A 49,192-nucleotide genomic window follows, 5' to 3' on the forward strand; every position below is an offset into this window, starting at 1 on the left:
TCGACCGCGACATCGCGGGATCCGCCGTGACGACGCTCGACGGGCCGGACGAACAGCGCCTCAGCATCTGGCAGGACGAGCGGTTCGACTACCTGCAGGTGTTCACGACCGACGCGTACCCCGGTCAGGACTATGCGGTGGCGATTGAGCCGATGTCGATTCCGACCGACGCGTTCAACTCCGGCCGCGCGCTGACGTGGCTCGAGCCTGGGAAGTTGTGCGAGCTGAGCTGGGGAGTTGCGTATTCGGCGTGAGCACAACAACGCGGGGGACAATGGCGTGGTGACGAGCGCGATTCGGGCGGAAACGCGCCGGGCCGAGCGGCGCCGGCGGGTCGAACGCCGCCGCAGGCGCGCCGTTGCGACGATCACCGCGACGCTGTCGGCATGCGTGATGATCGTCTCGGGCGCGCTGCTCGCCTCGTCGGCAACCGGCAGCGGCAGTGAGCCGCAGGCGACGGGAACGGGTGCCGCGCAGACGCACGAGCTGGTCGTCCCGGATCCGACGTCGTCGCCGACGCCCGAACCGACCGCAGACGCGTCGGAAAAGAATGACGCCGAGCCGTTCTGCTCGCACGAGGTGACAGCGGCGATCGACTCGGGGGAATCCGAAGCCGTGGTCACGGCCGCGGGCGGGGGAGCGGCCTTCCGCGACGCCGTCGTATCGGGCGACGCCGACGCATGCATCGCGCTGGATCACCCGGCCTGGAACTGGGTCGTCGTCAACAAGCACCGGCCGATCGCTCCGGAGAACTTCGCCCCCGAGGTCACCTCGCCCGCGACGTTCAGTCCGATCGGGGCGCACCTCGCGCCGGAGGCCGCCGCGGCGCTCGACGAGATGACGCTGGCCGCGCAGAACGCCGGCGTCGGCGACATCGGGCTCGAGAGCGGGTACCGGTCGTACGAGGCTCAGATCGAGGCGTACGACGCTCAGGTTCTGGCGCGCGGCACACGGGACGGGGCCGACGAGACGTCCGCACGCCCCGGCTTCAGCGAGCACCAACTGGGGCTCGCGGCCGACCTCGTCGCGTGCGAGGCGGGCGTGTGCGGATCCATGTACGAGTTCGGCGACTCGCCTCAGGGCCAATGGGTCGCCGAGAACGCCTCGACGTACGGCTGGATCGTGCGCTACACCGGCACGGAGACCGGCACGACGGGGTACGAGGCCGAGCCGTGGCACATGCGGTTCGTGGGCGTCGAGCTCGCAACCGCGTACGTCGACGGCGGGTACGAGACGTTCGAGGATTTCTGGGGCCTGGAGGCCGCACCCGACTACGAATGAGCCGCCCGCACGACGCCGTGCATCGCCATGAAGCCGGTCTCCCGATAGGGAGGCCGGCTTCTGCGTTTCCGAGTCGCATCAACCGAATAAAGCATTAATTACTAATTAATGTTGACACCGGCGATGCGCGCGGGCACACTGGAAACGTTCATAGAAGCACGATGGCGAGGAAGCATGCGCTCAAAGAAGTTGATAGCCGCCGGCCTGGCGATGGTCGCACTGTTGGGCGTCTCCGGCTGCGCCGGCCAGCTCGGCGCGGACGGCCGCGTTGCGGTCGTCTACCTCAACGCGGAGGGCTATTACGCGGGCGTTGAGCGCGGGCTCGAGTCGACGTTCGACGATTCATCCCGCGACGCGCAGATCATCTCGACGAATGGGCGGGGCCGCCGGATCCCGTGCTCGACTCGGGCGCGTATGCATGGCGGCGCGTCGACCACGCGGTGGGCGTGACGATCGCCCTCATGAGCGGAGCGGATCCGCGCACGGGGCTGCGCATCACCCGCGAGCTGACGCTGCGCGACGGCGAAGCGTCGTACGACCTGTCGCTTCGGGCCGAGAACACGGCGGACCGGCCCGTGAGCTGGTCGTTGTGGAACGTGACGCAGCGGCGTGCGGGAGATCCCGGCGACGGGGGAGTCTGGGTCGGCCTCGACCGCGGCGACCTCGAGCTCGTCGAGCTCGTGCCGGGAACCGGCGTTCCCACCGCGGAGCGGTCGGCCGACACCGCGTTCGTCCCGCACCAGGATGTGGTCGGCAAGCTCGGGTTCCCGACCGCGGCCGGTTGGCTCGCGCACGGTGCCCACGGATCGACGACGTCGCAGGCGTTCCGCGTCGAGCGGGATCGAACCTACCCGGACGGCGGTTCGCGCGTCGAGGTCTGGATGGAGCATCCGCTCGACGCGCCGTTGGTGCACTTGGACGGGCTCCAGCCGACCTCGCGGATCGTGGAGATCGAGGTGCTGGGCCCGCGGGTCGAGCTCGCGCCGGGCGAGAGCATGGAGCTACGCATCACCACCGGAATCGGCGAGGGCACCGAACCCGTGACCGCCGTCAGCGACGCCGGTCATTGGGGCTCTCCTGCGCCCGCCGGCAACGGCTCAGCGATCGGCTTCTTCCCGTACGTGACCGGATCCCTTCAGGTCGAGCGCACAGGCGAAGAGCTCACCCTCGTGAACGCCGGTTCACCGGTCGCCGTGAGCGTGCGAGCGGATCTTCGCGGCGAGCCGTTGCGCGTATGTTCGGATGACGGAATGACGGCCTGGGCCGCGGGGATCCTCGCGATGCCCGACCACGACGAGGGAGCAGACCGATGACCCCGACGGTCCTCATCACCGGCGCGACGCGCGGAATCGGCGCGGCGACCGCCGCGCGCATGGCCGCGGACGGCTGGAACGTCGCGCTGTTCGACATCGACGAGGGCGTGCGGGAGACTGCTGTCGCGCTCGCCGGATCCTGCCGCGGCTACGTCGGCGACGTCTCGGATGAGGCGGACTGGGCGCGTGTCGTGGCGGAGGTTCACAAGGACCTCGGCCCAGTCGACGCGCTGGTCTCCAATGCGCTGGTGACGGATCCCACGCCGATCGATCGGATGGAGCTGTCGTCCTGGCAGCGCCAGATCGACGTGAACCTGACCGGATCCTTCCACGCGATGCGCGCCTGCCTGCCCGACCTCGTGCGCGAGCGCGACGGCCGTGTCGTGATCGTCTCGTCGGTGCACGCCGCGTTCGGGCTGCCCAACGTGCCGGGATACGCGGCGACGAAGGCGGGGCTCACCGGCCTCACCCGTCAGCTCGCCGTGCAGTACGGCGGACAGGTGCGCGTGAACTGCGTCGTGCCCGGTCCGATCCGTACGGCGCAGTGGGACCGACTGAGCGATGACGAGATCGCGAAGAGCGCGGGCGAGACCGTGATGGGGCGCCTCGGCAACCCGGGCGAGGTGGCGGGCGCCATAGCCTTTCTCCTGGGGGAGGACGCCTCCTTCATCACCGGAACCACGCTGACCGTCGACGGTGGCTGGAGCATTACGAAGAACTCGTCATGAACTCAGGGCGAGGAAAGGACACACTGTGAGCAGGTACATCGGGCGAGGGGTCCACGGGACCACCGTCGAAGTGTTGGGTGCGCAGATCGTCGACGGCACCCTGGCTCCCGGAGATGTGCTCGACCTCTCGGTGATCGGGCGCGCGCTCGACGTGTCGCTGACCGCGCTGCGCGAAGCGATCAAGGTGCTGATGGCGAAGGGCCTCCTCGATGCGCGACAGAAGAAGGGGACGTTCGTGCGACCGCGCGAGGAGTGGAACGTCCTCGACAGCGACGTGATCCGCTGGCGCCATCAATCGGGCGACGCCGTGGGGGTGCAGCGCGACCTCGCTGAGGTGCGGCGGGCGATCGAGCCCGCGGCCGCGGGCCTTGCGGCCGAGCGCCGCACCGACGAGGATCTCGTCGAGCTCGAGCAGGCGCTCGAGGAGATGCGGGGCGCACGCGGCGGATCCGCCCACGATTCCGCGGGCGCCGACCTGCGGTTCCATCAGGCGCTGCTCGGCGCGACGCACAACGAGCTGTTCGCTCAGATGAGCATCTTCGTCGAGCCGGCGCTGCTCATCCGCGACGAGCTCGTGCACGGGCACGAGGTGACGGATCCGGTGCCGAGCCATGGGCGGGTGGTCGAGGCCATCATCGCGCAGGACGCCGACGCCGCGGCCGACGCGGCTCGAGCGCTGCTCGATGACAGCGTCGCCGATGTCGAGAAGGTACTGACCGAGGAGCATGACGCGTGAAGATCACACGTATTGAGACGTTCGCCGTGCCGCCCCGATGGGTGTTCTGCCGGATCGAGACCGACGAGGGCATCGTCGGGTGGGGCGAGCCCGTCGTCGAGGGTCGCGCGGAGACGGTTCGTGCCGCGGTCGCGGAGCTCAGCGAGCTGCTGATCGGCCGTGATCCGCGCCGGATCGAACAGCACTGGCAGGTGCTGACGAAGGGCGGCTTCTACCGGGGCGGCCCAGTGCTGTCGAGCGCCGTCGCCGGTCTGGATCAGGCGCTCTGGGACGTCCTCGGCAAGTCGCTCGGCGTGCCCGTGCATCAGCTCCTCGGCGGCCACGTGCGCGACCGGGTGCGGGTCTACGGATGGATCGGCGGCGACGAACCGAGCGCCGTCGCCGACGCGGCCGAGCAGCAGGTCGCGGCGGGCCTGACCGCGATCAAGATGAACGCGACGGGGCGGTGGGATCGCCTCGCCGCGCCCGCGGGGATCGCGGAGGTCGTACAGCGCGTATCCGACGTCCGCGAGGCGGTGGGTGATTCGGTCGATATCGGCATCGACTTCCATGGCCGGGTCGGCGTCGCCGACGCGCGCCGGCTGATCGGGGCGGTCGCGCCGATGCGCCCGCTGTTCATCGAGGAGCCGGTGCTGCCGGAACTGGCCATGCACCTGCCCGACATCGTGTCGACCTCGGACGTTCCGATTGCGACGGGGGAGCGACTGTATAGTCGCGCCGAGTTCCTCGCGCCGCTGCAGGCGGGCGTGGCCGTCGTCCAGCCCGACCTCTCGCACGCGGGTGGTATTTCCGAGGTGCGCCGGATCGCGGCGCTCGCGGAGACCTATGGCGCCCTCCTCGCACCGCACTGCCCGCTGGGCCCGATCGCGCTGGCATCGAGCCTGCAGGTGGCGTTCGCGACGCCGAACTTCCTGCTGCAGGAGCAGTCGATCGGTATCCATTACAACAAGGGAAGCGCGGAACTGCTCGACTACGTGCTCGATCGCGCACCGCTGGCGTTCGTTGGCGGCCACATCGAGCGCTGGGACGCGCCGGGCGTCGGAATCGACGTCGACGAGGCTGCAGTGCGGCGCGCGGACAGCAACGACGAACCTTGGCGCGGCCCCGTCTGGCAGCACTCGGATGGTTCGTTCGCCGAGTGGTGACGAGCCGCGACGAAAGGACTGAAGTATGTCACTCATCGAAGATCTTGCAGCCGATCGCTTGCTCGCGATCATCCGCGGAAAGGACGTGGAGGCGTCGATCGCGACCGCGATCGCACTCGTCGACGAAGGCGTGCGCTCGATGGAGATCTCGCTCAGCAGTGCGGATGCTCTGACCGTCCTCTCGGAGGTGTCCTCGGCGCTCGGCGACCGTGTGCGTCTCGGGGCGGGCACCGTTCTCACTCCCGCCGATGTGGATGCCGCCCTCGACAACGGCGCGACCTATATCGTGACCCCCGCCATCGCGCCGTCGATCTCGACGGCCGTGGATCGCGGCGTGCCCGTGCTGTGCGGTGCGCTTACTCCGACCGAGGTGCTTACGGCACTCGATGCCGGGGCGGATGCCGTGAAGCTGTTTCCCGTCTCGTCGATGGGGCCGCGCTACGTGAAGGATCTGCGCGCGCCATTCCCGAGCACACCGTTCGTCCCCGTGGGCGGAGTGGGCGTCGACGAAGCCGAGGGCTTCCTGGCCGACGGAGCGGTCGCGGTCGGCGTCGCGAGCCCGCTGCTCGGCGACGCGGCCAACGGCGGAGATCTCGACGCGCTGCGCGAGCGCGCTCGCCGCTTCCTGAACGCAGTTTGCCGGTGAGCGTCGACGTCGTCACTGCCGGCGAGTCGATGCTTGCGCTGCGCGGGGAGGGGCCGCTCCGACTGGGTGGCGGCCTCGCGGTCTCGATCGCAGGTGCGGAGAGCAACGTCGCGATCGGGATGTCGCGACTCGGTCACCGTGTCGCGTGGGCCGGACGCGTCGGACAGGACGAATCGGGATCCCTCGTGATGCGCACGCTCGCGGCGGAAGGCGTGGAATGCGGCGGGGTCGTCCGCGACGGCGACCGCGCGACGGGCATGCTGATCTTCGAGAAGCGCCTGCCCGATGTCACGCGGGTCGAGTACCACAGGCGCGATTCCGCAGGGTCGCGCTGGTGTGCAGCCGACGCTGAGCGGGCACTGTCGCTGAACCCGCGCCTCGTGCACGTCACGGGGATCACTCCGGCGCTTTCGCAGGAGGCGCGTGAAGCCACCCACGCGCTGGTCGATGGGGCGAAGCGACAGGGTGCGACCGTCAGCGTCGACATCAACTTCCGATCGCGTCTGTGGAGTGCGGAAACGGCTGCTCCGCACCTCAGGCGCTTGGTCAGTGGCGCCGACATCGTCATTGCGTCGCCCGACGAGCTCGATCTCGTCGGCGGCGATCCCGCCGCGCTGATCCGCGCAGGAGCTCGCGAGGTCGTCGTCAAGAACGGGGTTGCCGGAGCGACTGCTCACGAGGCTGACCGCACTGTGACCGTGCCGGCGAGACGTGTAACGGTCGTCGATTCGATCGGCGCCGGGGACGCTTTCTCCGCCGGATATCTTTCTGGTTGGCTCGACGAGCTCTCTCTCGAAGAGCGGATGGAGCGCGCGCACACTCTCGGCGCATTCGCCGTCGCGAGCCACGGCGATTGGGAAGGTCTGCCGCGACGTGATGAGCTCGATTTGATCGACCTCGCAAGCGGCGACGCCGTGCGCTGAGCCCCGTCGTATGCCCGCGTGCGGCGCGGGAAGGCCGATCAGCGCCGACTGAGAGCCGTATCAGAAATTTGGGTGCAGTGAGTAACAATCAGTGATCAATTCGTGCCGAGCGTTTAGCCTAGGTTCCGAGGGGACCGTATACGTGGAGCGTTACGGTCCCCTCATCTTTTCTGAGCTAGTCATCTACAGGCCTGAAACCGATGTCGCGGGTGGCTCCTAGGCTGGACGTATGACGCAGTCGCAGTATGAGCCCGACGACGCGTGGTTCCCTCCCGAGGAGCCGCCCGCCGACATGTACGACGAGTACGAGGGCGGCGCGATCAGCTGGGCGGATCCGTTCGCCGTTGCGGCTTCCACATCTCCCGTGGATCGCTCGGCGCGGGCGCCGCAGCACGCGGGCGGCCTCGAGACGCTCCAGACGGTCTACGGGTTCGACTCGTTCCGCGGCGATCAGGCGGATGTCGTCGAGCACGTGATCTCGGGCGGCGATGCGATCGTGCTGATGCCGACGGGCGGCGGCAAGAGCGTCTGTTATCAGATTCCCGCGCTCGTGCGCGAGGGCACGGGGCTCGTCGTCTCGCCCCTGATTGCGCTCATGCACGATCAGGTGGATGCAATGCGGGCCAACGGCGTCGCGGCCGCGTACCTGAACTCGACGCAGCAGCCGGCCGAGCGTGCCGAGGTCGAGCGCGCGTACCTCGCCGGCGAACTCGACCTCATCTACGTCGCTCCCGAGCGGCTGTCGAACTCGCAGACGCGCGCTCTGCTCGCAAAAGGAACCCTGAGCGTCATCGCGATCGACGAGGCGCACTGCGTGAGCCAGTGGGGTCACGATTTCCGGCCCGATTACCTCGCTCTCGGCGATCTCGGTGAGGCGTTCCCCGGCGTGCCGCGGGTCGCGCTCACAGCGACCGCGACGCGCGAGACGCACGAGGAGATCACCGAGCGGCTGCACCTCGACACCGCGCGGCACTTCGTCGCGAGCTTCGACCGGCCGAACATCCAGTACCGCATCGAGGCGAAGAACGACGCGCGCAAGCAGCTTTTGCAGTTCATCCGGTCGCTGCCCGACCGATCCGCCGGCATCGTCTACGCGCTCAGCCGCAAGTCGGTTGAACAGACGGCGACGTTCCTGGCGGGGCAGGGGATCGACGCGGTTCCCTACCACGCAGGTCTTCCCGCCGAGACGCGGATGGCCCATCAGTCACGGTTCCTGCGCGAGGACGGCGTGGTCGTCGTTGCGACCATCGCGTTCGGCATGGGCATCGATAAGCCCGATGTGCGCTTCGTCGCGCACGTCGACCTGCCGAAATCCGTCGAGGGCTATTACCAGGAGACAGGCCGCGCGGGCCGCGATGGCGAACCCAGCATCGCGTGGATGGCTTACGGCCTCGGCGACGTCGTGCAGCAACGGCGCATGATCCAGCAGGGCGGCGGCGACCGCACGCTGCAGATGCGGCAGAACCAGCACCTCGACGCAATGCTCGCGCTGTGTGAGACGGTGTCGTGCCGGCGACAGAATCTGCTGGGCTACTTCGGTCAGCAGTCCGAGCCGTGCGGTAACTGCGACACGTGCCTCGAGCCGCCGAAGACGTGGGACGGGCTCGTCGCCGCGCAGAAACTGATGTCGACGATCGTGCGCCTCGAGCGTGAGCGCGGTCAATCGTTCGGCGCCGGCCACCTCATCGACATCCTGCGCGGCAAGGAGAACGAGCGTGTCCGTCGCTTCGGTCATGACAAGCTCGCGACGTACGGCATTGGCGAGGATTTGTCGGATCAGGACTGGCGCAGCGTGATCCGTCAGTTGCTCGCCTCCGGTCTGCTCGCACCGCAGGGCGAGTACAACACCCTTGGGGTGACCCCGGCCTCGGCGGGCGTGCTGCGCGGCGAGACGCCCGTGCTGCTGCGGCAGGACGTCATCGGGCGGAAGGTGCGGTCGTCCGTGCGCAAGACGTCGGCGGCCGACACTTTGGACGAGGGCGATCGGGATCTCTTCGAGAGGCTGCGTGCATGGCGTGCGGGACAGGCGCGAGAGCAGGGGGTCCCGGCGTACATCGTGTTCGGTGACGCGACACTGCGCGCGCTCGCCGAACATCGGCCCGCCACGCTCGACGCGCTCGACAGCATCAGCGGCATCGGCCAGAAGAAGCGCGATGCGTACGGCGACCAGGTGCTCGAGGTCGTCGCGGCCGGCTGAACCGGGCCCGAGCGTCGAACCGCGCGACTACCCGGACACTGCCCGCGCTGTGTGCTGGGCGCAGATTACTGCAGAGCCGTCATATTACACAAGCTTTTTCTTCGGCATCTGTCACGATTGTGCAATCTCGTCGTCCTGCCCCGCGATCGCTTGTGTCTGTTCGCTACTCGCGGATGGAGAATTTCACCGGCCAGCCCTGGACAACTACCCGGGAAGAGGCCAGGATATTGTTTAGCTGGTGCTCCCTGTGGGCAGCTCCACGTTTACAGGCGCCCTCAGCTGCAGCGGACGTTCGTCCCTGTAGTCCACCTGTACGTATCTGAGGGGATACACATGCGTGCTGAAAAGCAGGATCAGCCCTCGCGCGATAGAGCGCGGCGGCTGACCAAGAAGACACTCGCAGCGGGAGGTGTCGTCACCACTCTCGCGGTCGTTGGATCGTTCGCGGGCATCGGGGCGGCGACCGCTGACGAGTAACCGACGACCGCCGATTCGGCGGCTCACGCTCACCTGCTGTGGCTCGAGGGCCTTGGCCTTGATGTGGCCGGTGTGGGTACGTCCGCCAGTGAGTTCCCCGGAACGCCTGGACCGATCGACGATGGCATCGACCTCGAACTTCTCGGTTCGCTCGGTCTCGAGATCCCGGAGCTCGATCTGCCGCTGATCAAGCCCGACGCTGACAGCGCCGGCCTTCTGCACCTCGGCGCGCTCGGCGCCGGCGGCAGCCGTTCCTCGTCGACCTCGGAGACGGAATCGCTGGCCGCATCCCGTCTGCTCTCAGAGAGTGGCGGGCTCGATCTCAGCGCGTACGAAGGTGACGTTGCGGACCCCGCCTATGTCGACCTGACCTCGACCATCGAACAGCTTTTGGGTGATGGTGCACTCGACACGCTTCTCAGCGAGGCGCGTATCGAGCTCGGCGCTGTCGGTTCCGAGATCACCAAGAACGGCACGGAGGTGAACTCCCAGTATCGGATCGCGGATCTCGGTGTGGCTCTCACGAGCCCGTTGCTCGGCGATGTGACGAGCCTCGTCGACGACGTCGTCGGCGGTGTCGTCGATCCTCTCAACGACGCGATCGGGCCCGATGGCTCGCTCAGCACGATCGTTAACAACCTCGTCGCGGGTCTGAATCTCAACGTGCCTGTTGTGGGCGGCCTGACCACGACCCTTGAGACCCCGCTGTCGCTCGACGTCAGCTCGCTCACCGATTCGGTGCGCGAGGGCCTGCTGCAGGAGCCCCTCGATAACTCGACGGCTGAGCAGCCCGCAACCGTCTCGATCGACCTCAACAACGGGTCGGTCTCGGCGGACCTCGGTGGCCTGCTACTGGCCTCGAACCCGGACTTCACTGATCTGAACGATCTTCCGGCGAACACGGACGTGCTCTCGGACAGTGTCGTGAACGCACTGACGCAGGGCGTTCTCGAAGCGCTCACCGGTACCGGGCCGAACTCCCTCACGAGCAAGGCCGTCGCCTTGGTCGAGGACGGTCTCTACGGCATCGGGGTCGGCCTCGAGCTCAACCTCAACGTCTCGCTCCTCACAATTCCGGCCGTGGACACGACGCTCTCGTTGCTCGACGAGGAGGGCGAGCCCGCAACGCTCGGCGGCATCCTCGGCGTCGACGGATACACTCCCGCTGGTCTTGAGATCGCCGATGAAGGCGTTCTCGGTGGCCTGCTCACTCCCGTGCTCGGCGTCGTGACGACCGCTCTTGACGGCCTGACGAGCGGCCTCGGCACCATCGTCGAGGGCGCAGCAGGTGAGGGCGGGATCCTCGACACGCTCCAGCCCACGATTAACGGCGTTCTGAACCCGATCGTGACCGCGCTTGTGGGCGATGACGGCGCGATTAAGGGTCTTCTCGACGGCGCCGCCACGATCACGATCAACGAGCAGCCGCAGGAACTGGCCACGCCTGAGCCCGGCGACCTCGGAGACGAGAGTCTTTCGGTTCGCGCGCTCAGTGTTTCGGTGCTTCCGGGCCTTCTCAATAATCCCGTGAAGCTCGAGCTCGCATCGTCGACGGTCAAGGCGCTGGACGAGGCGCCCGTGTACGACACGGCCATCGAGGTCACGCCGGGCACGATCGAGCAGGGCGAAACGACGACGATCACCGGTACCGGCTTCGCGCCGAACGAGACCGTCGACGTCGTACTCGAGGGCGAGAGCATCGGTACGGCTACGACGAACGAGAGCGGCGAGTTCACGCTCGACTACACCGCGCCGGAAGACTCCGGGACCGGTGCCTTCGATGTGGTTGCCACGGGTGAGGTCTCGCAGACCCCGGCCGAGGGAATTCTCACGATCGAGGCGGGTAACGCCGGGGCGGACCCGGACACGGACACGAACGGTGATGTGGACGTGAACGGTACCCCGGACACGGACACGAACGGTGATGCGGACGTGAACGGTACCCCGGACACGAACGCTAACGCAGACGTGAACGCGGACGCTGATGTGAACGGTGACGTGAACACCAACGCCTCGTCTTCGGCTTCGGCCTCGGCGAACGCGGACGACGACAGCAACGCATCGGCTCAGGCCGCTGCGCAGGCTGCGGCGACCGCCGACGCTGACGCGACGGCTTCGGCCGCTGCGGATGCTGACGCGACGGCTGCTGCTCAGTCGGCTGCCACGGCAGACGCATCGAGCGATGCATCGGCGGATGTGTCGTCTGACGTGAACGCTTCGGCTCAGGCCGCGGCTCAGGCTGCCGCGAATGCGGACGCTTCGTCGGCGTCGAACGCTGAGGCTTCGGCCGCATCGGACGCGAGCGCGAACGCCGCGGCTGCGTCGCAGGCCGCGTCCAACGCGGACTCGTCGTCGGATGCCTCTTCGGAGGCAGCCGCTTCGTCGGACAGCGACGCGTCGGCTTTGGCTAGCGCATCGTCGGATGACAACGCCGCGTCGGACAGCGACTCGAACTCTGCTTCGGACAGTGAGTCGGCCTCGAACGCGAACGCGTCGAGTGCCTCTGACGGCCAGCAGATCTCGATGGAGCTCGAGAACGACCGCCTGCAGGTCGGCGAGACGCAGGTGGCCCACGGCCACGGCTTCCAGCCGGGCGAGTCGGTCACGGCAACGCAGTACTCCACCCCGTACGACATCGGCACCTCGGTCGCCGATGACAACGGCGACGTGACGTTCACGTGGTCCGTTCCGAACGGCACGGAGGACGGCAACCACGTGGTCGAGCTCACGGGCGCGACCTCGGGTAGCGTTGACGCCACCTTCGAGGTGTACTCCACCGGTGGCGGCGGGCTGTCGCCGACAGGCGGTGACATGGCGCTTCCGCTCGGGGGCCTCGCTGCGGCGATGCTGCTCGCGGGTGCCGGCGTCTGGTTCGCCGTACGTCGTCTGGCACACGCCTGAGCTGACTAGCTGAAAACCCGGTGCTCCGGACGGAAACCCCGTCCGGAGCACCGGGCGTTAGATGAGGATCCCTGCATGAAAGAGCGGACACGCCCCCGCCGACGTCTATACATCCGGGTCATCATGTGCGCGGCCGCGCTCGTGACCGCGTGGCATGTGTTCGCCTCGTTCCTCTGGATCGCCCCGTGGGCACCGATCCGCGAGCTCGTCGGACAGCAGACGCTCTCGAGCTACATGATCCCGATGTTCGGGCAATCGTGGAGCGTCTTCGCCCCGGAGCCGGTGAACGGCGACTACCGCTTCGAGGTGCGGGCGATCGTCGACGGCGAGGAGACCGAGTGGGTCTCCGCCAGCGACGTCGAGCTCTCGATGATCCAGTACAACCTCTTCACGCCTCGCGCCGGCATCGCCGCAATGGACGTCTCGAGCCAGTTCAAGGGAGCCTGGGGCGACCTCACGACCGAGCAGCAGGAGGTCGCGGAGCTCAACTACTTCAAGGCCGAGTGGGAACAGCGCATGGCCGACGCCATGATCGAGCTCGATGACACGACCGACGTTTCCTCCTACATCGAGCAGGAGCACCGCGCCACGGCATACGCCACGCAGGTCGCATTCGCCGTGTGGGGCGATGACGTCGAGCGACTCCAATACCGCGCGACGCGTCAGAACGTGATCCCCTTCAACGACCGGCACGACCCCGACGCCGAGCGCCCGGGCATTCAGTACTCGCCCACCGGATGGCGCGGACTCGTCGTCAACGACGGACAGTCGCAGGACGCCTTCACCGACGTCTTCCGCGCACAGCACGAACGGATGGGCGAGTGACGCGCGGCGCGACGGGCGCCCCCGTCATCGAACGCGCCGGCGCGGCCGTATCGCAGACGATCCGGGCGGCCGGTCGCCTCGTCGCTCTGCTCCCGCGCACCCTGTGGGGCATCGCGCGGAACACCTGGCTGTGGACCGAGTCGTGGCTGCTCGACAACAAGGTGTCGCTCTACGGTCTGTCGGTCACGCGCATCCTGATCGGCCTCACCGGCGTCGGGCTGCTGCTGACGAACTTCTCCAGCCGCCTGTACGCATTCGGATCCGGATCCGCCTGGAACGGCGAAGGCGCGGAGCCCGTCAGCGACTTCCCGAAGATCTGGATCTTCAGCTGGTTCCACCGCGTCGCCTACGACGACGTGCTGTTCACGACGCTGTACGTCGTGCTGCTCGCCCTCGCGGTCATGTTCGTGCTCGGCTGGCGCTTCAAGATCGTGCTGCCGATCTACTTCGTTCTCTGGGTCAGCTTCATCGAGATGAACGACGCGCTGGGCGACCAGGGCGACAACATGTACCGCATCGTCCTGCTTCTGCTGCTGTTCGCGGATCCCGCTGCGCGCTGGTCGCTCGACGCGCGGCGCCGCGCGAAGAACGGCTTCCGCACGATCCTCCCGCGCGAGATCAGCAACCTGCTGCACAACCTCGCCCTCGTCGCCCTGACGGCGCAGGTGATCTTCGTGTACGTGTCCGGCGGCCTCTATAAGGCCGGGGGCGATCCCTGGTCCGGCGGCTACGCCGTGTACAACCCCCTCATGACCGAGCGGTTCGGCACGTGGCCCGTGCTCAGCGAGCTCTTCACTGCGTGGGGCCCAGCCGTCACCGCCATCACCTGGGGCTCGATCGTCCTGCAGATCGCCTTCCCCTTCATGCTGCTCACGCGGCCCACGCGCATCCTCGCCCTGGCCGGCATCATGTCGTTCCACATCGGCATCGGCGTGCTCATGGGGCTGCCCTGGTTCTCGCTCGCCATGATCGGCATTGACTTCATCTTCATCCGCGACCGCACCTGGAAGCGGATGGCGGAACTCGCCCGCGGCGCGTACCGCAACGGCCCCTCCGAGTGGGCCGACCAAAAGGAGCGCGCCGAGGTCTGACTCTGCTTGTGGTCGGTGCACAAACGAATCGCTCGAGAGCTGACGATCTGCATAGATTTTGTCGTGACAGACTCCCCGATGAGAGGAAGCACCGTGGCCGACATTGCCGTTCGCCCTGCCGCAGCTGAACCGACCGATCAGGCCGCTGACGTCTCGATCGACGTCGACGCACTCACCCCACACCTGCTCGGCAAGTGGAGGGACGTCCGTCTCGAAGCGCGCGAGATGATCAAGGACGAGGCGTTCTGGCAGATTCCTGGCCAGGATTACCACACGCACCGCGAGCGCGTGTTCGAGCAGACGCGGCTGCTGGCCGAGCGCGGCGCGGGCTCGCGCGCATTCCCGACGGAGTACGGCGGACAGAACACCCAGGGCGGTAACCTCGCCGGCTTCGAGGAGCTCGTTCTCGCCGATCCGAGCCTGCAGATCAAGTCGGGTGTGCAGTGGGGGCTGTTCTCATCTGCGATCTACCAGCTCGGCACGAAGAAGCACTGGGACAAGTGGCTCGCCGATGCGGCGAGCCTGAAGCTTCCCGGCGCGTTCGCGATGACCGAGATCGGGCACGGATCCGACGTGCAATCGATCGCGACGACCGCGACATATGACCCGGAAACCGAGCAATTCGTCATCGTCACGCCGTTTCGCGGGGCGTATAAGGACTATCTCGGAAACGCCGCGGTGCACGGCCGCGCTGCGACCGTGTTCGCGCAGCTCATCACCGGCGGGGTCAACTACGGGGTGCACTGCTTCTTCGTGCCGATCCGCGACGACAACGGTGAGAACCTGCCCGGCATCACGAGCGAGGATGACGGGCCGAAGGGCGGCCTGAACGGCATCGACAACGGTCGTCTCGCCTTCGACCACGTGCGCGTGCCGCGCGAGAACCTGCTGAACCGCTACGGCGACGTCGCCGCCGACGGCACGTACTCGAGCCCCATCGCGAGCCCGGGGCGCCGGTTCTTCACGATGCTCGGCGCGCTCGTGCAGGGCCGCGTCTCGCTCGATGGCGCGGCGACGTGGGCCGCGGCCCTCTCACTGAAGATCGCGGTGACGTACGGCAACCAGCGTCGCCAGTTCGACGACGGCACCGGATCCGAGACGGTCCTGCTCGACTACGGCAAGCACCGCCGTCGCCTGATCCCGCGCATCGCCACCGCGTACGCGCAGACGTTCAGCCACGAGGAACTGCTGCAGAAGTTCGACGAAGTCTTCAGCGGCGAGAAGGACACCGATGAGAATCGGCAGGATCTCGAGACGCTCGCCGCGGCGCTCAAGCCCCTGTCGACGTGGAACGCGCTCGACACGATTCAGGAGGCGCGCGAGGCGTGCGGCGGACAGGGATACCTCGCCGAGAACCGCCTCGTCGGCCTGCATCAGGATCTCGACGTGTACGCCACGTTCGAGGGCGACAACAACGTCCTGCTGCAGCTGGTCGGCAAGCGGCTGCTCGGCGATTTCGCCGCTCAGTTCAAGGGAAAGGACAAGCGCGCCCTCGCCGCGTACGGCGCGAAGCAGGGCGCATCGAAGGTCTTCCACGGCGCCGGTCTCCGCCGCCTTGGTCAGACCGTCGTCGACCTCGGATCCACAGCACGCTCGGTCGAGCTCGGCCTGCGTGAGGAGGATCAGCACGAACTGCTCACCGACCGCGTCCAGCACATGGTCGCCGGCGTCGGCGCCCGCCTGAACGCGGCGCGCAAGCTGCCCGCCGCTGAGGCGCAGGAGGTCTTCAACGAGAACCAGGTCGAGCTGCTGGACGCGGCACGCGCACACGGCGAGCTGCTGCAGTGGGAGGCGTTCACCGATGCGCTCTCCCGCATCAAGCACGAGGGCACTCGCACGGTGCTCACGTGGGTGCGCGACTTGTTCGGCCTGCAGCTGATCGAGAACCACCTCGCGTGGCACATCGTGAACGGACGCCTCTCGACTCAGCGCGCCGCCGCGGTGACGCGCTACATCGATCGCCTCTGCACGCGACTGCGCCCGCACGCGCAGGATCTCGTCGACGCGTTCGGGTTCGCCCCCGAGCACGTGCGTGCTCCGATCGCGTCGGGAGCCGAGGACGAGCGCCAGAACGAGGCGCGCGCCCACTATGCCGACCTCCGTGCGAGCGGCGAGGCCCCGACCTCCGAGAAGCGTCCAGCCCGGAAGTAGTTCGTTCGCGGCGTGTCGTCGCGGTTAGAGTAGGAAGGCTGGGTAGGCGCGCCCTCCCGAATTCTTGACTGACCGTATCTGCTTGGGGGAGCACACGATGAGCGCAGCGGGCTGGCTCCGTGGGCGGCGGGGTGCCATCACCGGCACCTCCATCGTCGCCGCCGGTGCGATCGCGCTGACGGCATTCGCCGTCGCCTACGACGGCAATCCCACGGCCGAGGTCGAGCTCGACGCGGGCAGCGTCTGGGTCACGAAGACCTCGAGCGAGGTGCTCGGGCACCTCAACTCGTCGTCCGCGCTGCTCGACGGCCAGCTGCGCGGCGTCACGAGCGACCGCATCGACGTGATGCAGGAGCGCGACGGCGCCGTCATCTTCGACAGCGGCGACAGCACCCTGGCGCGGATCGACGGGGCCGACATGGTCCTCGGCGACCGGGTTCAGATCCCCGCCGGATCCGTCGTGCAGCGCGGCGCCGACACCGTCGCGATCTTCGTGCCGAGCGAGGGCGACCTCTACCTGTCGGCGATCGACGAGATCGGCTCGTTCGACCCGTCCGAGGCCGAACCGATCGCCGAGCTCGGTGCCGACGCCGTGATGACGGTCGGCACCGACGGCACGGTGCACACGTTCGAGCCGGATGGCGCGGCGCTCACGACGTACGCGGTGGGGTCCGACGGATCCGTCGCCGGCGACCCCGAGCAGCAGACGCTCGAGGCCGTCACCGGTTCAGATGTCGAGATCTCCTCCGTCGGCGGCACGCCGGTCGTGCTCGACCGCGCCGGCGGAATCGTCGCCACGCCCGACGGTCTGGAAACATCGATCGGATCCTCAGAGAACGCACGGCTCGCGGCCGACGCGCCGCGCGACGACGTCGTGCGCGTGGCGACCGAGACCTCGCTCGCAGACGTGCCGCTCGACGGATCCGAAGCAGCGCTGACCGCGAACGGCGGCGCCTCGGGCGCGCCCCTCCAGCCCGTCGTGGCGGGGGAGTGCGCGTACGCGGCGTGGCAGGGCACCCAGCAGATCGTGCGCGACTGCGCTGATTCCTCGCGCGATGTCGTCCAGACGATCGACGGCGCATCCAGCGACGGTCTCGTCTTCCGCACGAACGGCAGCCAGGTCGTGCTCAACGACGCGTCCGGCGGCTCGTCCTGGCTCGCGTCGGAGGACATGCAGCACGTCAACAACTGGGACGACCTCACCCCGCCCGAGGGCGACGGGCAGGAGTCGGACGAGGTCGAGGAGAACCAAGAGGCCGAGGTTCAGCCGCCCGAGCGCACGGCCGAGAACCGTGAGCCCGACGCGGAGGATGACACCTACGGTGTGCGCCCTGGTCGGTCGGCGGTGCTCCCCGTGCTCGACAACGACTCGGATCCCGACGGCGACGTGCTCACGATCACGGTCGACGAGCAGCCCGGCGCGGGCCAGGTGCAGACGATCCAGGACGGCCAGGCGCTGCAGGTCACGATGCCGGAGAACGCCAGCGGAACCGGCACCTTCCGCTACACGGTGAGCGACGGGCGCGGCGGATCCGACTCCGCACGCGTCGATCTGAGCGTGCACGACCCCGAAGAGAACCTCCCGCCCGCGCAGAAGGATCTGCGCCCCACGGTCGCGGTCGAGTCCGGCGGCTCGGTGACGTACAACGTGCTGCCCGACTGGATCGACCCCGACGGCGACGACATCTATCTCTCGAACGTCACGCCCGCCGAGGGCGACGAGGTCGACTTCACCGCTGACGGCCAGATCACCTACCGAGCGCTGGCGGCCTACGAGGGCCCGCTCGCGATCGATGTGACGGTCTCTGACGGCACCGACGTGGCGACGGCCGAGCTGAGCCTCGACGTGCGGCCGGTCGGCACGGTCCAGCCCGTCACGAACGCCGACCACGTGCAGCTGTTCGCGGGCGAGTCGGCGACGGTCGAGCCGCTCATCAACGACATCAACGCGGCGAGCGAAGACCTCACGCTGTCGCAGGTCACGCCTCCCGCCGAGGTCGAGGTGACTGCCGACGCGCAGGGCGGCGTGCTGAACGTCGAGAGCGAGACGCCGGGCACTTACTACGTCGACTACGCGGCGTCGGCGGGCGCGCTCGCCGCGCCGGGCGTGATCCGCGTCGACGTGCTCGAGAACAAGGACAAGGACGCAGCCCCCGTCGCAGTGCGCGACACCGCGTACTTGCCGGGCGGCGGCGAGGTCCTCATCGACGCGCTGCAGAACGACTACGACCCGTCCGCCGGGGTGCTCGTCGTGCAGTCGGTCGAGGCGCCCGACGGATCCGGCGTCTCGGCGGCCGTGCTCGGCCACTCGACGATCCAGCTGACCGATCGCGCGATGCTCGAGGATCAGGTCGTCGTCACCTACCGCATCAGCAACGGCGCGCGGTCGGCGACGGGCGAGATCATCGTGATCCCCGTGCCCGCCACGGATCAGATCCGCCCGCCGATCGCCGCGGACGACACCGCGACGGTGCGCGCGGGCGACATCGTGACGGTGCCCGTGACCGAGAACGACTCGCACCCGAACGGCGACTCGTTCGAGGTCCTGCCCGACTTCGTCGAGCAGCCCGATGCGTCGGCGGGCGACATCTTCGTGTCGCAGGACACGGTGCGCTTCCGCGCGGCCGCCGACGCCGAAGGCCAGGTCGAGGCCGTCTACAGCATCATCGACAGCAAGGGCCAGCGCGACTCGGCGACGGTGCGGATCAACATCTCGCCGTGGAACGAGCAGAGCAACTCGGCGCCGATCCCCGAGCACGTGACGGGGCGGGCGATCGCTGGCAGCACCAGCCGCATCGAGATCCCGCTCGACCGCATCGATCCGGATGGCGACTCGGTCGACCTCATCGGCATCTCCTCGGCGCCGTCAAAGGGCAAGATCACCGCGACCGGAACCGACTTCCTCTCCTACGAGGCCGACCGCGGCGCGTCCGGCGTCGACTCGTTCAGCTACCGCGTCGTCGACACGTTCGGCGTCGAGTCGATCGGCACGGTGCGCGTGGGAATCGCGCCGAGCCCCGGCACGAACCAGGCGCCGAACGCAATGAGCGACACGGTGGCGGTACGGCCGGGACGCACCGTCTCGATCCCCGTGCTCGCCAACGACTCCGACCCCGAGGGCGATCAGATCGGGCTCGTTCCCGACTCCGCCGTCTCGCTGTCGGACGACTCGTTCGAGGTCGAAACGACGAACGACCGCGTGCTGCTCACCGCCTCCGAGACCGAGGGCGAGAGCCAACTGCAGTACGCGATCGAGGACGCGGTCGGCAACTCGGCCAAGGGCGTCGTGCACGTCACCGTCGCGAACGACGTGCCGCTCGAGCGGCCGATCGCGCGCGACGACGGCGTGCTGATCGACGACGTCTCCGGCGAGTTCACCGCCGACATCGACCTGCTCGCGAACGACGAGGATCCCGACGGCACGGCCGACGACCTCGACGTCGCGATCGACGGCGTCGAGATGCTCGCGTCCGAGGGCCCCGGGGTCGTCCGCGTCGCGGTCGAGGACCGCCGCCGCGCGATCCCGTACACCGTGACCGATGCCGACGGCGGCGTCGCATCGGCGTTCCTCGTCGTGCCCGCGAAGAACGACCTCCGCCCGGTGCTCGTCGAGAACGCCGGGCTCGTGATCCAGAGCGACACGCTCGTCGAGATCCCGCTCGCCGACGTCGTGCAGGTCGCCGAGGGGCGCTCGCCGCGCATCACGTCGGCCGACGCCGTCTCGGTCAAGCACGGCAACGGCGACGCGCTCGTGAAGGATCCGCAGACGCTGCAGTACCGCTCCGAGTACCGGTACGAGGGCACCGATGACATCACCTTCGAGGTCACCGACGGTGACGGGCCCGACGATCCGAACGGCCGCGTTTCGGTGCTCACGATTCCGATCACGGTCACCGAGCCGCGCAACGAGGCGCCGGAGTTCACGAACACGTCCACGACGATCGGCGCGGGCGACGGGCCGGTGTCGGTCGACCTCTCCCAGCGCACCTACGACATCGACGGCGACGATCTGCAGTACTCGCTCGAGAATCCGGACAGGTTCCCCGAGGGCGTGTCGGTGAAGCTCGATGGCACCACGCTGACGATGGAGGCCTCGGCCGAGGCGCGCGGGCGCGACACGACCGTCGGCATCCTCGTCGACGACGGCGAAGCGGATCCCGTGCGCGGCGAGGTCGGCGTGAACGTCGCGGCCTCCGGGCGCCCGCTGCCGTCGGCCAACGACGATGACCTCGGCGAGGTGCACCAGGGCACGCCGATCGACGTCGACGTGCTCGCGAACGACACCAACCCGTTCGAGGGCGAGGGTCCGCTCACGATCGTTGACGCGGAGGTCGAGGCGGGGGACGCCGAGATCGAGGTCGTCGGCGACCAGGTGGTCCTGACGCCCGGATCCGACTTCCACGGCTACGTCACCGCGCGCTACACGATCGCCGACGTCACCGACGACGCCGACCGCTACGTGCAGGCGAGCATCACAGCGACCGTGCTCGGCGTCGCGGAGAAGCCCGGTACGCCGCAGGCGAGCGAGATCGGCAACCGCACGGCCACCCTCACGTGGACGGCGCCGTCCAACAACGGCGCCGAGATCACGGAGTACGTCGTCGAGGACTACCTCGGCAGCGGGTACGCGAAGACGTGCGACGCGACGGTGTGCCAGCTCGACGGGCTCGTGAACGACCGCGAGTACCAGTTCCAGGTCACGGCCGTGAACGAGGTCGGCAACTCGCAGACCTCCGAGCTGAGCCGCGTCGTGCGCCCGGACGTGAAGCCCGAGGCGCCCGGCGCCCCCAGCTTCACGCTCGAGGCCGGCCACCGCGACTCGAAGCTCGGCATTGCGTGGAACACCCCCGCGAGCGAGGGCTCGCCGGTCACCGGTTATCTCGTGCGCGTCGACGACGGCACCGGCGTGAAGCTGCACCGCTTCGAGGGATCCACGATCACGTCGCGCGTCTTCGAGGGCCTCAAGAACGGCCAGAAGTACCGCTTCCAGGTCGCGGCGATGAACCGCGCCGACATCCAGAGCGTCGACGGGTGGTCGTGGAGCCCGTGGTCGGCGTACGAGAAGCCCGCGACGGTACCGGATGCGCCGAGCGCGCCGAGCGTCGAGCGCACTGACCAGCCGTACGGCGAGAACGAGTTCCGCCTCTCGTGGAAGCCCGGCGAGTCGTCGGGCGGCGACCCCATCTCGTCGTGGCGCGTCGACGTCATGAAGGGCGACGAGGTCTACGACAGCCGCACGATCGCGAACTCGGGCACGGCCACGACGGTCGTCGTGCCGAACAGCGAGAACGGCTACAGCTTCCGCGTCGCGGCGGTCAACCGCGAGGGCACCAGCAAGTGGAGCGCGATGAGCAAGCCGATCCGCTCCGCGTCGCGGCCCGGTCCCGTGAGCCCGGTGAACGTCGCCGAGCGCGACGGCGCGATCGACGTCGCGTGGCAGGCGGCCGATCCGAACGGTGCGCGGAAGGACGAGATCTCGTACCAGTACAAGCTCACGGGCGAGGGCGGCGATTGGAAGACGATGCCGTCGACCGGATCCTCCAACGGGCGCATGCGCGTCGAGGTGCCGGCGACCAACGGCGTCTCGTCGACCGTGATCGTGCGCGCCGTCACGAAGATCGACGGCGTCGGCACCCTCGCCGGCGACGAGGCCAAGTCGGAGAAGCCGGCGCGGCCGTACGGCAAGCTCGCCGAGCCCACGGCGTCGGTCAACCCCGCGACCGTGCACTCGAACAAGGTCGTCATCGACGTCTCGGCGCACGGAAACGGTCGCGAGATCGAGAAGATCGTCGTGCGCACCGCAGGGCGCACGCAGTCGCAGATCGATCGCGTGTTCGACGGGCCCGCAGCGATGTCGGTCGACTTCCGCGCCGAATTCAACGAGGGTATGGCCCCCGGCACGACCCAGAACGTGCAGGTGGTGGTCGTCGATACGGCGGGCCAGCGGTCCGAGAAGACGATCAAGGTGGGCGTGCCCGCGCCGAGCTTCGAGCTCGATTACCACGACAACGATCCGAAGAGCCCCGACGGCAACAAGTTCACGCTGAACTTCGAACACCTGCCGCCGCTGTACTCCGACGAGTACTGGTTCACGTGCGAGAGGCACATGCCGTGGGGCTGGCGCGACATCGGTTCGCAGAAGCTCGAGCAGCGCGATGGCGGCGCGGCGGGATCCGTGCGCGTGACCTGTATCGACACCGATACGAAGCCGGGCGACTACCGCGTGAAGTTCCAGGAGACGTCGCTCGTTCCCGAGAAGTACACCACGACGAACTCCGTCACCGTGAAGGTGACGCCGACACCCGCAGACCTCCGGAAAGCGAGAATCTCATGACGATGACTCCCCAGCAGGCGGGTTGGTTCCAAGGCACGTTCACGCGCCTCGTCGATAACGTCGACCGAGCGGTGATGGGCAAGCGCGATGTCGTGAGCCTCGTGACGGCGGCGATGCTCGCCGAGGGCCACGTGCTGCTCGAAGACGCGCCGGGAACCGGCAAGACGAGCCTCGCGAAGTCGATGGCCGCGACCGTGCAGGGCACCTCGACCCGCATCCAGTTCACGCCCGACCTGTTGCCGAGCGACGTGACGGGCGTGACGATCTACGACCAGCAGAACCACACGTTCTCGTTCCACAAAGGTCCGGTGTTCACCTCGATCCTGCTGGCGGACGAGATCAACCGCGCCTCGCCGAAGACTCAGTCGGCGCTGCTCGAGGTGATGGAGGAGGGGCGCGTCACGATCGACGGCGAGGCTCACGAGGTGGGCCGCCCGTTCCTCGTCCTCGCGACGCAGAACCCGATCGAGACGGCCGGAACCTACCGTCTTCCCGAAGCGCAGCTCGACCGCTTCCTCATCAAGGCGACGATCGGGTACCCCTCGATCGAGGTCACCGAGCGGATCCTCGCGGGCTCGGCCGAGCGCAACCCCTCGGGTCGCCTGCAGGCACTCATCACGACCGACGCGATCGCCGACATGGCCGACCTCGGCCAGACGGTGCACGTCGACGGCGCCGTGCTGCGCTACGTCGCCGAGCTCGCCGACGCGACGCGGCAGGATCAGGACACCCGCCTCGGCGTCTCGGTGCGCGGCGCGCTCGCGATGATCCGGCTCGCGAAGGTGTGGGCGGCGGCGCAGGGGCGTCACTACGTGATCCCCGACGACGTGAAGGTGCTCTCGCAGCCGACGTGGGCGCACCGCCTCGTGATGGACCCGGAGGCCGAGTTCGCGGGCGTGACCCAGGCCAGCGTCATCCAGCGCGTGCTGGGCGACGTGCCCGCGCCGCAGAACCGCGCCGAGCGCACGACGACCGACTGAGGATGACGACGCCCGCGCAGCCGATGAGCGCCGTGCCCGAGGGCATGGCGCCATCCGGCGCGCCCGTCGACCCCGAGGAGACCCCGGAGTTCCGCACGCCCGAGCCCGAGCGTGCGTCGTGGGGGCAGGTCGCCGCGTTCGTCGGGCGCCGCGGGTGGGCAGGCTTCCTGCGCGGGATCCGCGTCGTCCGCATCATCGGGTGGGTCGCGATCGGCGCCGCCGTGACCTGCTGGATCGTCGGGCCGCTGAACGGATGGCGCGAGCTGACGACGGCGGCCATTGCGCTGACGATCGTCATCGTGCTGTGCGCGCTGTTTCTCATCGGGCGCACGGCCTACGGAGTGTCTCTCGATCTCACTCGCAGCCGCGTCATCGTCGGCGAGCACGCCGAGGGTGGGCTGATCCTCGAGAATCCGGCGCGCCGCGCGATCCCCTCCTCGCGGGTCGTCCTGCCGGTCGGCCAGGGGCGGGGTGTGTTCGCCGTCCGCCGCCTCGCGCCCGACGAGCGCGTGACCGAGCTGTTCCAGATTCCGACGCACGCGCGCGGCGTGCTGCCGGTCGGCCCCGTCAGCGTGCTGCGCGGCGATCCGCTCGGCTTGTTCGAGCGCGTCGAGCACCGCGCGGATCCGACAGACCTGTACGTGCACCCGCGCACCGTGGCGTTCTCGACCGACACCCTCGGCTTCGTGCGCGACCTCGAGGGCCTGCCGACGAGCGACCTCGCGCGCGACGACATCGCCTTCCACGCGCTGACGGAGTACCAGCCGGGCGACGACCTGCGCCACGTGCACTGGCGCTCGACGGCCCGCACCGGTGTGACGATGATGCGCACCTACGAGCAGACCCGTCGGTCGCACTTCGTGATCGCGGTCTCGCGCGCCCGCCATGAGTACCGCTCCGACGACGAGTTCGAACTGGCCGTGTCGATCGCGGCCTCGATCGGCCGCCGCGGCATGCGCGACGCGTTCGACGTCGACCTGCGCACCCAGTCGCGCGGCCTGCGCGGCGATTCCGAGCGCCACATGCTCGACGCGCTCTCGGGCCTCGACCTCGATCGCACCCGCGAGGGCATCGACGAGCTCGGGGCGTTCGTGGGATCCGACATCCCGGCCGCGAGCTTCGTCGTGCTCATCACGGGCCGCGGCGCATCGGCGACCGAGCTGCGCGCCGCCGTCTCGCGGATCCCCGCGGGCGCGCGCACGCTCGTCTGCGTCGCCGACGCGGGGGCGGATCCGTCGCTGCGCCGCATCGCAGACGCGCCCGTCGCGTCGATCGGCGCCCTCGAGCAGCTCCCGCGCGCGATTGCGAGGGCGCTCGGATGAGGCTCACCGCTCGCAGATGGATCCTCGACCTGGCGGCCCTCGTGCTGCTGGCGACCGTGCCGATCCTCGTGCTCTGGCCGCTCTTCGACAGCGCACGATTCTTCGTCGGCGCGTACGGCGGCCTCGTCCTCGGGCTCGCGCTCGCCTCGGCGGGTGCCCGCTGGCGCCTGCCCGTGATCGTCCTCGCGCCCGCGACCGTGGTCATCTACTTCGTGTTCGGGGGCGCGCTGGCGCTGCCGGCGACGACGATCGGCGGCGTGATCCCGTCTCTCGAGACGCTGCGGCAGCTCGCCACCGGCGCCGTGACGATGTGGAAGGCGTTCTTGACGTCGGCCGCGCCGCTTTCGATCGAAGACGGGCATCTGCTCGTGCCGTTCACGGCGATGCTCGTCGGCTTCGTCGTGGCCGGCAGCCTCGCCCTGCGCCTGAAGACGGCGGCGTGGGCGATGATCCCGGTCGCCGCCGTGACGGTCTTCGCGATCGTCTTCGGTCCGCCGGATCCGCCCGTCTGGCTGCCCTACGTTCTCGGCGCCGTGTTCATCATCGTCGCGGTCACGTGGCTCGCGGTGCGCGAAGCGTGGTCGCCGCGGTTCGTCGCCGTCACGATCGCGGGCTATGCGGGGGAGGGCGCCACAGGCGGTCGCGGCACGCGGCTCATCGCCGGCGGCGTGATCCTCGCCATCGGCGCGGGTGCGGGCGTCGCGTCGCTCGCGCTTGCTCCTGAGAACGAGGTGCGCGACGTGGCGCGCGACACAATCGTGCCGCCCTTCGAGCTGCACGACTACGTGAGCCCGCTGCAGTCGTGGCGCTCTGTCGTGCGCGATCATCCGACGTCCGATGAGCCGCTGTTCTCGGTGTCGGGACTGCCGGAGGGCGCGCGCGTGCGTCTCGCGGTGCTCGACGCGTACGACGGGCTTGTGTACACGGTGTCGGATTCGGGGCGCGGGCGCTCGAGCGACTTCTCGCCGCTGCGCAGCAACATGGCGCAGGACGAGGAGGGCACCCTCGTCGAGCTCGGCATCGACATCCAGCAGTACGCCGGCCCCTGGCTGCCCGACGCGGGCATCGTCGACAGCGTCGCGTTCGACGGCACGGGCGAGCGCTCGAAGGATCTCCGGCGCGGTACCTACTTCAATCAAGAAACGGGTACGGGGCTCGTGGCCGACGGGCTGCGCGAGGGCGATGCGTACACCGTGACCGCCGTGATTCCGGATGAACCAGAAGCTGAGGACATCGGAGACGCGCCGTTCGCCAAGCCGCAGCTGCCGACGATGTCGCAGGTGCCGGAGGACGCGGCCGCGATCGCAGCCGACATCATCGACGGGGCCGACGGCGCCGTCGAGGGCGCGCTGTCGCCCTATGAGCGGGTGGCTGCCCTCGAGGACTGGTTGCGCAACAGCTCCTTCAGCCACGGCCTGTCGAAGGAAGACACCGGCCGCGCCGAGGACGACCCGCAGTCACGCGCCGGGCACGGCGCGCAGCGCATCTCGCAGCTGCTGCGGTCGGATCCGCGCGTCGGCGACGATGAGCAGTACGCCGTGGCGATGGCGCTAATGGCCCGCGAGCTCGGCATCCCGGCGCGCGTCGTGATGGGTTTCCACGCCGACGAGGGTGATCCCGACGTCGACCCGTTCGTCGCGTCCGGCGACACCGTGCACGCGTGGGTGGAGGTCGCGTTCGAGGGGTTCGGATGGGTCAGCTTCGACCCGACGCCGCCCGCGGACAACGTGCCGGAGGAGATCACCGAGAGCCCGCGCCAGGAGCCGCGCCCGCAGGTGCTGCAGCCCCCGCCCCCGCCGCAGCAGCCGGCCGACGAGCCCCCGCTCGTGCCGAACGAGCGCGATGACGACGACGAGGACGAGCCGCTTCTGTCGCCGTTCGCGTGGCAGGTGATCGCGATCGCCGGCATCAGCCTGCTCGCCATCGCGCTGATCCTGTCGCCGTTCCTCATCATCGCCGGCATCAAACTCTCCAAGCGCCGCAAGCGGCTGAACCTCGACGACCCGAGCGACCGGATCGCGGGCGGCTGGAACGAGCTCGTCGACCGGGCGACTGACCTCGGCGCATACCGAGGCGAGCCGATTCCGCAGGGCGCGACGCGGCACGAAGAGGCGTTCGTCCTCGCCGCGACGTTCCACGAGCCGCGGGTGGCGACGCTCGCCGTTGAGGCCGATTCGCGGGTGTTCGCCCCCGTCGATCCGTCGAGCGAAGACGTCTCTACGTACTGGCGCGACGTTGACGACGTCGTCGGATCCATGAAGCAGAAGTCCACGTGGTGGAGGCGGTTCCGCGCACGGCTGAGCGTGCGCGCGATCACGAAGAACTCGCGCATGCGTCGCGGGGTGCAGCGCCTTCGTGAGAAAGTCTCAGGAGCACGAGAATCGGCACGGGAGAGAGAAGACTGACATGAGTATGTCGACAGGGCAGTCGGGATATGCCAGTCAGCCGTATGGTGCGCCGGCTCATCCCGCGCCGCCGCAGGTCTGGCCGCCGCAGGATCCGCACGTTCCCCCGACGTTCGCGCATCCGTCGCTCGGCCGTCGGGTGGGCGCGTACGCCATCGACGTCGTCATTCTCCAGCTCATCAACCTCGTGACGGCGGTCGTCGTCTTCATGGTCGTGCGCGCGGATATCATGGCGGCGCTCGCCGGAGAACAGCGCTTCCCGATCTGGACGATGCCGATCTTCATGATTCCGGGAGTCGTCGCCCTTGCCATTGCGCTCGCGTACAGCGCGATGCAGGGATCCGGCGGTTCCGTCGGTCAGCGTATGCTCGGGATCCGCCTCGTGCAGGCCGACACCGGTGCGCGGCTCGGCTTCTGGCGCGCCGTGTGGCGCAACATCGTCTGGGGCGCGACGTGCGCCATCATCGTGGGCTACTTCACGCCGCTGTTCGACTCGTCGGCGCGGCGCCGCGGCTGGCACGACTTGGCCTCGGGCGCCGTGATGACTCTGCGCGGCGCGGCGGATCCGGACCGTCCCGCGGATCCGCAGGGCGAGTACGCAGCGCCGGCGCAGCCGGGTGCTGGTCCGGCTCCCGTCGAGCAGTCCTCGGGGCCGGCGCCCGCGCCTGTGGATCCGTTCGCCGCGCCCGCGCCGGCGGCGTCGGACCCGGCCCCCGCGCCTTTGGATCCTTTCGCGGCGCCTCCTGCGTCGGACGCGGTTGCCCCTCCCGTGGACCCGTTCGCGGCGCCTCCCGCTCCGGCGGCGTCGGAGCCTGCACCCGCACCTGTTGACCCGTTCGAGGCGACCGCGGCTCCGTCGGTGCCCCCGGCTCCCGCGGCGGCTCCGGTCGTTCCGCCGATGCCCGCCCCGCCGGCGCCTCCCGTGCCCGAGGTCGCGCCCGACGAGCCCGAGGCGTCTGCTGACGGCCCGATTGCGTTCGTTCCCGGTGTGACCGGCGAGCGCGATGAGCAGCCGGAGCCCGTTGCGCCCGCGGCGGCCCCCGAGATCCCGGCGGCACCAGGCCCGGAGCCGGTGGCCGCGCCCGCTCCTGCACCGCCTGTGCCCGAACCCGAACCGACCCCTGCCGCGCCGCCCGTGCCGTCATCTGCCCCGGAAACAGCCCCGGAGCCGCAGGTCGAGTCGGCCCCGGCCCCCGCGCCCGCCACCCCGGACTTCCCCGACGACACGATCGTGCTCAACCACGCGCCCGCCCCGACGAACGTGCCGAGCGTGATCCTCGTGTGGGACGACGGCACGCGCACCGAGGTGACCTCGCGCGCGGTGTTCGGGCGCAACCCCAGCGCGAGCGACGGCGCCGACGTGGTGGCGGTCACGGATGACACTCTGTCGCTGTCGAAGACCCACTTCGAGATCTCGCTCGAGAACGGATCCGCGTCGATCGTCGATCGGCACTCGACCAACGGCGTCGTGGTCGTGCGCGGCGGCACCTCGACGACCCTCGTTCCGGACACCGCCTCGTCGCTGGTGGCCGGCGACAAGATCACGATCGGCGAGCGGAGCGCATCCGTCGAGCGAGCAGGAAAGAGCTGACATGGCGGGCGCGATCAGAACGACGAGCGGCGTCGCAACCGATGTCGGGCGTCGCCGCACCGTGAACGAAGACGCGGCGCTGGCGTCGTGGCCGTGCTTCCTCGTCGCCGACGGCATGGGTGGGCACGACGCGGGCGACGTCGCCGCGGCCACGGCCCTGTCGGCGTTCCAGCGGTTCTCGGCGCAATCATGGGTCACGGTCGACGATGCGAAGGATGCGATCGACGCCGCCCGAGCCTGCATCGAGACGTTCTCGCGCGCGCAGAAGGCCGGGGCCGGCACGACGCTGTCGGGCGTCATCGCCACGGAGGTCGACGGGGCCGGCTACTGGCTCGCGCTCAACGTCGGCGACTCGCGCACCTACCGCGTGCAGGGCGGTGTGCTGACACAGCTGACGGTCGACCACTCGCTCGTTCAAGAGCTCATCGAGGCCGGAGCCCTGAGCGCCGAAGACGCGCGCGATGATCAGCGCCGCAACGTCGTCACGCGCGCACTTGGCGCGGGCAGCTCGGGCGACGCCGATGTGTGGGTGCTGCCGGCGCAGGCGGGCGATCGCATTCTCGTGTGCACGGACGGGCTCACCGACGAGGTCGATCCCGATCGGATCGCGCAGATCCTCGGCGAGGAGACCGACGCGCGCCGCGCCGCCGCCGTGCTCGTGCGCGAGGCCGTGATGAGCGGCGGGCGCGACAACATCACGGCGGTCGTCGTCGACGCGCTCGAGGTCGACACGGCCGGTCGCGGCGACGACGTCGAGGACGCCACGATCGATCGCGCGACGGAGCTGCGCTCGTGACTGCTTTCGTCGTCGCGGGCGGGCGCTCCGCGCTGATCCCCGACTCGATCGACGCGGAGGGCGTGCGGGCGGCGCTCGCAGAATCCGCCGACGCCGCGCGCCGACTGCTCGCGGAGCAGGAGTGGTTCGTCATCGTCGACGACGCGATCGTCCTGCGCCACGGCGAGGTGCCGGTCACGATCGTCGACGGCACCCCGGTGGGCGACACCCTCCTCGAGCCGCACGCCGCCGACGAGCCCCCGGCGCCCGAAACCGATCCGAACGAGCCCGTGGCGGACGGCGCGGCACAGACGGATCCGCACGACGGCGAACCGTCCGCGGATGACGCGGATCCGCAGGACGCGCTGGTGCGCTCCGAACCGGTTCCCGGCGATCACGATGGCGCCACGATCTCGCTCGCCGAGCTGCAGGCGAGGCGCGCGGCGGAGCGCGCCGCACGCGCCGGCGATCACGACGGCGACACGATCCCGTCGGCGCCCGCGGCTCCCGCGGGCAGCCCGCGGATCATTCTGTCGACGGGCGAGCGCGTCGCCATCGATCGCACGATTGTCATCGGCCGCAGCCCGCGGGCGGCGCGCGTCTCGCTCGATGACGCGCCGCGGCTCGTGACGGTGTCGAGCCCGCAGCTTGACATCTCGCGCAGCCACCTCGAGGTGCGCCGCGAGCCGGGCGCCGTCACAGCGGTCGACCTGCGCACGACGAACGGCACGATGCTCCGCCGGGCCGACGCGGATCCGGTCAAGCTGCGCGCCGGTGAGCCCACGGTCGTCGTCACGGGCGACGTGCTCGACATCGGCGATGACGTCACGATCACCTTCGAGGATCTGGAATGGTGAGGCGCGCGCCGAGCGCGCCGCCCGAGCTGCCGGGATTCACATTCCTGCAGCTGCTCGGATCCGGCGGATTCGCCGACGTGTTCCTGTACGAGCAGAAGCTGCCGCGGCGTCGGGTCGCGATCAAGGTGCTGCTGCCCGACCGCATCCACGCCTCGGCGACACAGTTCACGGCAGAGGCCAACGTGATGGCAATGCTCTCCACGCACCCTGCGATTGTGGCGGTGTACCAGGCGGGCGTCGCCGACGACGGGCGCCCGTACCTCGTGATGGAGTATTGCCCGCGCCCCAACCTGCAGGTGCGCTACCGGCGCGAACGGTTCACGGTCGAGGAGGCGCTGCACACGGGGATCCCCGTGGCGGCGGCCGTCGAGACGGCCCACCGCGCGAACGTGCTGCACCGCGACATCAAGCCCGCGAACATCCTCGTCACCGAGTACAACCGTCCGGCGCTCACCGACTTCGGCATCGCCTCGTCGTCGATCGACGTGAGCGAGTCGCAGGGCGTGTCCGTGCCGTGGTCGCCTCCCGAGGCGTTCCGGGATCCGCCGACGAGCGATGCGCGCAGCGACGTGTATCAGCTCGGCGCGACGGTGTACACGCTGCTCGCGGGGCGCTCGCCGTTCGAGATCCCGGGCGGGGAGAACGGAACGAACAGCCTGATCGATCGGATCGACGGCCTCCCGCTGCCGCCCCTCGGCCGCCGCGACGTGCCGCGCTCGCTCGAGTACGTGCTCGAGCGAGCGATGTCGAAGAACCCGGCCGATCGCTTCCCGACGGCGCTGTCGTTCGCGCGGGCGCTGCAGAAGGTGCAGGCCGAGCTCGGGCACCAGGTCACGCAGATCGACATCCTTGACGACGGCGAGGAGGACGAGGCCGAAGAAGAGGATCTCGACAGCGGCACCACGCGGATCCGTCGCCTGCGCGGCGACACGACCGTCTCGCCGGGCGGGCTCACGGTTCCGTCCGCGCCGGTGCTCGCCGAACCGTTCGCGATCCCGACCGACGAGACCGCGATCGATCACGAGGCGTTCGCCCCGCGCACGGATACGGGAGCCGACACGTTCGCCCCGCCGGCCGGTTTCCTCGCCGACGAAGCGGACGCCGACACCGCGCCGCCGTGCGCGTACGGCTCCGGGGGCGACACAGCAATGCCGGACGACACGGTGCTGCGCGATGCTCCGGCGGCGCGCGCGCAGCCCGCCGTTGCCGCACCGGCGGACGACGAGAGATTCACGGACGGGCCCGACACGGATCCGCTCGAGGACGAGACGAAGCTGCGCGACGCGCCCGCGGATCCCGTCGACGATGAAACGATCGTGCGCGAGGAGCGCCCGCGGTCCGCGCCGGTCGACTACAGCTTCGACTCCCGAGTCGAGTTCCGGCGGGGCACCGTGCCCACGAGCGACACCTCGACGTTCCGCGTCGCGAGTCGCCGGCTGCCGCCCGACTCCGAGCCGCTCGCCATCACGCGCACCTCGATGGCGGTGATCGCGCAGGAACGGCGCTCGCGTCGGCGCCTCGTCATCGGCTGGATCATCGCGGGCATCGCCGTGCTCGCAGGGCTCATCGCGGTCGCGGTGTATCTCGTCACGACGCAGCAGCAGACGACGGATCCCGGCGAGCGATCCGACCGCAGCGTGCCCGCGGTGTCGGGCCTATCGGGATCGACGACGGCCGATGAGGCGACGTTCCGCTGGGAGAACCCGGGTCCGGAGATCGGCGATGTCTACCGCTGGGGCATCTACGACGAGGAGCGCGTCACGTCGCTCGAGAGCTCGACCGGCGACCAGACGGTCACGTTCGAGAAGCAGGACGGCGAGCAGACGTGCATCGAGGTGCTCATCGAACGCACGGACGGCGCGCGGTCGGCCACCGAAGTGGCCTGCGTCGACAACTGATCAGCGCACGGCCGAGTCGTGGCCGAGCACCTTGATGATGATGCCCCGGAGGCCGAGCTCGGCGATCGTCGAGACTTCCTCGGCGGCATCGCGCCCGAAGACATGGGCGCTCGTGACGACGACGACGTCGCCCCGATCCAGCCGCCCGAAGAGCCGATCCAGGCGCTCCTCCCACGACTCGGCGACGTTGGGAGCGGGGTGGCGGAAGCCGGCGATCGGTACGCCGAAGGCGGTGAGCCGGCGCCGCTGCTCGACGATCGACGGCATGCCGTCTCGGGCGACGACGATGCCCACGAGTCGGGAGTTCACGGGACGGGCGCGCCAGATCTCGTCCTTGGTCGTGACCTCTTCGATGTGCTCGCTCACGCACATCATCCTAGCCGCGACCCCCTGACTTGCCGGGGACCTGACTTTTCGCCGAGCGCCTGACGAATTCGGCGAAAACGTCAGCATCTCGGCGAAAAATCAGGCTCTCGGCGAAGGCTCAGATGAGCGAGAGCTCGCGCAGCTTGCTTTCCACGTCGCCGTTCGACGGCTCGACGTGGTGGCTGCCGTCGGGGTACAGCACGACGGGGATGTTCGTGCGGCCCGAGATGTCCTTCGCGACATCGGCGGCGGCCGCGTCCAGCTCGAGGTCGACGTAGGTGTATTCGATGCCGAGGCCGTCGAGCTGAGCCTTCGTGCGGCGGCAGTCGCCGCACCACTCGGCGCCGAACATCGTGATGGTGTCTTTCGCGGGATTCGTCATGAATCCAGGATAGATCGGCCGTCATGTCCAGGGGCCGCGATGTGGAACGATGGAATCACGTGCGTGTCGAGGGGAAGAGGGGGATCGGTGTGGGCGTCACCATCGTGATCCCGACTTTCAACGAGTCCGGAAACGTCGCCGAGCTCGTGCGTCGGATCTCCGCCGTGCTGAGCACGACCGACGCCGAGATCCTCTTCGTCGACGACTCGACCGACGGCACCGACGACGAGGTGCGCCGCGTTTCTCAGACGGCGGAGCTGCCGGTGCGGGTGATCCACCGCGACGCGCCGATCAACGGGCTCGGCGGCGCCGTCGTCGAGGGATTCCGCGAGGCCGCGTACGAGACCTGCGTCGTCATGGACGGCGACCTGCAGCACCCGCCGGAGAAGATCCCCGAGCTGCTCGAGCGGGTGGGGCGAGGAGATGTCGACCTCGTGGCCGCGTCGCGCTACGTGGGCGACGGTAACGCGTCGGGGCTCGCCGACTGGGGGCGCCACCTCGTCTCGCGCACCTCGACCGTCGTCACGCGCGCGATGTTCCCCGCGAAGCTGCGCCGCGTCACGGATCCGATGACGGGCTTCTTCGCGATCAACACGTCGGCCATCGACCTCGCCGCCCTGCAGCCGCGCGGGTTCAAGATTCTGCTCGAGATCATCGTGCGCACGCCGGTGCGCGTGAGCGAGATCCCCTTCGAGTTCGCGGATCGCTTCGCGGGCGAGTCGAAGGCGTCGCTCGCGCAGGGGATCCGCTTCTTCCGCCAGCTGACGCTGCTGCGCTTCGGAAAGATGAGCGCGTTCGCGGTCATCGGCGCCCTCGGAGCCGTCGCGAACGTCGCGATCGTGTGGCTGCTCACCGAGGCGGGCATCGTCGACTACGTGTGGGCCGCCATCATCGCGGCCGAGGTGACGATCATCGGAAACTTCCTGATGCTCGAGCGCTTCGTGTTCCGCGACATGAAGGGCGCCGCGCGCGGATTCTGGCATCGGTTCGCGTCGTCGTTCATCTTCAACAACGTCGAGTCGGCCGTGCGCATCCCCGTCATGAGCCTGATGGTCACGGCGTGGGGCATGCCGAGCCCGATCGCCACGGCGATCACGCTGGCTGTGGCGTTCGTGATCCGCTTCACGTTCCACTCGCTGGTCGTCTACCGCCCGCGCGCCTGAGTCGGTCGCATCGTCGTGACGACGACGCCGACGAGCACGATTGCCATCGAGATGTAGGTCGTCGCGTTGACCTCGGCCTCTGCGGAGTGGAATGTCAGGTCGATCGCGAGAGATCCGACGAGGTTGCCGAAGAGTGACATGAGGCTGAGCAGCAGCACGCCGAGGTGTGCGACCGTCACTGTCGTCACGCCGATGAATGCGACGCCGAGCAGGCCGCCGCACAGCACCCAGAGCTCGGCGGGCAGCGTGGGCACGGCCACAACGCGAGTGCCGGCGGCGAGCACGACCGCCGACGCGATCACGAGCGCGATGCCCCCGACGACGAAGTTCGTCGTCGTCGCGGCGAGCGCCGAGCGGGTGTGCTGCTTGAGACGCCCGTTGGTCGCCTGCTGGAACGCCGTGGCGACGCCCGCGACGAGCGGCAGGACCGGCGCCCACGGCGGAACGCCCTGCGCGATGACGCCGACCGCCGAGAGCGAGACGCCGACGAGTACGATGAGGGATCCGACCATGCGCGGTGCCGTCAGGTGCTTACGTCCGCCGGGCGGCAGATCGGTGTTGTCGACGATGAGCGCGCCGACGAGCTGACCCGCGACGAACGCCATCGTGAACACGGCGACGCCCATCAGCGGCACCGTGAACGCCTGCGACATCACGATAGCCGCACCGCCAAGTCCGCCGAGGAACATCCACCACGGCAGCTCTCGCGAGGAGAATGCGCGGACCGCGCGGACGAAACCGCAACGCCCGGCCGGCACCACGAGCGTCATGACGGCGAGCAGAAGGAGGCCGACGAGGAACGAGACGGTCGCCGCGAAGACCCCGCTGCCGAGGATCTCTCCAAGCGTGCCGTTCGCTGTTCCCTGCATCGCCATACCGATGCCGGCGGTGACGGTGGCGATCGCGCTGACGGCGATCGGGCCGGCGGGGCGGGAGCGCGTGTGCACGGTGGTCCTTTCCGACGCAGAGATACATCCCATCATTGACGCGCCGTCATGCGCCGCGTTCAGCAGGTTCAGGGCGAGTCCATGCTGATCGCTAAGCTGGACGCGCGCGCAGACGTGCGCAGGATCTACAGTCTGGCGACCAGACGGAGGAGATGACTACGTGGCTTCACCGGAAGAACCTCAGGATGACCAGTCGCAGTCCGACGAGAACGAGCATTCGGTTGAGGATGTTACCCCCGACGCGCTGTACGAGAGCTTCGATGTAACGAACCCGCCCACACTGCAGAATCCGCTGAGCGGGCTGGAGTTCGAGCTCGACCCGGCAATGGCCAGCGTGCCGACCGCGGTGTTCCCCGCAGAGAAGGACAGCGACGAGCAGATCGCGGAGAAGCTGCGTCGCCAGGGCGTGAAGATCGGCAGAGGGTTCATCGCGCCGCGCGTGTTCTGGCCGGCATTCGGCATCATTCTCGCGGTCGCCGTTCTGTCGCTCGTCTTCCCCGATGCGATGGGCACGGCGTTCAACGCCGCGAACGACTGGATCTCCGACACGCTCGGCTGGTACTACATGCTGCTCATCGGCGTGTTCGTCGTGTTCGTCGTCGTGCTCGCGTTCTCGAAGCTCGGCAACATCAAGCTCGGGCGCGCGGATGACAAGCCGGAGTTCGGCGTGTTCGCCTGGTTCGCGATGCTGTTCTCGGCCGGCATGGGCATCGGGCTCGTGTTCTACGGAGTCGGGGAGCCTCTCACATACGCCACGATCGGCGGTAACCCCAGCTGGGACGGCACCGACTCCGAGCTGCGCGGACTCGCGATGGCGCAGACCTTCGTGCACTGGGGGCTGCACCCGTGGGCCGTCTACGCCGTGATCGGCCTCGCGCTCGCATACGCCGTACACCGTCGCGGTCGCCCGGTCTCGATCCGGTGGGCCCTCGAGCCGATCTTCGGTGACAAGGTCAAGGGCTGGGTCGGCGACGTCATCGATATTGTCGCCATCTTCGGCACGATCTTCGGCGTCGCGACGTCGCTCGGTCTCGGGGTGTTGCAGATCTCCTCGGGGATGGAGGCGATCGGGGTCATCGAGACGTCGAGCACGTGGCTGCTTGTCGTACTCATCGTCGTGATCACGTTCCTCGCGATCCTGTCGGTTGCCTCTGGTGTGGGTGCGGGCATCAAGTGGCTGTCGAACATCAACCTGTCGCTGGCGGGCCTCCTGATGATCTCGGTACTGATCCTCGGTCCGACGCTGTTCCTGCTGCGCAACTTCGTCGAGTCGCTCGGCGTCTACCTCGCCAATGTGATGCACATCACGCTCGATGTCGGCGCGTACGCCGGGCCTGAGACCCACGAATGGCTCAGTGGATGGACTCTGTTCTATTGGGGCTGGTGGATCGCGTGGGCGCCGTTCGTGGGCGTGTTCATCGCGCGCATCTCGCGCGGGCGTACCGTGCGCCAGTTCATTGCGGGCGTGCTGCTGGTGCCGACGGTCGTCGGGTTCCTGTGGTTCTCCGTGCTCGGCGGAGCGGGTCTGTACCGCCAGTTCTTCGGCGAGGGAGACCTCGTGGAAAACGGTGAGGTCTCTGCGGAAGGATCGCTGTTCCAGGTGCTCGGCGGACTGCCGCTCGGGTCGATCCTGTCGGTCATCGCGATTATCGTCGTGGCGATCTTCTTCATCACGTCGTCCGACTCGGCATCGCTCGTGGTCGATATGCTCGCATCGGGCGGACACCCGAACCCGCCCACGTGGTCGCGCGTCCTCTGGGCGGCGCTCGAAGGCGTGCTCGCGCTCGCGCTGCTGGTCGCGGGCGGATCGGATGCGCTCAGCGCACTGCAGGCAGGTTCGCTGATCACGGCCCTGCCATTCAGCGTCGTCATGATTCTGATGGGCATTGCGCTCATCAAGGCGCTGAGGTACGAGCTGAAGACCGTCGAACATCGCGAGAGTCTCGAACGGCTCGGTCGCGTCACCGAGTACATCACGGGCGAGATGTCGAGCAACCTGTCGGAGAGCGACGAGTTGCAGGAGTACGTCGATGACCGCATCGACTACCGTATGTCGCGCTCGACTCCGCGAGGCTTCGGCCGGTCGCCGAGCCCTCGTAAGTGACCCCCGGCACGCGCTCCGGCCTTCGCGTCGGGGCGCGTGCCGCGTCGTGACGCACGCACGCGCTCGCGGATCCTGCGAGAATAGGCAGATGGGCCCACGCCCGCCGATGTCCTGACCTCGAGGAGCGCAGCGTGCAATACATCTCAACCCGCGGTGGCATGGAACCGACGGCGTTCTGCGAGACGCTCCTCGAGGGGCTGGCCCCGGACGGCGGCCTCGCGGTTCCGGCCGAGCTTCCGAGCGTCGAGGCGGCCACGCTCGAGTCGTGGCGCGCGCTCGACTACGCCGACCTCGCGACCGAGGTCATCGGCCTGTTCGCCACCGACATTCCGCGCGATGAGCTCGAGCGCATGACGCACGCCGCCTACAGTGCCGAGAACTTCCCGAACGGCCTCGTGCCGCTGCGCGACATAGACGGCGGTATCACGCTCGTCGGGCTGAGCGAGGGGCCGACGCTCGCGTTCAAGGACATGGCGATGCAGTTCCTCGGACAGGTCATGGAGTACGCGCTCGCCCGGCGCGGGACGACGCTGAACATCGTGGGCGCGACGTCGGGCGATACGGGATCCGCGGCAGAGCATGCCTTCCGCGGTAAGGACCGCATCAACGTGTTCATGCTCTCCCCGCAGGGGCGCATGAGCTCGTTCCAGCGGGCGCAGATGTACTCGCTCGCCGACGAGAACATCCACAACATCGCCGTCGAGGGCGTTTTCGACGATGCGCAGAATCTCGTGAAGGCACTGTCGAACGATCTCGAGTTCAAGCGCGGCCACAACCTCGGTGCGGTCAACTCGATCAACCTCGCGCGCATCACCTCGCAGGTCGTCTACTACTTCTGGGCATGGCTGCGGGCGACCGACCGATCGGGCGCGCAGGAGGTCTCGGTCACGGTGCCGTCGGGCAACTTCGGCAACATCCTCGCGGGATACTTCGCCAAGAGCATGGGCGTGCCGATCCGTCGTCTCGTTCTCGCGGCGAACGAGAACAACGTGCTCGATGAATTCTTCCGCACGGGCATCTACCGTCCGCGTGCGGCCGCGCAGACGCTCGCGACGTCGAGCCCGTCGATGGACATCTCGAAGGCGTCGAACCTCGAACGATTCCTGTTCGACCTGCTGGGCCGCGACGCCGAGCGCATGAACTCCGCGTGGCGCGAGCTCGACGAGACCGGATCCATCGACTTCACGTCCGAGCTCCCGCGCCTGACGGGCGAGTTCGGCTTCGGCAGCGGCACCTCAACGCATGCCGACCGGCTCGCGACGATCCAGGGCGTGTACGAAGCGACGGGCGACATCATCGATCCGCACACCGCCGACGGCGTGAAGGTTGCGCGCGACTACGTCGAAGACGGCGTGCCGATGCTCGTCATGGAGACGGCGAAGCCGGCGAAGTTCCAGGAGACGATCACCGAGGCGATCGGTGTGACGATCCCACTCTCCGACGAGCTGAAGCAGATGCTCGAGGCGCCGCAGCACGTGGTCGAGATGGCGGCCGACGAGAAGGCGCTGCGCGACTACGTGTCGGCGAACGCGGTGCGCTGAGCGGTCCGACCGCTCTCAGATCTCGCGACGTAACCTGGAACCGTGCTCGCCAAGATCCTCCTCTTCTACACGTTCACGCCGATCGCCGACCCCGACGCGGTGCGGCTGTGGCAGCGCGACCTGTGCGAGCTGCTCGGGCTGCGCGGGCGGATCCTCATTTCGCGGCACGGCATCAACGGCACGCTCGGCGGCGATATGGCCGCGCTCAAGACGTACGTGCGCAAGACGAAGCAGTACGACGGCTTCCGTGACATCGACTTCAAATGGTCGACGGGATCCGGGCTGGACGACGGCGGTGCGAGCCTCGATTTCCCGCGCCTGTCGGTGAAGGTGCGCGACGAGATCGTGTCGTTCGGTGCGCCCGACGAGCTGGCCGTCGACGACAGCGGCGTGGTCGGCGGCGGCACACACCTGAAGCCCGGCGAGCTGCACAAGCTCCTCGCCGAGCGCGACGACGTGGTCTTCTTCGACGGGCGCAACGCGTTCGAGGCTGAGATCGGGCGCTTCAAGAACGCCGTCGTGCCGAATACCGACACGACTCGCGACTTCGTGGCCGAGCTCGAATCGGGCCGGTACGACCATCTGAAGGACAAGCCGGTCGTCACGTACTGCACCGGCGGGATCCGCTGCGAGGTGCTCTCGAGCCTCATGACGTCTCGAGGCTTCGGCGAGGTCTACCAGCTCGACGGCGGCATCGTCCGCTATGGCGAGACGTTCGGCAACACCGGTCTGTGGGAGGGATCCCTCTACGTTTTCGACGGCCGCGAGACGATGACCTTCGGCGACGACGCCGCGGTGATCGGACGCTGTGCCTCCTGCGATTCTCTGACGGATCGGATGGTCAACTGCGCCGACGCATCCTGCGCATCGCGCACGGTGCTGTGCGAGTCGTGCGGCGACCGGGCGGTCTGCCGCATGCACGCGACCGCTGACGCGCGCTGACGTCGGCGGCCGTAGGCCCAGGCAAGACGCCCAGTTATTCGCGACGTTCTCGGATGTCGTACACCTCTGCCAGGATATTGATCAAGTGCGAGAAGTGAAGGCAGGGTGAGTGTTCGTGGCTATTGAGGTCGTAGGTGGCGGTTCCAGCGCCGTAGCGTCGTCGTCGCATGCTGGCTGCGCCCGCTTCCGCGGTACCGACCCCCTCATCACGGGCCTGACTCGACGCAACCTTGCGAAGGCAGTCGGCCACGCCGACACCTCCGGCGCGATCCCGCAGGCCCGCTGGATGCGCGCCATGACGTTCGAGCGTCTCGTACGCAACGAATCTTTCGCCAGCCAGGTCGCAACACGCACAGTCGGCGCACTGCAGCTCGATCGACCAAGCGAAGTCGTCACCGTCGACGCGCATATGAACGTCGACACGACGGTGCAGCTCCTCAACAATGCCCACGAGCGGGCCGTTGCCACAGGGGCAGCCACACTCGTCTTCCAGCTGGCGGTGCCCTTCATCGGGTTCGAAGACACACGAGCGACTGATGTTAAACCCGACTTCGCGGTCGTCGCTCCAGCCGGAGCAGGGCGCACCACCTCATGGCTCGTCATGGGTGATGCCAAGGACTATGAGCGCGTGCGCTCCCGCATCGATGACGGGCGCATGCTCAAGGGTTTTCTGCAGGTCGCAGTGGGCGCCGCGTCGGCGCGTGCATGGTCGCAGCTCCCTACCAACATGGCCGTGCACAATTTCGGCGTGCTCGCGGTGCCCCGAAACGCGTTCCTGCAGCCCACCCCAATCGTGGAAAACCTTCACGATTACGGTGAAGAGGTACGACTTCGCATCGACGAGCGCAGGCGTGTAGCCGAAGAATCCGGTTACATGCCAGATCAAGACCTCACCTCCCACGTTGAGCACCTCGAGGCGACGTTCGACCCCGCCACCTGCACAACGTGCACGCTGTTCTCGTACTGCCGTAACGAACTACGTCAGTCCACCAGTCCTGGCGACCTCTTGATCGAGCTCGGCGTCAGCCGCGACATGCGTCGACAGGCACTCGGTCTCGTCGATGGCGCGAGCGAAATTGGTCGCGTACCTGCGTCGACCGCCGCGAACATCGAAGCAACGCTGACGGGTCTCGTCCAAGTGACAGGACAAGTGCGCGTTGATTCGGTAGGCACGGCTGGCACCGTGAATGTCGTGCTGGCGAAGTCGGATGCTGCGGCCCTCGGTGTCCACGGCATCGGCCTTCAACGCGTCACAGCAGACGGCCGGGGTGACTGGGAGTACATGTCGTTCGACGATCCACAGTCGTCTGAGACGCGCCGACTAGTGATGCGCCGTATCGGAACGGTGCTGAATCGCGCGATGCGCGAGCAGCGTAAGGCTTCGTCCGGCGACGTCCCGTCAGCCGTGCACCTGGTTGTGCCAGACGCGGCCACGGCCGATGTGCTCGTCTCGATAGCTGACAACCTCGCGGGCATTGAACTCAGCCGTCTGCGGTGGCAACGAGACAAAGAGGAAGGTCGCCCGGCAATCACGTACGACGGCGAACCGGCGACGATCCCGCGTCCGATCGGAGAAGTGGAACGCACGGCGATCGCGCTGTTGCTCGAAGATGACAGGTCGCGGGCCTTCGGATTGCGCTCGCCGACAGTCGATGTGCGCACCGTTCTCGCCCGCCACTTCGTGGCCGGTGGCCCGACAACGAACTCGGGTCGTCTGGACTACCTCGTCGGCTGGGCCGAGTCGCAGAGCTCTGGCGCGATCGGTCACCGCGCGTTCGCCGATGCAATCGAGAACTCTGACCACACTCCAGGTGCGCGCCTCACCAACGTGATGTCTGACGATATTCACGAGGCACTCGTCGGGAAGCGGGGCAAAGCGCCCGACGACCCAGTAGCCGAGCCTGAGTTGTACGCGCTTCTCGTAACGGACGAACTGCAGTACAAAGCACGGGTTCTCGAGCGAGCTATCGACGTCCTCGCGATGCTGCCGACGTCAGCGCTCCGAGCGGCTTACGAAACGATCGAGTCGGAGGCTCAGCAGGTATGGCGCAGGCGGCTCAAACTGCATGCCTCTGACCTTGTCCGTTTCGGACGCACCTATCGTCCGTGGCGAAACTCGCTTGTGCCGATGATTGAGAGTGACGGTTCGTGCGCGTCGCAGTTGCTTGCCCTTTCGAACCCGCAGGCAGCACACGATCTCGCATCGGATGCTGGCAATCGGTTCATCGCCTTCGCGACTGTAGTCTCGAGCACACCTCTCATGCTCGACATCGAGTCACGCCGAATCGTTGACGGCTCACGAGTGGTGATGCTCACTCATAACGGCGAAGCATGCGTTGAGCAACCCGCAGTGCACGTCAACACCAGCGCCGGCGGTTCTTTCAAGATCGACGGACTCGCGATCGGACCTCTTGCCACACAGGACCCGGCGCAGCCCAAGCGGATGCTGTGGGCCCCGCAAACAGTACCGACCGTGAGCGTCGGCGACGAACTGGTGATCGCCGACTTCACCTGGTTTTCCGACCTCAAGGGCAACCGCGTGCTCTCTGTCGCCAAGCCGAAGCCCGACACCACTTCTGCCCCGAAGGTCGACTGCCTCCCCGAGTCTTACGGCGAAGATCCGCCGTCGCACCTCTGGTGCTGCCGCTCGCATGAAGCCAGCGAGGCCGAGTTCTCCGACCGCATCGCGGACCGTCGCGCGAAAGGTGAGCTGAACCCCGAAACGTGGCCGCCAGTCCGTGACGGAGACGCTTTTGAAGTGACAGCTGCCGGATCCGCCACGGGTAACGCGTTTGATGTCGCTCCGCGGACTGTACCGGACGATCAGACGATGGACGATCTGGAGTGATGGTGGAGGAGCCAACCGAGGGTCATTTCAGCGCGCCGCGCGTCTTCGCGACGAGTGCCGTCCATCACGAGGATGCCGCGTCGCTCAACGACCGCGTAGCGGACGAAGCGAGTGCCGAGCTCGCCGACATGCTGTCGGGCGCATCACCTATGCAGCGGATGCTGTTGAAAGCCGCTGCCGGCGCCGGAAAGTCGTATGCGCTCAAGCGACTGGTCGTCGAGTCCACTCAGCACGCGCACGGCCAGCGGATCGCAATCACCGCCTTCACGAACAAGCAGGTGCGTCCCCTCGCGATTGATCTCGCTGAAACGCTCGGACGAGACTCCGTTGCCGTCCTCGCGAGCAAGAAGGCCTTCACAGAGATGCCCGGCGAGGTTCTCGACGCAGCGACAGTAGCGGATTCGACGCAGCACTTGCCGACCGACGTGAAAGTCGTCATTGCGACGGTCTCTCGTTTCGGGGCGCCCGGCGAGTTCAACCGGTTGCGTGACCACTTGGGCGCTGGTGCGAACGGCAGCTCTCCCTTCGACGTGCTGTTCGTCGACGAGGCGTGGCAGATCGCCCATCACCTGTTCGACAAGGTCACGAAGCTCGCTCCACTCTGGGCCGGTGTAGGAGATGTCGGCCAGCTACCGCCGCTCGAGATCGGCGCGAATCCTTGGCGAGGTGACCCCGGGTACAACCCCTATCGCGCCTGGCCGACCGACTACGACGATGACACCCGCACCTGGTCTCGCGAGCTGCCGGCGGTCTGGCGGCCGGCCGCGGGTCATCTCGCGCTGTGGCGAGCCTTCTACCCAGAGTGGGCATCGCTCGATTGTGTGGCGGCACCCGGCGATCGCACGATCGACGTCGGGTCGATGGACGAAGGCCTCGCCGAGATCTGGCGGCAAGTGGGTACGGGAGTTCCCACACTGCTGGAGGTCGACGGGCTCCCAAAGCCCGAAGCCGCCGACATCGACCTCCCTCTGATAGAACTGGTGGAATCGCTGGTCGACGAATTCTTCTCAGCGAATGCGGCACTCATCTCGGCGATGTACGACAACGACGTTCCGGGTCGCCCCACGGGTGCGTGGGAAACAGCGCGTGCGCGTGGCGATCATCCAGATCCACTCGTGACTATCCTCGCGACCCGAAATCAATCCGTCGACGACGCCACGGATGCTGTCCAACGACTGCAGCTAAAACACGAGCTCACCGATCGCGACATCGTCGCTTCGACCGTCGATTCGTGGCAGGGGCAGACGAACGGGATTACGATCGCCGTGCACCCTCTGAATGGTGCGGCCGAGCTCGACACGTTTAACTCCGCGTTTGGACGCCTCGCCGTCGCGTGCACACGCGCAACTCATGGTTTACTCATGGTCGCGCGACCCGGCATCGATGAGCTACTCGCGGAGGCGCCGGCGCGACCGGGCACGCCGTTCGGCGAACCAGGAACGCGACAGCTACCCCGACAAACCCACGAGCGAATTCTCGCGACGTTTGCACGGGCAAGCATCGATGTGTCGGAGGGCGCGTGAGCTCCGCGTCGCTGAGAGAATCGATCTATAGTTCAACCCCGATGAAGGAGTACCGTGTCTCGGCTCAATGACCTGCTGCTGCGGCTCGAGAATAACGATCCCGCGCTCGCCAAGGACCTTCGTCGAGAGGTGGATGCTCTCGCTGACCGACGCGCCTTCGGGCTGAACTTTGAACGCCATGTCCCCGAAGCAGTCGAACTTCCCGGACGTCCGGTTCGACGTGGTGACAAAGTACGTGTGCTCCCTCCCCGAGGGTCAAAGGCCAGCGCCGGAGACGATCGGCTCTGGCGCGTCATCGCAATTGCCAAAGACGACGCTGGCACACGCACTGCTTCTCTCGAGCTGCTGAGTGATGAGTCGGAGACCGCGGATGCTCTCGTCGATGACCTCGTCGTGGTCGCGGAATTCCGCGATCCGATCTACCCGGGCCTGGTCTCGACCGGCAAAGTCGAACGAGGTGGCGATAAGCCGTTCCACTCGGTGATCAACGCGGAGAACTACCACGCGCTCCAGACGCTCCTCTTCACTCACCGGGCGAAGGTGGATGTGATCTACATTGATCCGCCGTACAACACGGGTAGCGAAGGATGGATCTACAACGATAAGTACGTTGCAGATGAAGATCTCTACAGGCATTCAAAATGGTTGGCATTCATGGAGCGGCGTCTCCTGCTTGCCAAAGAACTACTGAAATCGACTGGAGTAATAGTCGTCGCGATCGGGGACGAAGAGCACCACAGGCTACGCCTCTTGATGGATCAGATATTCGGTAACGACAACTTCATCTCGGATGTTGTCTGGCAGGGTGGAACGAAGAGTTATACGCGGTACGTTTCCAACGGAGCTGACTACATGCTGATCTATGCGCGCGATGAGGAAGCATTGGTCGAGGCAGAGGTTCAATGGCGGGAGAAGAAACCTGGTCTCGAAGAAGCACTCGCTGCCGCAGAACAAATCTGGCAGGAAGCATCGTCGCCCAGCGACGCACAAAAATCGTGGCGTGCGTGGCTCAAGTCCGTCGGTAAAGGGAAGGGACTCGATGCGATCGCCAGATACTCGTCACTTGACGAAACTGGTAAGCCAATTCGTACCGACGGGAGCATGGTAGCGCCTGAGCCTCGGCCGAACCGACCTAGACGTGCCCTCACGCATCCCAGAACTGGGAAGCCTTGTGCCGTTCCCTCTAATGGATGGCGTTACAGTGATCAGGAGATGGACCGTCGGATCGCGGACGGCCGTGTCTATTTTGGCGACGATGAGACGCGCATTCCCAGCGAAATATATCGACTTGAGGCCATGAGTACGCGCGTCGCCGAGTCGGTGTTTACCCAGGACCGGAATCGGGCCTCGGGGCACCTGGCGAAGATACTTGGCGATCGCCGGTTCCCGAACCCCAAGGATCCTAGCGTGCTCTCGCGTTGGATACGTTTAACTGCTCCGTCCGATGCCTGCGTGCTTGATTTTTTCGGTGGGTCAGGTAGTACAGTCGAAGCTGTAATGGAACTTAACAAGGATGACAATGGTACTCGGCGGTGCGTCCTCGTCACTAACAACGAAGTTTCGGCTAAGGATGCCAGGGTGCTTCGTCAGCAAGGGCGACGCCCCGGTGATGCGGAGTGGAATGCAAAAGGGGTGTACGAATACGTGAGTCGGCCTCGAATTAGTACTGTGTCTACCGGTACGCGTGACGATGGAAGCAATTACTCCCATGGCCTCCAGGAGAATGTCGAGTTCTTTAACCTCACCTATGAGTCACCATTGCGCGTCTCGTCGAACCGAGAGTTCGCAAAGGTCGCTCCACTCCTTTGGTTGCGTGCCGGATCGCAAGGGCGACGCATCGAAGACGTCTCGACAGGGTGGGATGTCGCCGAAACCTACGGCGTGTTGGTCGATCTGAACCAGTCTGAAGCATTCGTCGAGGCCGTCGCTGCGAATGACAACATCCGCATCGCCTATATCGTGACCGACGAAGATCGCCTGTTCGAGTCAGTTGTCCGCGAGCTGCCTGACCACGTCGAACCCGTACGCCTCTACGAGGCATACCTGCAGAACTTTGAGATCGAGACGGGCCGGAGCGCGCTGTGAAGTTCACGCTGAAGGACTACCAAGAAGACGCCGTCGACGACGTACTTAACGCTCTCGAGCGTGCGAGCACAGCGTGGGAACGCGATGGCGAAGAGACGTCGATTGCACTCACGGCTCCCACCGGAGCCGGTAAAACGGTCATGGCGGCCGCCGTCATCGAAGCGCTCTTCTACGGTTCCGAGAAGTTCGATGTCGACCAAGATCCGGGTGCAGTCGTGCTCTGGTTCTCCGACGATCCGAACCTCAATGAGCAAACGCGCACCCGTCTGATGGATGCGTCCGAAAAGTTCACGTCATCCGATTTGCTCGTGATCGAACCACCCTTCGCGAAGCCGAAGCTCGATCCAGGTCGCGTCTACTTCCTCAATACCCAGAAGCTCTCGAAGACCTCGAAGCTTACCCGCGGGCACATAGAGGACGAAAGGCAACTCGACATGGCGGAGGTCGGCACTCCTGACCTGCAGGGTTACACGATCTGGGAAACGATCGCGAACACGATCAATGACGAAGACCGCACCCTGTACCTCGTCCTCGACGAAGCGCACCGCGGCTTCAACAAGAAGACGAACCGAGACAAGCCGACCCTCGTCCGTCGACTCGTGCAAGGCCATGCGGGTTATCCCGCGGTCCCGATCGTCTGGGGCATCTCGGCGACGATCGAACACTTCAACACGGCGATGAAAGAAGCGGATGCGTCGAAGGACCGGCGCGCATTTCCTGCCGTCATGGTCGACCCGAATCGGGTGCAGGACTCCGGTCTCGTCAAAGACGTCGTGAGCCTCAACATCCCCAACGAAGCCGGCAACTTCGACACGACTCTCGTCAAGCTTGCCGCACAGCAACTCGCCGACTCGGCCGAGCGTTGGTCCAAATACTCGAAGTCGCAGGGTTTCACGGATCAGGTCGTTCCGCTACTGGTTCTTCAAACTCCCAATACTCCCGATCCGGATCGGATCGGTGCCGCTCTCGACACCATTGCCGATGTCATCCCCGGGCTCCACAGCGGCAACGTCGGCCACGTATTCGGCGATCACTCTCGTCAACACTTCGGCGGCTGGGACGTGCCGTGGATCGAACCGCAGCGAGTGCAAGACACGACCTCGATCCGTGTCCTGATCGCCAAAGACGCGATCTCGACCGGATGGGACTGCCCGCGCGCCGAGGTCATGGTCTCCTTCCGGCCGGCCAAAGACACCACTCACATCACGCAACTTCTCGGACGCATGGTCCGTAGCCCGCTTGCCCGTCGCGTACCCGGTGATGAGGCGCTGAACTCTGTCGAGTGCATCCTGCCCTTCTTCGATCGCACGACAGCCGGCAAAGTCGTTCGGTACCTCACCGGGCAGCTCGACGAGATGCCCGGTAGCGGCGGTGCGAAGAAGATTCTGATCGACGGCCGCGAGCTGCGCCCTAATCCTGCGATCCGTGACTCGGTCTGGGAACTCTGGAAGACGCTCCCCACCCAGACGCTGCCAAAGCGCGGCGCTCGCCCTGTGAAGCGTCTTGTCTCGCTGGCCCAGGCGCTCGCGATGGACAGAGTCCGCCCAGGAGCCTTGACCGACGCAGAGCGCGAGATGCACCTCGTGCTCGACTCCTACGCTACGCGCTATGGCAACCTCCTCGACGCCCAGATCGATGAGGTGTGGCGTGTTGACGTGCAGCAGATCTCCGGCACGTCAACGTCGAACAAGCTCACGTACCGTGACTTCTCCATGCGGGCTGATGACCGTGCGATTCGATCTGCGTTTGAAGATGCGAAGAAGGCGTTCGGCGCCGATATCGCTCAGTCGTACGTCAACCACCTCGCGGATAACGACGAGGAAGGCGACGACGGACTGCGCGACGCCTACGTGCGCACAGCTGCTCTCGCGATGATCAAAGAGGTCCGCGAGAAGGTGGATCAAGAGGCAACTGAACTCGTCGATAAATGGTTCGCTCACCACCGCGTCGGGATCAAGTCTCTCCCAGACGTCCGGCAACAAGACTACGAAGAGATCCGCGCGATGACGATCGCGCCACAGCGCGGTGAGCTGGGAATGCCACGTTCTCGCATGGAGGACTTCAAGGTTGTCGACGACAACGATCAGCTCGCAGACGCGCCACTCGTCGATCGGCACCTAATGTCTGACGAGAACGGACAGTTTCCGCTGTCATCGCTCAACGCTTGGGAGCGCAAGGTCGTCAACGCCGAGCTCGCCGTGCCGGGTGCTGTGGCCTGGTATCGAAACCCACCGCGCGGAGCGACCGACTCGCTGGGCATTGCTTACCGTGACGTGCAGGGCAACTGGCGCACTATGTATCCCGACTTCGTGTTCTTCCATGAAGTCCAGGGAGAGCTGAAGGCTTCGATCATCGATCCGCACGGTACGCACCTTGATGGGCTCATCGTATTTGAGCGTGTAGCAGTGGCCTGAATCCGCCAGTCTCGAGCAAACTCCTGGCGATGTAGTTGGTCAGGTTCCGGAAGCCCAGCGCGGTGCCGCGGAGATGCTCGAGCCGGCCGTTGATCGCTTCGGTCGGCCCGTTCGAGGTGCCGGGGTGATCGAAGAACGCGAGGATGTCGCCCGCTCGCTTCTTGATCGTGCGTCCGAGTGTGACCAGCTCGGGCAGGTCCTTCGGAACGCCTGCGGCGAGCTGGGAGATGACGCGCTCGAAGATTTTCCTCCCCTTGCCCGGCTTCTTGTGCCGGTAGGCGGCGACGGCGCGCTGGTAGAT

33 protein-coding genes and 1 pseudogene (1 of these 34 only partly in view) are annotated in these 49,192 nt (G+C 67.4%); 30 read left to right on the forward strand and 4 right to left on the reverse strand.

What is annotated here, in order from left to right:
* The 22 genes and pseudogenes from G510_RS0114595 to G510_RS0114705 form a co-directional block, all read left to right on the forward strand.
* On the forward strand, window positions 1-254 hold the 3' portion of the coding sequence (locus G510_RS0114595) for an aldose epimerase family protein (RefSeq protein WP_029154212.1). Its footprint begins 664 nt before the window's first position; 254 of the gene's 918 nt are visible here — the last part of the coding sequence; the start codon falls outside the window, past its left edge; the stop codon is at window positions 252-254.
* 28 nt (window positions 255-282) lie between these two features.
* Window positions 283-1,281 carry a M15 family metallopeptidase gene (locus tag G510_RS0114600; RefSeq protein ID WP_157560724.1) on the forward strand — a complete coding sequence of 333 codons (999 nt, stop codon included), beginning with the start codon at window positions 283-285 and terminating at the stop codon, window positions 1,279-1,281.
* A 174-nt stretch (window positions 1,282-1,455) separates the two neighbouring features.
* Window positions 1,456-1,731 (forward strand): hypothetical protein, encoded by a 276-nt coding sequence (locus tag G510_RS0114605; protein ID WP_029154214.1) that lies wholly within the window; start codon window positions 1,456-1,458, stop codon window positions 1,729-1,731.
* Window positions 1,677-2,594 carry a hypothetical protein gene (locus G510_RS17265; protein ID WP_051216813.1) on the forward strand — a complete coding sequence of 306 codons (918 nt, stop codon included), beginning with the start codon at window positions 1,677-1,679 and terminating at the stop codon, window positions 2,592-2,594. The genes G510_RS0114605 and G510_RS17265 overlap by 55 nt, the downstream gene beginning before the upstream one ends.
* On the forward strand, window positions 2,591-3,322 hold the full coding sequence (locus G510_RS0114615; protein ID WP_029154215.1) for an SDR family NAD(P)-dependent oxidoreductase: 732 nt from the start codon (window positions 2,591-2,593) through the stop codon (window positions 3,320-3,322). Before G510_RS17265 ends, G510_RS0114615 begins: the two co-directional genes overlap by 4 nt.
* Before the next feature lie 25 nt (window positions 3,323-3,347).
* On the forward strand, window positions 3,348-4,058 hold the full coding sequence (locus G510_RS0114620; protein ID WP_029154216.1) for a FadR/GntR family transcriptional regulator: 711 nt from the start codon (window positions 3,348-3,350) through the stop codon (window positions 4,056-4,058).
* Window positions 4,055-5,203 (forward strand): galactonate dehydratase, encoded by a 1,149-nt coding sequence (dgoD, locus tag G510_RS0114625; RefSeq protein ID WP_029154217.1) that lies wholly within the window; start codon window positions 4,055-4,057, stop codon window positions 5,201-5,203. The genes G510_RS0114620 and dgoD overlap by 4 nt, the downstream gene beginning before the upstream one ends.
* A 25-nt stretch (window positions 5,204-5,228) precedes the next feature.
* Window positions 5,229-5,849: a bifunctional 4-hydroxy-2-oxoglutarate aldolase/2-dehydro-3-deoxy-phosphogluconate aldolase gene (locus tag G510_RS0114630; protein WP_029154218.1), complete on the forward strand. Its 621-nt coding sequence runs from the start codon at window positions 5,229-5,231 to the stop codon at window positions 5,847-5,849.
* Window positions 5,846-6,772, forward strand: a complete 927-nt coding sequence (locus G510_RS0114635) for a sugar kinase (protein WP_029154219.1) — start codon at window positions 5,846-5,848, stop codon at window positions 6,770-6,772. Before G510_RS0114630 ends, G510_RS0114635 begins: the two co-directional genes overlap by 4 nt.
* A gap of 229 nt (window positions 6,773-7,001) precedes the next feature.
* Window positions 7,002-8,969 (forward strand): DNA helicase RecQ, encoded by a 1,968-nt coding sequence (gene recQ, locus G510_RS17270; protein WP_051216814.1) that lies wholly within the window; start codon window positions 7,002-7,004, stop codon window positions 8,967-8,969.
* A gap of 501 nt (window positions 8,970-9,470) precedes the next feature.
* Window positions 9,471-12,347 (forward strand): annotated as a pseudogene (locus tag G510_RS0114650) (choice-of-anchor G family protein); the annotation flags it as partial.
* 75 nt (window positions 12,348-12,422) lie between these two features.
* Window positions 12,423-13,172, forward strand: coding sequence for a DUF5819 family protein (locus G510_RS0114655; RefSeq protein WP_029154221.1), 750 nt, complete (start codon window positions 12,423-12,425; stop codon window positions 13,170-13,172).
* Complete coding sequence (locus tag G510_RS0114660) at window positions 13,169-14,263, forward strand: HTTM domain-containing protein (protein ID WP_425411305.1); 1,095 nt, start codon at window positions 13,169-13,171, stop codon at window positions 14,261-14,263. The genes G510_RS0114655 and G510_RS0114660 overlap by 4 nt, the downstream gene beginning before the upstream one ends.
* Window positions 14,264-14,341: 78 nt before the next feature.
* Entirely contained in the window at window positions 14,342-16,414 is a 2,073-nt protein-coding gene (locus G510_RS0114665) for an acyl-CoA dehydrogenase family protein (RefSeq protein ID WP_051216815.1), read from the forward strand.
* Between the two features lie 97 nt (window positions 16,415-16,511).
* On the forward strand, window positions 16,512-22,748 hold the full coding sequence (locus G510_RS17275) for an Ig-like domain-containing protein (RefSeq protein ID WP_051216816.1): 6,237 nt from the start codon (window positions 16,512-16,514) through the stop codon (window positions 22,746-22,748).
* Window positions 22,745-23,728: an AAA family ATPase gene (locus G510_RS0114675; protein WP_029154224.1), complete on the forward strand. Its 984-nt coding sequence runs from the start codon at window positions 22,745-22,747 to the stop codon at window positions 23,726-23,728. The genes G510_RS17275 and G510_RS0114675 overlap by 4 nt, the downstream gene beginning before the upstream one ends.
* A gap of 2 nt (window positions 23,729-23,730) precedes the next feature.
* Complete coding sequence (locus G510_RS0114680) at window positions 23,731-25,050, forward strand: DUF58 domain-containing protein (protein ID WP_029154225.1); 1,320 nt, start codon at window positions 23,731-23,733, stop codon at window positions 25,048-25,050.
* Complete coding sequence (locus tag G510_RS17280; RefSeq protein WP_051216817.1) at window positions 25,047-27,455, forward strand: transglutaminase TgpA family protein; 2,409 nt, start codon at window positions 25,047-25,049, stop codon at window positions 27,453-27,455. The genes G510_RS0114680 and G510_RS17280 overlap by 4 nt, the downstream gene beginning before the upstream one ends.
* Window position 27,456: 1 nt before the next feature.
* Window positions 27,457-29,046: an RDD family protein gene (locus G510_RS17720; RefSeq protein WP_084644416.1), complete on the forward strand. Its 1,590-nt coding sequence runs from the start codon at window positions 27,457-27,459 to the stop codon at window positions 29,044-29,046.
* A gap of 1 nt (window position 29,047) precedes the next feature.
* A complete protein-coding gene (locus G510_RS17295) occupies window positions 29,048-29,842 on the forward strand; it encodes a PP2C family protein-serine/threonine phosphatase (RefSeq protein ID WP_036323627.1) in 795 nt (264 codons plus the stop codon).
* Window positions 29,839-30,678, forward strand: coding sequence for an FHA domain-containing protein (locus G510_RS17725; protein WP_051216818.1), 840 nt, complete (start codon window positions 29,839-29,841; stop codon window positions 30,676-30,678). The genes G510_RS17295 and G510_RS17725 overlap by 4 nt, the downstream gene beginning before the upstream one ends.
* Window positions 30,672-32,576, forward strand: coding sequence for a serine/threonine-protein kinase (locus G510_RS0114705; RefSeq protein ID WP_029154227.1), 1,905 nt, complete (start codon window positions 30,672-30,674; stop codon window positions 32,574-32,576). The genes G510_RS17725 and G510_RS0114705 overlap by 7 nt, the downstream gene beginning before the upstream one ends.
* On the opposite strand, the gene G510_RS17305 is transcribed toward G510_RS0114705, so the two are convergent.
* Together G510_RS17305 and G510_RS0114715 are read right to left on the reverse strand one after the other, a co-directional pair.
* Window positions 32,577-32,948, reverse strand: a complete 372-nt coding sequence (locus G510_RS17305; RefSeq protein ID WP_425411306.1) for a recombinase family protein — start codon at window positions 32,946-32,948, stop codon at window positions 32,577-32,579.
* A 112-nt stretch (window positions 32,949-33,060) separates the two neighbouring features.
* On the reverse strand, window positions 33,061-33,324 hold the full coding sequence (locus tag G510_RS0114715) for a glutaredoxin domain-containing protein (protein WP_029154228.1): 264 nt from the start codon (window positions 33,322-33,324) through the stop codon (window positions 33,061-33,063).
* A gap of 89 nt (window positions 33,325-33,413) precedes the next feature.
* Between G510_RS0114715 and G510_RS17310 the strand changes: the two genes are divergently transcribed.
* On the forward strand, window positions 33,414-34,487 hold the full coding sequence (locus G510_RS17310; protein ID WP_051216820.1) for a glycosyltransferase: 1,074 nt from the start codon (window positions 33,414-33,416) through the stop codon (window positions 34,485-34,487).
* Here the strand turns inward: G510_RS17310 and G510_RS0114725 are convergent.
* Window positions 34,469-35,434, reverse strand: coding sequence for a DMT family transporter (locus G510_RS0114725; protein WP_245563381.1), 966 nt, complete (start codon window positions 35,432-35,434; stop codon window positions 34,469-34,471). The genes G510_RS17310 and G510_RS0114725 overlap by 19 nt on opposite strands.
* Window positions 35,435-35,759: 325 nt before the next feature.
* Between G510_RS0114725 and G510_RS17315 the strand changes: the two genes are divergently transcribed.
* The 7 genes from G510_RS17315 to G510_RS17325 all read left to right on the forward strand — a co-directional run bounded on the left by G510_RS17315 (window position 35,760) and on the right by G510_RS17325 (window position 48,891).
* Window positions 35,760-37,538 (forward strand): BCCT family transporter, encoded by a 1,779-nt coding sequence (locus G510_RS17315; RefSeq protein ID WP_084644424.1) that lies wholly within the window; start codon window positions 35,760-35,762, stop codon window positions 37,536-37,538.
* A 131-nt stretch (window positions 37,539-37,669) separates the two neighbouring features.
* The gene (gene thrC / locus G510_RS0114740) at window positions 37,670-39,079 is read left to right on the forward strand and encodes a threonine synthase (protein WP_029154230.1); all 1,410 of its coding nucleotides are present in this window, start codon (window positions 37,670-37,672) and stop codon (window positions 39,077-39,079) included.
* Window positions 39,080-39,121: 42 nt separating this feature from the next.
* Window positions 39,122-40,021 carry an oxygen-dependent tRNA uridine(34) hydroxylase TrhO gene (gene trhO / locus G510_RS0114745; protein ID WP_029154231.1) on the forward strand — a complete coding sequence of 300 codons (900 nt, stop codon included), beginning with the start codon at window positions 39,122-39,124 and terminating at the stop codon, window positions 40,019-40,021.
* Window positions 40,022-40,136: 115 nt separating this feature from the next.
* The gene (locus G510_RS0114750; RefSeq protein WP_029154232.1) at window positions 40,137-42,869 is read left to right on the forward strand and encodes a hypothetical protein; all 2,733 of its coding nucleotides are present in this window, start codon (window positions 40,137-40,139) and stop codon (window positions 42,867-42,869) included.
* Entirely contained in the window at window positions 42,869-44,392 is a 1,524-nt protein-coding gene (locus G510_RS0114755) for an AAA family ATPase (protein ID WP_029154233.1), read from the forward strand. The genes G510_RS0114750 and G510_RS0114755 overlap by 1 nt, the downstream gene beginning before the upstream one ends.
* 54 nt (window positions 44,393-44,446) lie before the next feature.
* Complete coding sequence (locus tag G510_RS18145; protein ID WP_036323630.1) at window positions 44,447-46,477, forward strand: site-specific DNA-methyltransferase; 2,031 nt, start codon at window positions 44,447-44,449, stop codon at window positions 46,475-46,477.
* Window positions 46,474-48,891 carry a DEAD/DEAH box helicase gene (locus tag G510_RS17325; RefSeq protein WP_051216822.1) on the forward strand — a complete coding sequence of 806 codons (2,418 nt, stop codon included), beginning with the start codon at window positions 46,474-46,476 and terminating at the stop codon, window positions 48,889-48,891. Before G510_RS18145 ends, G510_RS17325 begins: the two co-directional genes overlap by 4 nt.
* Here G510_RS17325 and G510_RS0114775 read toward each other — a convergent pair.
* Window positions 48,860-49,192 (reverse strand): ISL3 family transposase (locus G510_RS0114775; RefSeq protein WP_029154236.1); only part of this gene is annotated, 333 nt, incomplete at its 5' end. The two genes, G510_RS17325 and G510_RS0114775, sit on opposite strands and share 32 nt — an antisense overlap.

The organism is Microbacterium gubbeenense DSM 15944 (genome assembly GCF_000422745.1).
In the GTDB taxonomy this organism is placed as follows: Bacteria; Actinomycetota; Actinomycetes; order Actinomycetales; family Microbacteriaceae; genus Microbacterium; species Microbacterium gubbeenense.

Bases quoted from the DNA above. Each gene is read 5' to 3' on its own strand.
- G510_RS0114605 (WP_029154214.1), top strand. From the start codon at position 1,456: ATGCGCTCAAAGAAGTTGATAGCCGCCGGCCTGGCGATGGTCGCACTG.
- G510_RS0114615 (WP_029154215.1), top strand. From the start codon at position 2,591: ATGACCCCGACGGTCCTCATCACCGGCGCGACGCGCGGAATCGGCGCG.
- G510_RS0114630 (WP_029154218.1), top strand. From the start codon at position 5,229: ATGTCACTCATCGAAGATCTTGCAGCCGATCGCTTGCTCGCGATCATC.
- recQ (WP_051216814.1), top strand. From the start codon at position 7,002: ATGACGCAGTCGCAGTATGAGCCCGACGACGCGTGGTTCCCTCCCGAG.
- G510_RS0114655 (WP_029154221.1), top strand. From the start codon at position 12,423: ATGAAAGAGCGGACACGCCCCCGCCGACGTCTATACATCCGGGTCATC.
- G510_RS0114665 (WP_051216815.1), top strand. From the start codon at position 14,342: ATGAGAGGAAGCACCGTGGCCGACATTGCCGTTCGCCCTGCCGCAGCT.
- G510_RS17275 (WP_051216816.1), top strand. From the start codon at position 16,512: ATGAGCGCAGCGGGCTGGCTCCGTGGGCGGCGGGGTGCCATCACCGGC.
- G510_RS0114675 (WP_029154224.1), top strand. From the start codon at position 22,745: ATGACGATGACTCCCCAGCAGGCGGGTTGGTTCCAAGGCACGTTCACG.
- G510_RS0114680 (WP_029154225.1), top strand. From the start codon at position 23,731: ATGACGACGCCCGCGCAGCCGATGAGCGCCGTGCCCGAGGGCATGGCG.
- G510_RS17280 (WP_051216817.1), top strand. From the start codon at position 25,047: ATGAGGCTCACCGCTCGCAGATGGATCCTCGACCTGGCGGCCCTCGTG.
- G510_RS17720 (WP_084644416.1), top strand. From the start codon at position 27,457: ATGAGTATGTCGACAGGGCAGTCGGGATATGCCAGTCAGCCGTATGGT.
- G510_RS17295 (WP_036323627.1), top strand. From the start codon at position 29,048: ATGGCGGGCGCGATCAGAACGACGAGCGGCGTCGCAACCGATGTCGGG.
- G510_RS0114705 (WP_029154227.1), top strand. From the start codon at position 30,672: ATGGTGAGGCGCGCGCCGAGCGCGCCGCCCGAGCTGCCGGGATTCACA.
- G510_RS17305 (WP_425411306.1), bottom strand. From the start codon at position 32,948: ATGTGCGTGAGCGAGCACATCGAAGAGGTCACGACCAAGGACGAGATC.
- G510_RS0114715 (WP_029154228.1), bottom strand. From the start codon at position 33,324: ATGACGAATCCCGCGAAAGACACCATCACGATGTTCGGCGCCGAGTGG.
- G510_RS17315 (WP_084644424.1), top strand. From the start codon at position 35,760: ATGGCCAGCGTGCCGACCGCGGTGTTCCCCGCAGAGAAGGACAGCGAC.
- G510_RS0114755 (WP_029154233.1), top strand. From the start codon at position 42,869: ATGGTGGAGGAGCCAACCGAGGGTCATTTCAGCGCGCCGCGCGTCTTC.